Annotated in this window: 64 protein-coding genes and 1 tRNA gene (2 of these 65 only partly in view); 33 read left to right on the forward strand and 32 right to left on the reverse strand. The window is 61.1% G+C overall.

Annotation, left to right across the window (positions count from 1 at the left end; translation table 11 throughout):
* The 10 genes from ABIG06_RS11080 to ABIG06_RS11125 all read left to right on the forward strand — a co-directional run.
* Positions 1-1,786, forward strand: partial view of an acyl CoA:acetate/3-ketoacid CoA transferase gene (locus tag ABIG06_RS11080; protein ID WP_370136389.1) — the 3' portion only. It extends 239 nt beyond the left edge of the window; only the last 1,786 of its 2,025 coding nucleotides appear in the window; the start codon falls outside the window, past its left edge; it ends in the stop codon at positions 1,784-1,786.
* A 107-nt stretch (positions 1,787-1,893) separates the two neighbouring features.
* On the forward strand, positions 1,894-3,078 hold the full coding sequence (locus ABIG06_RS11085) for a substrate-binding domain-containing protein (protein WP_370136390.1): 1,185 nt from the start codon (positions 1,894-1,896) through the stop codon (positions 3,076-3,078).
* Positions 3,079-3,247: 169 nt separating this feature from the next.
* Complete coding sequence (locus ABIG06_RS11090; RefSeq protein WP_370136391.1) at positions 3,248-4,024, forward strand: ABC transporter ATP-binding protein; 777 nt, start codon at positions 3,248-3,250, stop codon at positions 4,022-4,024.
* Complete coding sequence (locus ABIG06_RS11095) at positions 4,021-4,743, forward strand: ABC transporter ATP-binding protein (RefSeq protein ID WP_370136393.1); 723 nt, start codon at positions 4,021-4,023, stop codon at positions 4,741-4,743. The genes ABIG06_RS11090 and ABIG06_RS11095 overlap by 4 nt, the downstream gene beginning before the upstream one ends.
* A complete protein-coding gene (locus ABIG06_RS11100; RefSeq protein WP_370136396.1) occupies positions 4,740-5,750 on the forward strand; it encodes a branched-chain amino acid ABC transporter permease in 1,011 nt (336 codons plus the stop codon). Before ABIG06_RS11095 ends, ABIG06_RS11100 begins: the two co-directional genes overlap by 4 nt.
* Positions 5,747-6,832, forward strand: a complete 1,086-nt coding sequence (locus tag ABIG06_RS11105; RefSeq protein WP_370136397.1) for a branched-chain amino acid ABC transporter permease — start codon at positions 5,747-5,749, stop codon at positions 6,830-6,832. Before ABIG06_RS11100 ends, ABIG06_RS11105 begins: the two co-directional genes overlap by 4 nt.
* A 174-nt stretch (positions 6,833-7,006) precedes the next feature.
* The gene (locus ABIG06_RS11110; protein WP_370136398.1) at positions 7,007-10,117 is read left to right on the forward strand and encodes a bifunctional diguanylate cyclase/phosphodiesterase; all 3,111 of its coding nucleotides are present in this window, start codon (positions 7,007-7,009) and stop codon (positions 10,115-10,117) included.
* Entirely contained in the window at positions 10,117-11,166 is a 1,050-nt protein-coding gene (locus ABIG06_RS11115) for a sensor domain-containing diguanylate cyclase (protein WP_370136400.1), read from the forward strand. Before ABIG06_RS11110 ends, ABIG06_RS11115 begins: the two co-directional genes overlap by 1 nt.
* Before the next feature lie 63 nt (positions 11,167-11,229).
* Positions 11,230-11,306 (forward strand) — tRNA-Arg (locus ABIG06_RS11120).
* 81 nt (positions 11,307-11,387) lie between these two features.
* Complete coding sequence (locus ABIG06_RS11125) at positions 11,388-11,666, forward strand: DUF5334 family protein (RefSeq protein ID WP_370136402.1); 279 nt, start codon at positions 11,388-11,390, stop codon at positions 11,664-11,666.
* On the opposite strand, the gene ABIG06_RS11130 is transcribed toward ABIG06_RS11125, so the two are convergent.
* From ABIG06_RS11130 to ABIG06_RS11145, 4 genes are all read right to left on the reverse strand, one after another.
* On the reverse strand, positions 11,663-12,112 hold the full coding sequence (locus ABIG06_RS11130) for an SAM-dependent methyltransferase (protein ID WP_370136404.1): 450 nt from the start codon (positions 12,110-12,112) through the stop codon (positions 11,663-11,665). The genes ABIG06_RS11125 and ABIG06_RS11130 overlap by 4 nt on opposite strands.
* Positions 12,113-12,291: 179 nt before the next feature.
* A complete protein-coding gene (locus ABIG06_RS11135) occupies positions 12,292-12,948 on the reverse strand; it encodes a hypothetical protein (protein WP_370136406.1) in 657 nt (218 codons plus the stop codon).
* An 83-nt stretch (positions 12,949-13,031) separates the two neighbouring features.
* Positions 13,032-13,757 (reverse strand): TIGR02391 family protein, encoded by a 726-nt coding sequence (locus ABIG06_RS11140; protein ID WP_370136408.1) that lies wholly within the window; start codon positions 13,755-13,757, stop codon positions 13,032-13,034.
* Positions 13,758-13,830: 73 nt separating this feature from the next.
* Entirely contained in the window at positions 13,831-14,322 is a 492-nt protein-coding gene (locus tag ABIG06_RS11145; RefSeq protein WP_370136410.1) for a hypothetical protein, read from the reverse strand.
* Between the two features lie 166 nt (positions 14,323-14,488).
* On the opposite strand from ABIG06_RS11145, the gene ABIG06_RS11150 reads away from it, so the two are divergent.
* Together ABIG06_RS11150 and ABIG06_RS11155 are read left to right on the forward strand one after the other, a co-directional pair.
* On the forward strand, positions 14,489-14,914 hold the full coding sequence (locus ABIG06_RS11150) for a hypothetical protein (RefSeq protein ID WP_370136411.1): 426 nt from the start codon (positions 14,489-14,491) through the stop codon (positions 14,912-14,914).
* A gap of 29 nt (positions 14,915-14,943) precedes the next feature.
* Positions 14,944-15,684, forward strand: a complete 741-nt coding sequence (locus tag ABIG06_RS11155; protein ID WP_370136413.1) for an SOS response-associated peptidase — start codon at positions 14,944-14,946, stop codon at positions 15,682-15,684.
* 13 nt (positions 15,685-15,697) lie between these two features.
* On the opposite strand, the gene ABIG06_RS11160 is transcribed toward ABIG06_RS11155, so the two are convergent.
* Positions 15,698-15,889 carry a DUF3606 domain-containing protein gene (locus ABIG06_RS11160; RefSeq protein ID WP_370136415.1) on the reverse strand — a complete coding sequence of 64 codons (192 nt, stop codon included), beginning with the start codon at positions 15,887-15,889 and terminating at the stop codon, positions 15,698-15,700.
* A gap of 140 nt (positions 15,890-16,029) precedes the next feature.
* Between ABIG06_RS11160 and ligD the strand changes: the two genes are divergently transcribed.
* The 3 genes from ligD (at position 16,030) to ABIG06_RS11175 (ending at position 17,739) form a co-directional block, all read left to right on the forward strand.
* Complete coding sequence (ligD, locus tag ABIG06_RS11165) at positions 16,030-16,950, forward strand: non-homologous end-joining DNA ligase (protein ID WP_370136417.1); 921 nt, start codon at positions 16,030-16,032, stop codon at positions 16,948-16,950.
* Positions 16,950-17,171 carry a hypothetical protein gene (locus ABIG06_RS11170; protein WP_370136419.1) on the forward strand — a complete coding sequence of 74 codons (222 nt, stop codon included), beginning with the start codon at positions 16,950-16,952 and terminating at the stop codon, positions 17,169-17,171. The genes ligD and ABIG06_RS11170 overlap by 1 nt, the downstream gene beginning before the upstream one ends.
* 154 nt (positions 17,172-17,325) lie before the next feature.
* Positions 17,326-17,739, forward strand: a complete 414-nt coding sequence (locus tag ABIG06_RS11175) for a hypothetical protein (protein ID WP_370136421.1) — start codon at positions 17,326-17,328, stop codon at positions 17,737-17,739.
* A 364-nt stretch (positions 17,740-18,103) separates the two neighbouring features.
* Here ABIG06_RS11175 and ABIG06_RS11180 read toward each other — a convergent pair whose 3' ends face one another.
* Together ABIG06_RS11180 and ABIG06_RS11185 are read right to left on the reverse strand one after the other, a co-directional pair.
* On the reverse strand, positions 18,104-18,715 hold the full coding sequence (locus ABIG06_RS11180) for a hypothetical protein (protein ID WP_370136423.1): 612 nt from the start codon (positions 18,713-18,715) through the stop codon (positions 18,104-18,106).
* An 11-nt stretch (positions 18,716-18,726) separates the two neighbouring features.
* Positions 18,727-19,080: a hypothetical protein gene (locus ABIG06_RS11185; RefSeq protein ID WP_370136425.1), complete on the reverse strand. Its 354-nt coding sequence runs from the start codon at positions 19,078-19,080 to the stop codon at positions 18,727-18,729.
* 79 nt (positions 19,081-19,159) lie between these two features.
* On the opposite strand from ABIG06_RS11185, the gene ABIG06_RS11190 reads away from it, so the two are divergent.
* The 7 genes from ABIG06_RS11190 to ABIG06_RS11220 all read left to right on the forward strand — a co-directional run bounded on the left by ABIG06_RS11190 (position 19,160) and on the right by ABIG06_RS11220 (position 23,704).
* The gene (locus ABIG06_RS11190) at positions 19,160-19,411 is read left to right on the forward strand and encodes a helix-turn-helix domain-containing protein (RefSeq protein ID WP_166812088.1); all 252 of its coding nucleotides are present in this window, start codon (positions 19,160-19,162) and stop codon (positions 19,409-19,411) included.
* A gap of 16 nt (positions 19,412-19,427) precedes the next feature.
* Positions 19,428-20,162: a hypothetical protein gene (locus ABIG06_RS11195; protein ID WP_370136426.1), complete on the forward strand. Its 735-nt coding sequence runs from the start codon at positions 19,428-19,430 to the stop codon at positions 20,160-20,162.
* Between the two features lie 26 nt (positions 20,163-20,188).
* Positions 20,189-20,413, forward strand: coding sequence for a hypothetical protein (locus ABIG06_RS11200; RefSeq protein WP_370140997.1), 225 nt, complete (start codon positions 20,189-20,191; stop codon positions 20,411-20,413).
* Between the two features lie 13 nt (positions 20,414-20,426).
* Complete coding sequence (locus ABIG06_RS11205) at positions 20,427-20,978, forward strand: thermonuclease family protein (RefSeq protein ID WP_370140823.1); 552 nt, start codon at positions 20,427-20,429, stop codon at positions 20,976-20,978.
* A 131-nt stretch (positions 20,979-21,109) separates the two neighbouring features.
* Positions 21,110-22,282, forward strand: coding sequence for a hypothetical protein (locus tag ABIG06_RS11210; RefSeq protein WP_424578278.1), 1,173 nt, complete (start codon positions 21,110-21,112; stop codon positions 22,280-22,282).
* A complete protein-coding gene (locus ABIG06_RS11215; RefSeq protein ID WP_370136428.1) occupies positions 22,279-22,989 on the forward strand; it encodes a hypothetical protein in 711 nt (236 codons plus the stop codon). The genes ABIG06_RS11210 and ABIG06_RS11215 overlap by 4 nt, the downstream gene beginning before the upstream one ends.
* Position 22,990: 1 nt before the next feature.
* Complete coding sequence (locus ABIG06_RS11220; RefSeq protein WP_370136429.1) at positions 22,991-23,704, forward strand: hypothetical protein; 714 nt, start codon at positions 22,991-22,993, stop codon at positions 23,702-23,704.
* A 24-nt stretch (positions 23,705-23,728) separates the two neighbouring features.
* Here ABIG06_RS11220 and ABIG06_RS11225 read toward each other — a convergent pair whose 3' ends face one another.
* Positions 23,729-24,499 carry a hypothetical protein gene (locus ABIG06_RS11225; protein WP_370136430.1) on the reverse strand — a complete coding sequence of 257 codons (771 nt, stop codon included), beginning with the start codon at positions 24,497-24,499 and terminating at the stop codon, positions 23,729-23,731.
* Between the two features lie 281 nt (positions 24,500-24,780).
* On the opposite strand from ABIG06_RS11225, the gene ABIG06_RS11230 reads away from it, so the two are divergent.
* Complete coding sequence (locus ABIG06_RS11230) at positions 24,781-25,551, forward strand: hypothetical protein (RefSeq protein ID WP_370136431.1); 771 nt, start codon at positions 24,781-24,783, stop codon at positions 25,549-25,551.
* A 55-nt stretch (positions 25,552-25,606) separates the two neighbouring features.
* On the opposite strand, the gene ABIG06_RS11235 is transcribed toward ABIG06_RS11230, so the two are convergent.
* From ABIG06_RS11235 to ABIG06_RS11245, 3 genes are all read right to left on the reverse strand, one after another.
* Positions 25,607-25,852 (reverse strand): HGGxSTG domain-containing protein, encoded by a 246-nt coding sequence (locus tag ABIG06_RS11235; protein ID WP_370136433.1) that lies wholly within the window; start codon positions 25,850-25,852, stop codon positions 25,607-25,609.
* A complete protein-coding gene (locus tag ABIG06_RS11240; RefSeq protein WP_370136435.1) occupies positions 25,767-26,429 on the reverse strand; it encodes a hypothetical protein in 663 nt (220 codons plus the stop codon). The genes ABIG06_RS11235 and ABIG06_RS11240 overlap by 86 nt, the downstream gene beginning before the upstream one ends.
* A gap of 237 nt (positions 26,430-26,666) precedes the next feature.
* On the reverse strand, positions 26,667-27,761 hold the full coding sequence (locus tag ABIG06_RS11245; protein WP_370136438.1) for a hypothetical protein: 1,095 nt from the start codon (positions 27,759-27,761) through the stop codon (positions 26,667-26,669).
* Between the two features lie 774 nt (positions 27,762-28,535).
* Between ABIG06_RS11245 and ABIG06_RS11250 the strand changes: the two genes are divergently transcribed.
* On the forward strand, positions 28,536-29,888 hold the full coding sequence (locus tag ABIG06_RS11250) for a transposase (RefSeq protein ID WP_370136440.1): 1,353 nt from the start codon (positions 28,536-28,538) through the stop codon (positions 29,886-29,888).
* A 137-nt stretch (positions 29,889-30,025) separates the two neighbouring features.
* Here the strand turns inward: ABIG06_RS11250 and ABIG06_RS11255 are convergent, their stop codons facing one another.
* On the reverse strand, positions 30,026-30,907 hold the full coding sequence (locus tag ABIG06_RS11255; protein WP_370136442.1) for a LysR substrate-binding domain-containing protein: 882 nt from the start codon (positions 30,905-30,907) through the stop codon (positions 30,026-30,028).
* Between the two features lie 68 nt (positions 30,908-30,975).
* Between ABIG06_RS11255 and ABIG06_RS11260 the strand changes: the two genes are divergently transcribed.
* Positions 30,976-32,160 (forward strand): acyl-CoA dehydrogenase family protein, encoded by a 1,185-nt coding sequence (locus tag ABIG06_RS11260; protein ID WP_370136444.1) that lies wholly within the window; start codon positions 30,976-30,978, stop codon positions 32,158-32,160.
* Positions 32,161-32,399: 239 nt separating this feature from the next.
* Here ABIG06_RS11260 and ABIG06_RS11265 read toward each other — a convergent pair whose 3' ends face one another.
* The 4 genes from ABIG06_RS11265 to ABIG06_RS11280 all read right to left on the reverse strand — a co-directional run bounded on the left by ABIG06_RS11265 (position 32,400) and on the right by ABIG06_RS11280 (position 35,896).
* On the reverse strand, positions 32,400-32,867 hold the full coding sequence (locus ABIG06_RS11265) for a nuclear transport factor 2 family protein (protein WP_370136446.1): 468 nt from the start codon (positions 32,865-32,867) through the stop codon (positions 32,400-32,402).
* A gap of 461 nt (positions 32,868-33,328) precedes the next feature.
* On the reverse strand, positions 33,329-33,724 hold the full coding sequence (locus tag ABIG06_RS11270; RefSeq protein ID WP_424578279.1) for a cupin domain-containing protein: 396 nt from the start codon (positions 33,722-33,724) through the stop codon (positions 33,329-33,331).
* 151 nt (positions 33,725-33,875) lie between these two features.
* Positions 33,876-34,883 (reverse strand): methyltransferase, encoded by a 1,008-nt coding sequence (locus ABIG06_RS11275; RefSeq protein WP_370136450.1) that lies wholly within the window; start codon positions 34,881-34,883, stop codon positions 33,876-33,878.
* A gap of 350 nt (positions 34,884-35,233) precedes the next feature.
* A complete protein-coding gene (locus ABIG06_RS11280; protein WP_370136453.1) occupies positions 35,234-35,896 on the reverse strand; it encodes a phytochelatin synthase family protein in 663 nt (220 codons plus the stop codon).
* Here ABIG06_RS11280 and ABIG06_RS11285 point away from each other — a divergent pair.
* The 4 genes from ABIG06_RS11285 (at position 35,862) to ABIG06_RS11300 (ending at position 37,179) form a co-directional block, all read left to right on the forward strand.
* Positions 35,862-35,996, forward strand: coding sequence for a hypothetical protein (locus ABIG06_RS11285; RefSeq protein ID WP_370140998.1), 135 nt, complete (start codon positions 35,862-35,864; stop codon positions 35,994-35,996). The two genes, ABIG06_RS11280 and ABIG06_RS11285, sit on opposite strands and share 35 nt — an antisense overlap.
* Positions 35,997-36,127: 131 nt before the next feature.
* Entirely contained in the window at positions 36,128-36,343 is a 216-nt protein-coding gene (locus ABIG06_RS11290) for a dodecin family protein (protein WP_008543887.1), read from the forward strand.
* Between the two features lie 163 nt (positions 36,344-36,506).
* Complete coding sequence (locus ABIG06_RS11295) at positions 36,507-36,821, forward strand: hypothetical protein (protein WP_370136455.1); 315 nt, start codon at positions 36,507-36,509, stop codon at positions 36,819-36,821.
* Between the two features lie 154 nt (positions 36,822-36,975).
* A complete protein-coding gene (locus tag ABIG06_RS11300; protein ID WP_370136457.1) occupies positions 36,976-37,179 on the forward strand; it encodes a hypothetical protein in 204 nt (67 codons plus the stop codon).
* A gap of 145 nt (positions 37,180-37,324) precedes the next feature.
* On the opposite strand, the gene ABIG06_RS11305 is transcribed toward ABIG06_RS11300, so the two are convergent.
* The 9 genes from ABIG06_RS11305 to ABIG06_RS11345 all read right to left on the reverse strand — a co-directional run bounded on the left by ABIG06_RS11305 (position 37,325) and on the right by ABIG06_RS11345 (position 45,636).
* The gene (locus ABIG06_RS11305) at positions 37,325-37,642 is read right to left on the reverse strand and encodes a hypothetical protein (protein ID WP_370136459.1); all 318 of its coding nucleotides are present in this window, start codon (positions 37,640-37,642) and stop codon (positions 37,325-37,327) included.
* Positions 37,629-38,279 (reverse strand): hypothetical protein, encoded by a 651-nt coding sequence (locus ABIG06_RS11310; protein ID WP_370136461.1) that lies wholly within the window; start codon positions 38,277-38,279, stop codon positions 37,629-37,631. The genes ABIG06_RS11305 and ABIG06_RS11310 overlap by 14 nt, the downstream gene beginning before the upstream one ends.
* Positions 38,269-41,061 carry a DUF927 domain-containing protein gene (locus ABIG06_RS11315; RefSeq protein WP_424578280.1) on the reverse strand — a complete coding sequence of 931 codons (2,793 nt, stop codon included), beginning with the start codon at positions 41,059-41,061 and terminating at the stop codon, positions 38,269-38,271. Before ABIG06_RS11315 ends, ABIG06_RS11310 begins: the two co-directional genes overlap by 11 nt.
* Positions 41,061-41,372 carry a hypothetical protein gene (locus ABIG06_RS11320; RefSeq protein WP_370136466.1) on the reverse strand — a complete coding sequence of 104 codons (312 nt, stop codon included), beginning with the start codon at positions 41,370-41,372 and terminating at the stop codon, positions 41,061-41,063. The genes ABIG06_RS11315 and ABIG06_RS11320 overlap by 1 nt, the downstream gene beginning before the upstream one ends.
* Positions 41,369-41,560: a hypothetical protein gene (locus ABIG06_RS11325; RefSeq protein ID WP_370136467.1), complete on the reverse strand. Its 192-nt coding sequence runs from the start codon at positions 41,558-41,560 to the stop codon at positions 41,369-41,371. Before ABIG06_RS11325 ends, ABIG06_RS11320 begins: the two co-directional genes overlap by 4 nt.
* 454 nt (positions 41,561-42,014) lie before the next feature.
* A complete protein-coding gene (locus ABIG06_RS11330; protein WP_370136469.1) occupies positions 42,015-43,289 on the reverse strand; it encodes a hypothetical protein in 1,275 nt (424 codons plus the stop codon).
* Between the two features lie 92 nt (positions 43,290-43,381).
* Complete coding sequence (locus tag ABIG06_RS11335) at positions 43,382-44,653, reverse strand: tyrosine-type recombinase/integrase (RefSeq protein ID WP_370136470.1); 1,272 nt, start codon at positions 44,651-44,653, stop codon at positions 43,382-43,384.
* A gap of 234 nt (positions 44,654-44,887) precedes the next feature.
* Positions 44,888-45,097, reverse strand: a complete 210-nt coding sequence (locus ABIG06_RS11340; protein WP_370136472.1) for a hypothetical protein — start codon at positions 45,095-45,097, stop codon at positions 44,888-44,890.
* A 95-nt stretch (positions 45,098-45,192) separates the two neighbouring features.
* Positions 45,193-45,636 (reverse strand): TspO/MBR family protein, encoded by a 444-nt coding sequence (locus ABIG06_RS11345; protein WP_124160184.1) that lies wholly within the window; start codon positions 45,634-45,636, stop codon positions 45,193-45,195.
* Between the two features lie 43 nt (positions 45,637-45,679).
* Between ABIG06_RS11345 and dinB the strand changes: the two genes are divergently transcribed.
* Both dinB and ABIG06_RS11355 read left to right on the forward strand, forming a co-directional pair.
* A complete protein-coding gene (gene dinB / locus ABIG06_RS11350; RefSeq protein ID WP_370136474.1) occupies positions 45,680-46,780 on the forward strand; it encodes a DNA polymerase IV in 1,101 nt (366 codons plus the stop codon).
* 105 nt (positions 46,781-46,885) lie between these two features.
* Complete coding sequence (locus ABIG06_RS11355; RefSeq protein WP_124160182.1) at positions 46,886-48,298, forward strand: sensor histidine kinase; 1,413 nt, start codon at positions 46,886-46,888, stop codon at positions 48,296-48,298.
* Between the two features lie 115 nt (positions 48,299-48,413).
* Here the strand turns inward: ABIG06_RS11355 and ABIG06_RS11360 are convergent, their stop codons facing one another.
* The 3 genes from ABIG06_RS11360 to ABIG06_RS11370 all read right to left on the reverse strand — a co-directional run bounded on the left by ABIG06_RS11360 (position 48,414) and on the right by ABIG06_RS11370 (position 49,922).
* Positions 48,414-48,713 (reverse strand): hypothetical protein, encoded by a 300-nt coding sequence (locus ABIG06_RS11360; protein ID WP_124160181.1) that lies wholly within the window; start codon positions 48,711-48,713, stop codon positions 48,414-48,416.
* 202 nt (positions 48,714-48,915) lie between these two features.
* Positions 48,916-49,209, reverse strand: a complete 294-nt coding sequence (locus ABIG06_RS11365) for a DUF1330 domain-containing protein (RefSeq protein ID WP_370136475.1) — start codon at positions 49,207-49,209, stop codon at positions 48,916-48,918.
* 26 nt (positions 49,210-49,235) lie between these two features.
* On the reverse strand, positions 49,236-49,922 hold the full coding sequence (locus tag ABIG06_RS11370) for a DNA-3-methyladenine glycosylase I (RefSeq protein WP_370136477.1): 687 nt from the start codon (positions 49,920-49,922) through the stop codon (positions 49,236-49,238).
* Between the two features lie 157 nt (positions 49,923-50,079).
* Between ABIG06_RS11370 and ABIG06_RS11375 the strand changes: the two genes are divergently transcribed.
* Positions 50,080-50,907, forward strand: coding sequence for a metallophosphoesterase family protein (locus tag ABIG06_RS11375; RefSeq protein ID WP_370136479.1), 828 nt, complete (start codon positions 50,080-50,082; stop codon positions 50,905-50,907).
* Here the strand turns inward: ABIG06_RS11375 and ABIG06_RS11380 are convergent.
* From ABIG06_RS11380 to ABIG06_RS11395, 4 genes are all read right to left on the reverse strand, one after another.
* Positions 50,846-51,331, reverse strand: coding sequence for a Crp/Fnr family transcriptional regulator (locus ABIG06_RS11380; protein WP_370136481.1), 486 nt, complete (start codon positions 51,329-51,331; stop codon positions 50,846-50,848). The genes ABIG06_RS11375 and ABIG06_RS11380 overlap by 62 nt on opposite strands.
* Positions 51,332-51,580: 249 nt before the next feature.
* A complete protein-coding gene (locus tag ABIG06_RS11385; RefSeq protein ID WP_370136483.1) occupies positions 51,581-52,321 on the reverse strand; it encodes a di-trans,poly-cis-decaprenylcistransferase in 741 nt (246 codons plus the stop codon).
* Between the two features lie 30 nt (positions 52,322-52,351).
* A complete protein-coding gene (locus ABIG06_RS11390; protein ID WP_124160175.1) occupies positions 52,352-52,726 on the reverse strand; it encodes a transcriptional regulator in 375 nt (124 codons plus the stop codon).
* Entirely contained in the window at positions 52,713-53,330 is a 618-nt protein-coding gene (locus ABIG06_RS11395; protein ID WP_124160333.1) for a hypothetical protein, read from the reverse strand. Before ABIG06_RS11395 ends, ABIG06_RS11390 begins: the two co-directional genes overlap by 14 nt.
* A 200-nt stretch (positions 53,331-53,530) precedes the next feature.
* On the opposite strand from ABIG06_RS11395, the gene ABIG06_RS11400 reads away from it, so the two are divergent.
* Positions 53,531-53,560, forward strand: the start of a protein-coding gene (locus ABIG06_RS11400; RefSeq protein WP_370136485.1) for a S1C family serine protease. 1,218 nt of this gene lie beyond the right edge of the window; the window shows 30 of its 1,248 coding nt (coding positions 1-30); the start codon lies at positions 53,531-53,533; the stop codon falls past the right edge of the window.

A 53,560-nucleotide genomic window follows, 5' to 3' on the forward strand; every position in this document is an offset into this window, starting at 1 on the left:
ACAAGGCGACGGCAAGCACCGCGGCCTCAATCATTTCGCGCATGAAGGCCTGGTCCGGCGCGTGATCGGCGGGCACTGGGGCCTTGCGCCCAAACTGCAGCAGCTCGCGATCACTAACCAGATCGAGGCCTACAACCTGCCGCAGGGCGTGATCACGCATCTGTTCCGCGACATCGCCGCACGCCGGCCCGGCCACATCACCCGCGTCGGCATGGGCACTTTCGTCGACCCCCGGCACGGCGGCGGCAGGCTGAACGCACGCACCACCGAGGACATGGTGGAGCTGATCACGCTGCGCGGCGAAGAGTGCCTGCTCTACAAGACGTTTCCGATTCAGGTCGGGATCATCCGCGCCACCACCGGCGATCCCGACGGCAATCTCACCATGGAGAAGGAGGCGCTGACGCTGGAAGCGCTCGCCATCGCCATGGCGGCGCATAATTCCGGCGGCATCGTCATCGCCCAGGTCGAGCGCGTGGCCGAAGCCGGCAGCCTCAATCCGCGCCAGGTGAAGATTCCCGGCATTCTCGTCGACTGCGTGGTCGTGGCGAGGCCCGAGAACCACTGGCAGACATTCGGCACGCAGTACAATCCCGCCTTCTCGAGCGAGATCCGCGTCCGCGCCGCCTCTCTGCCGGTGATGCCGATCAGCGAGCGCAAGATCATCGCGCGGCGTTCCGCCCTCGAGCTGAAGGCCAACAGCGTCGTCAATCTCGGCATCGGCATGCCCGAGGGAATCGCCTCGGTCGCCAACGAGGAGCGGATCATCGATCTGATCACGCTGACGGCGGAGCCGGGCGTGATCGGCGGCATCCCGGCGAGCGGCATCGATTTCGGCGCCGCGATCAACACGCAGGCGGTGATCGACCAGCCCTACCAGTTCGACTTCTACGACGGTGGCGGCCTCGATGCCGCTTTCCTGGGACTTGCCGAGGTCGACCGCGCCGGCAACCTCAATGTCAGCAAGTTCGGGCCGAAGCTTGCCGGGGCCGGCGGCTTCATCAACATCAGCCAGAACGCCAAGGAGGTCGTCTTCGTCGGCACGTTCGGTGCGGGTAAGCAACGCGTCACCGTGCGCGACGGGAAACTCGTCATCCTCGACGAGGCCAAGTCGCGCAAGTTCGTCGAGAATGTCGAGCACGTCACCTTCAGCGGCCCGTTTGCCGCCGCGCGCAAGCAACGCACGCTGTACGTCACCGAGCGCTGCGTGTTCGAGCTCAGGGGCGACGGGCTCGAGCTCACCGAAGTCGCGCCCGGCATCGACATCGAGCGTGACATCCTGCGCCTGATGGATTTCAAGCCGCTGATCCCGCGCGACCCTGTGCTGATGGACCCGCGCATCTTCGGCGAGGGTCTGATGGACCTGCGCGAGCGCCTGCTCACCATCCCGCTCGACCAGCGTTTCACGCTGGACGAGCAGCAGAACCTGTTCTTCGTCAATCTGGAACGCTATCCGCTGCGCAGCAAGGCCGAGATCGACGCCATCGCCTCCATCGTCGAGACCAGGCTGGCGCCGCTCGGGCGCAGAGTCTACGCCATCGTCAATTATGACAACTTTTCCATCCTGCCGGAGCTGATGGACGATTATTCGGCCATGGTGCGCAGCCTCGTCGATCGCTTCTATTCCGGCGTATCGCGCTATACCACGTCGGGCTTCCTGCGCATCAAGCTGGGTGAAGCCCTGGAGAAACGCGGCGTCGCGCCGCATATCTTCGAAAGTGCGGAGGAAGCGCAGTCGGACTGGCGCCAGGTCGAGGCCGGCGCAGCGATGCAGCCCCAAAAATGATGCATGCCCGCAAAGGCCAGCCCGCGCCACCGGAAGGTTCAATTGCAATGTTCGCAAGCTTGTGCAAATCGCTGTTACCGAGAAACTTCAGATCAGGAGGGACCATCGTGCGTCGATCACTCATCATAACAACAACTATTCTCGCGCTCGGCGCGGGCGCCTCCGCACAGGCCGACGATCTCAAGATCGCGCTGATCTACGGCAAGACCGGTCCGCTCGAGGCCTACGCCAAGCAGACCGAGACCGGCCTGAAGATGGGCTTTGAATACGCCACCAAGGGCACCATGACGCTCGACGGCCGCAAGATCGTTGTCATCACCAAGGACGACCAAGGCAAGCCGGATCTGGCCAAGGCCGCGCTCGCGGAGGCCTATCAGGACGACAAGGCCGACATCGCGATCGGCACGACCTCGTCGGCGGCGGCGCTCGCCATTCTCCCGGTCGCCGAGGAGAACAAGAAGATCCTGATCGTCGAGCCCGCGGTCGCGGACCAGATTACCGGCGAGAAGTGGAATCGCTACATCTTCCGCACCGGGCGCAACTCGTCGCAGGACGCGATCTCCAACGCGGTCGCGATCGGCAAGCAGGGCGTCACGGTGGCGACGCTGGCGCAGGACTATGCGTTCGGCCGTGACGGCGTCGCCGCCTTCAAGGAGGCGCTCGCCAAGACCGGCGCGACGCTCGCCGCCGAAGAATACGCCCCGACCTCGACCACCGACTTCACCGCGGTCGGCCAGCGCCTGTTCGACGCGCTGAAGGACAAGCCGGGCCGCAAGGTGATCTGGGTGATCTGGGCCGGCGCCGGCAATCCGCTGGCCAAGCTCCAGGACATGGACCCGAAGCGCTACGGCATCGAGCTCTCGACCGGTGGCAACATCCTGCCGGCGCTCGCCGCCTATAAGGGCCTGCCTGGCATGGAAGGCGCGACCTATTACTTCTACGACATCCCGAAGAACCCCGTGAATGACTGGCTGGTCGCCGAGCACCAGAAGCGCTTCAACGCACCGCCGGACTTCTTCACCGCGGGCGGCTTCGCCGCAGCGATGTCCGTCGTCGCCGCCGTCACCAAGGCCAAGTCGACCGATACCGAGAAGCTGATCACGGCGATGGAAGGCCTGGAGTTCGATACGCCGAAGGGCAAGATGGTGTTCCGGAAAGAAGACCATCAGGCGCTGCAGAGCATGTATCACTTCAAGGTCAAGGTCGATCCGAACGTCGCCTGGGCCGTGCTCGAGCCGGTGCGCGAGCTGAAGATCGAGGACATGGACGTTCCGATCAAGAACAAGCGGTAGGCTTTCTCGCTTCACCTCTCCCGCTTGCGGGAGAGGCCGGGAGAGGGCTTTCTCCTCTTGGGGGTTCTCGCTTGCGGACACACCCTCTCCCCTACCCTCCCCCGCAAGCGGGGGAGGGGGCGCACCGCGACCGCGGACATATCGCCGTTCCATCATTCGCCGGACTCCAATGTCTCTCACCCTCGAAACCCGCGACCTCACTATTCGCTTCGGCGGCCATGTCGCGGTCAACAACGTCTCCTGCACGTTTCGCCCGGGCGAGCTCACCGCCATCGTCGGGCCGAACGGTGCCGGCAAGACCACCTATTTCAACCTGATCTCGGGCCAGCTGCGCGCCACGAGCGGGAGCATCCTGTTCGACGGCACCGACATCACGGGGCAGTCCGCGCCGATGCGCACCCGCGCGGGCCTCGGCCGCGCCTTCCAGCTCACCAACCTGTTCCCGAACCTGTCGGTGGAAGAGAACGTGCGCCTCGCAGTGCAGGCCGCGAGCGGCACCCATTACGACATGCTGCGGCCCTGGATGGTGCGCCGCGACCTGATCGCGCGCGCCGACGCCATCCTCGACCGGGTCGCGCTCGGCAGCCGCCGCGGCGTCGCCGCGACCGCGCTGTCCCATGGCGATCAGCGCAAGCTCGAGGTCGCGCTGATGATCGCGCTCGAGCCAAAGGTGTTCATGTTCGACGAGCCGACCGCAGGCATGAGCATCGACGAGGTGCCAGTCGTCCTCGACCTCATCGCGCAGCTCAAGCAGGACAAGAGCAAGATCATCCTTCTCGTCGAGCACAAGATGGACGTGGTGCGCTCGCTCGCCGACCGCATCATCGTGCTGCATAACGGCCAGCTCGTCGCCGATGGCCCACCCGCAGAAGTGATCGCCTCGCCGATCGTGCAGGAAGCCTATCTCGGCGTCGCGCCCAAGAATGCCACCGAGGGTGCAGCATGAGTGACCTGTTGAAACTCTCCGGCGTGCACACCCATATCGGTCGCTACCACATCCTTCAGGGCATCGATCTTGCGGTGCCGCAAGGACAGGTCACGATGCTGCTCGGCCGCAACGGCGCCGGCAAGACCACGACACTGCGCACCATCATGGGCCTCTGGCAGGCCTCAAGCGGCGAAATCAGCCTCGCCGGGATGCGCATCGAGAGCCTTGCCACGCCCGACATCGCTCGGCTCGGCATCGGTTACGTGCCGGAGAGCATGGCGGTGTTCTCGGACCTCACGGTCAAGGAGAACCTGGTGCTGGCGGCGCGCGACGGGCCGCTCGACGATGCCCAGCTCGACTGGATCTTCGGCTTCTTCCCGGCGCTGCGCCGGTTCTGGCTGTCGCGCGCGGGAAGCCTCTCGGGCGGGCAGAAGCAGATGCTCTCGATCGCCCGCGCGATCGTCGAGCCGCGCAAGCTCCTCTTGATCGACGAGCCGACCAAGGGGTTGGCACCGGCCATCGTCATGGCGCTGATCGAGTGCCTGAAGGAGATCAAGCGCAAGGGTGCGACGATCCTGATGGTCGAGCAGAATTTCTTTGCCGCCCGCGAGCTCGGCGACAACGTGCTGGTCATGGACAACGGCACCATCGTCCATCGCGGTAAGATGGCGGCGCTCGCCGCCGACGTGCCGCTGCAAGAGCGGCTGCTCGGCCTGAGCCTGGAGGCGCATCAGTGACTGACCTTGCCGCAAACGATCCGCTGCCGAAGCCGAAGCGCGACATCGCCCCGATCCTGCTGCCGATGGCGCTCGCCGTTCTGATGATCCCGCTGATCGGCTCGACCTCTTCCTGGCTGACGCTGACCGCCGCGAGCCTTGCCATGGGCATGATGATCTTCATCATGGCCTCCGGACTCACACTCGTGTTCGGGCTGATGGACGTGCTCAATTTCGGTCACGGCGCCTTCATCGCCGTCGGCGCCTATGTGGCCACGCTGGTTCTGGCCCCGTTCGCGGCGTCCATTCAGGCGGATTCGCTCTGGATGAACCTCGCGGTGCTGGCCCCGGCCGCGCTGCTCTCGATGGCGGTCTCCGGCGCGCTAGGCCTGGTCGTCGAACGCGTGCTGATCCTGCCGGTCTACGGCCAGCATCTGAAGCAGATCCTGATGACGACCGGCGGCCTGATCGTCGCCGAGCAGACGCTCTATGCGCTGTGGGGACCGCAGATCATCCCGATGCCGCTGCCGGCGTCGCTGCGCGGTTCCTTTATTCTCGGCGACGTCGCGATCGCCAAGTACCGCGTGCTGGCGATGCTGATCGGCCTCGCCATCTTCATCGCGATCCAGCTCGTGCTCAACCGCAGCAAGGTCGGCCTCCTGATCCGCGCCGGCGTCGAGAACCGCGAGATGGTGGAGGCGCTCGGCTATCGCATCCGCCGCCTGTTCCTCGGCGTGTTCATGACGGGATCGGCGCTGGCCGGCCTCGGCGGCGTGATGTGGGCGCTCTATCGCGAACAGGTGCACGCCTCCATGAGCGACGACCTCACGGTGCTCATTTTCATCGTGGTCATCATCGGCGGCCTGGGGTCGATCGGCGGCTGCTTCATCGGTGCCATCCTGGTCGCCATGGTTGCCAATTACGGTGGCTTCCTGGTGCCAAAACTCGCCCTCGTGTCCAACATTCTGCTGATGGTCGCCATTCTGATGTGGCGGCCGCGCGGCCTCTATGCGGTGACCAGCCGATGATGATCCTCTCAGGCGATCCGCCGCGGAGCCGCGTGCTCACGCTTGTTCTCGTCGTCATCATCCTGGCGCTGGCGGCGACGCCATTCCTGTTTCCGGGGGCCAAGGCGCTGAACGTCGCGGCGAAGATCTGCGTCTTCGCCGCGCTGGTCGCCTCCTACGACCTCCTGCTCGGCTATACCGGCTCGGTGTCGTTCGCCCACACCATGTTCTACGGCATCGGCAGCTATGCCATTGCGATCGCGCTGTACGGAATGGGCCCGAACTGGGCCGCGGTCGCAACCGGAATCGTCGTCGGCCTGCCGCTCGCGGCTCTGCTGGCGCTCGCCATCGGGCTCTTTTCGCTGCGCGTCGCGGCGATCTTCTTCGCCATGATCACGCTGGCCGTGGCTTCCGCCTTCCAGGTGCTGGCCTCCCAGCTGTCCTGGCTGACGGGCGGAGAGGACGGACGCAGCTTCCAGTTGCCGGAGCTGCTGCGCCCCGGCACCGTGCTGATCTCCAAGAACCTGTTCGGCTTCGAGATCAACGGCCGGATCCTGACCTTCTATCTGGTGTTCGCCGTTTCGGCGCTGATGATCCTCGCTTTGCTGCGCGTCGTGAACTCGCCGTTCGGGCGCGTGCTCCAGGCAATTCGCGAAAACCGGTTTCGCGCCGAGGCGCTCGGTTTTCGTACCGTATTCCACCTGACCTATGCCAACTGCCTCGCGGCGCTCGTGGCCGCCAGCGCCGGCATCCTGAACGCGCTGTGGCTGCGCTATGCCGGTCCCGATACCTCGCTGAGCTTCTCGATCATGCTGGACATTCTGCTGATGGTCGTGATCGGCGGCATGGGCACGATCTACGGCGCGATCATCGGCGCCACCATCTTCATCCTCGCCCAGAACTATCTGCAGTCACTGATGGGCGTTGCCTCGAACGCGGCGGGCGAAGCCGGCCTCCCACTGCTGCCGGGACTGTTGCATCCCGACCGCTGGCTGCTCTGGCTGGGGTTGCTGTTCATCGCCAGCGTCTACTTCTTCCCGACCGGCGTTGTCGGGCGGCTGCGCAAGACCGGCGGCGACAAGAGCGCCGGCAGCTCGCATTAAGCCGTTGGTAATGATGCAGCGCGGCGCTTGCTGCGCGCGCCGCACAACCGTGACGGGCTTCCCGCTGCGCGAGGTGCGGACACCGTTGCTCAACCGGATTAATACTTGGGTAACTTGCTTTCCTAAGGTTTGCGCCATTTGTGCGGTGTATTCCTGTTCCTCGTGTGAGGTGGAATGCGCCAGGTCCTTTCTACGGTGGCTGCCGGAATGTCTCTTGCCGCAAGGAGCGGCTGGGAGGTCTTGGCGCGACGTAGTCCCGTCCTGTGGTTGACCCTGTGCGGCGTGTTTCTGGTCGCCGGAATCTTCGCCGTCACGGCCATGACCGTCGGCGAATTTCGCGAGCGGACCCTCGCCAACCGCGAACGCGAGCTGGAAAACACGGTGCAGCTGATCGCGCGGCATTTCGATCAGCAATTCGAAGACTCCGACGTCGTCGCCGCCGATCTGATCGGACAGATGAACCTGGCCGACATCACCTCCCCGGCAATGTTCCGCGAGCGCATGTCCGGAACCGACACGAACCAGATGCTGCGCAGCAAGATCAGCTCCGTTTCCCATCTGGGCGACATCGCGATCTATGATGCCGACGGCGAGCTGATCAACTGGTCGCGGGCCCACCCGCTACCCAAGATCAATGTTTCGTCCCGGGCCTACTTTCAGGCGTTCAAGACGAACCCGCAGTCCGAACCGGTGCTGCTGGAATCCGTCCGCAGCTTCATCATCAACAAATGGACCACGATCGTCGCAGGGCGGTTGGCCGGCGCCAACGGCACCTTCCTCGGCGCGATGGTGCGCCGGATCGACCCGGACAGCTACCGGCAGTATTTCGCATCTGTCGCGCTCGCCGAGGGTACGGCCATCTCGCTGTTCGACCGCCACGGCAAGATGCTGGCGCGCTATCCGCATCAGGAAGAGCTGATCGGGCAGAGCTTCAGGGATGCGCCACTGATGCGGAAGGTGCTCGCCAAAGGCGGCCAGCAGACTCTCCGCGTCAGGGGCCTCATCGACGGCGAGGAGCGGCTCGGCTCGGCGGCGGCGCTGACGCATTTCCCGCTGGTCATCGTCGGCACCAACACCACGGCAGCGGCCCTTGCGGACTGGCGGCAGCAGACCGGCTTCATGGTCACGACCGCCGCGCTTTCAGCCGTCGTCATCGCGATGATCCTCTATCTGATCATCCGCCAGATCAACCGGCAGAACCGCGAGGCACAGGAGCGGCTGGAGGCGGAACGGCTCCGGCTCGACACCGCCCTCAACAACATGTCGCAAGGGCTGATCCTGTACGACGCCGCCGGTTACATCGTCACCTGCAACCGACGCTACGCCGACATGTTCGGCCTCTCCCACGACGTCATCAAGCCGGGCTGCCACATCCGCGAGGCGATGTATCATCGCAAGGAGCGCGACGCGTTCGACGGCGACGTGGAAGCATTTTGCGCCGAGGTGATGAGGGTCGTCGCCGAAGGCACGGTCTCCACGAGAATACATCAATTGGCCAACGGCCGCGCCTTCCAGATCATCAACACGCCGCTCGCACAGGGCGGATGGGTCGCCACGATCGAAGACATCACCGAGCGCCGCAACCTGGAGCAGGAGCGCGACCGCAACCATACATTTCTGCGCGAGATCATCGATCACATCCCCTCGCAGATCACGGTGAAGGACGCCCGAACGCGGCAATATCTGCTGATCAACCGGACCGCCGAGCAGCAATTCGGCCAATCGCGCGAAGTCATCGTCGGCAAGACCCCCTTCGATCTTTACCCGGACGAAGCCGCAAGACTCGTCACCGAGGACGACAGCAGAGCGCTGCAGGCCGCCAACGGATTGTTCAAGGACGAACATCCCTGGCGAAGCCAGACCAAGGGGCTGCGCTATGTCACCTCGACCCGGATCGGCATTCGCGACAGGTCCGGCGAGCCGCGCTACCTCATCAGTGTCGTCGAGGACGTCACCGAGCGGCGCGACGCCGACGAGAAGATCGCGCATCTGGCGCATTACGATGCGCTCACCGACCTGCCGAACCGGACCCTGTTCCGCGAGCAGATCGAACGCGAGCTGACGAAGGTCGCAGGCGGCCAACAGTTCGCACTGCTCTACATCGACGTCGACGAATTCAAGGGCATCAACGACTCGCTCGGCCACCACGTCGGCGACGAGCTGTTGAAGGCGATCGCGGACCGTCTCCGCGGCTGCCTCAAGCAGGGCGACCTGATCGCGCGGCTCGGCGGCGACGAATTCGCGGTGATTCAGACCGGGATCGCATCCTCCGCCGACGTGCTGTCCTTCGTCGCGCGGATCTTCCAGGCGATCCGGCAGCCCTATCATTGTCTCGGCCATCAGCTCTCCACCGATGCCAGCATCGGAATTGCGCTGGCGCCGCAGGACGGCGCCGATCTCGATCAGCTGATCAAGAACGCCGACCTCGCGATGTACGGCGCCAAGGCCAATGGACGCCGCACCCACCGCTTCTTCGAGCCGGAGATGGATGCGAGCGCCAAGGCACGCCTGAACATGGAGCAGGATTTGCGGCTGGCCCTCGTGAATGGCGGCTTCGAGATTCACTACCAGCCGCTGGTCGACCTGCGCAGCAACGAAGTGTCTGGCTGCGAGGCGCTGCTGCGCTGGCGGCATCCCGAGCGCGGCATGGTTTCGCCGGCGGAGTTCATTCCCGTCGCCGAGGACACCGGCCTGATCAACGAGCTCGGCGACTGGGTGTTGCGGATGGCGTGCAACGAGGCAGCGACCTGGCCGGCGCATGTGCGCGTCGCGGTCAACGTCTCGCCGGTGCAACTCAAATGCGACACGCTGGCGCTGCGGATTGCGGGCGCGCTCGCCGCCTCCGGCCTGAACCCGCGTCGGCTCGAGATCGAGATCACCGAGGCCGTGCTGATCCGCGACGACGAGGCGGCGCTCTCGATCCTGCATCAGCTCCGCTCGATCGGCGTGCGCATCGCGCTCGACGATTTCGGCACCGGCTACTCCTCGCTGAGCTATCTGAAACGCTTCCCGTTCGACAAGATCAAGATCGACCGCTGCTTCGTCGCCGACATCGCAGAGGCGAGCGGCTCGCCCGTGATCGTGCAGGCGGTGGTGAACATTGCGGCCGCCAGCAGCATGACCACGGTCGCCGAGGGCGTCGAGACCGAGGCACAGCGCGACATGCTGCGCGCGCTCGGCTGCACGCAGATGCAGGGCTATCTGTTCAGCGCGCCGAAGCCGGCCAGCGAGGTGCGAAAGCTGTTCGGCCCCGGCGCCCCCGCGCTCGTGGCTGCGGTGGCCTGATGGCGAGATCGAGGACAGCTCCGGCCAAAGCCGTCGACGTTGCGGATTCCTACGCGGTGCGGCTGATGCAGCACCTGGTGGTGCCCACCTTCGTGATCGACCCGAAGCGCCGTGTGGTGATCTGGAACAGGGCCTGCGAGCGATTGACCGGCGTCGCCGCCTCCGAGGTGATCGGCACCGGCAAGCACTGGCAGGCCTTCTACGAGACAAGGCGCCCCTGCCTTGCAGACCTCGTCGCGCTCGACCGTCCGGAGCAGCTGCCGGAATACTATTCGGAATATGCCGCGCGCGGCCATAACGGGCTCGGCTTTTCCGCGGAGAACTGGTGCGTGATGCCGAAGCTCGGCAGCCAGCTCTATCTCGCCATCGACGCCGGCCCGATCCACGACGAGGCCGGCCAGCTGATCGCGGTGGTGGAGACGCTGCGCGACCTCACCGACCAGAAGCGCGCCGAGATGTCGCTGAAGGAGCTCGCCACCAAGGACGGGCTGACCGGCCTGGCGAACCGCCGCGCCTTCGACCAGATGCTGCTGGGCGAATGGGCCCGCGCCCAGCGCACGCAGAAGCCGCTGGCGCTGCTGTTCGTCGATGTCGACCATTTCAAGCTGTTCAACGACCGCCACGGCCACCAGAGCGGCGACGAGTGCCTGCGCGCGGTTGCCGCCGTCGTCAGCCGGCACGCGGTGCGCCCGCTCGATCTCGCCAGCCGCTATGGCGGCGAGGAGTTTGCGCTGATCCTCCCCGACATGGATTGCGACAGCGCCTGCATGGTGGCCGAGGCGATCCGCTGCGCCGTGATGGCCTTAGCGATCACCCATGGCGCCATCGGCGCCGGCCACCACGTCACCCTCAGCGTCGGCGTCGCCAGCCAAATTCCTGGTGGTGCCGACGGCAGCCCGGACCGGCTGCTCGGTGCCGCCGACGAGGCGCTCTATGTGGCCAAACGCCTCGGCCGCAACCGCGTCATCTGCGCCGAACGGGTGCTTGCCGAAATCGCCGCCCGCAACGGAGAGCCGGTTCCGGCCCCGGTCAGCCGCAAATCGGCCTGAAGCGTGCTTCCATCGAGAAGCGGTTGCCCGCCCCGCGCCAATCGGCTAAATGAACCTGCAACTGCACCCGTAGCTCAGCTGGATAGAGCGTTGCCCTCCGAAGGCAAAGGTCACACGTTCGAATCGTGTCGGGTGCGCCAGTAAAATCAAGCACTTAGTTGATTTTAGCTTTTTCTCCGTCCCGGTTGGGTAAGCACCGGGTAAGCAGCAGGATTGTCATCGTGATACGCAGTAGCCTTTTGCTCGCGGCTGTGACCGCGTCCATCACTCTCACTCAAGCACTCGCATGGGACGGCACCAACACGACGACCGGCACAAGCATTGAGATTGAGCGAGGCCAACTTGTTCGATCCGGTCGGACCATTGAAGTGTACGACAGCGAGCGCGGCTACAAAGAGTATGATGTGGACAGCATCCAGCGATACGGCCGATCCGTCGAGATCGAGGCTACCGATACCGAGACTGGAGAAAGCACCACCCTCGAAATGGATGGAGACTAGGTTTTGTAGTCTTCCGGGCGCTCCAATGCTTTTCTACAGGGGGGCACCCAAACCAACCGCGGAGCGTGCTTGGCCTTTTTCTCCCAAACAAGCCACGCATACCCCGTCGCGGTGGAAGCCTTTCGGTCGAGCCTACCTTTCACCATTGGCACGCGCTCAGTGAACTGAGCGAACTTGGTTGGGGGGGTGCGCTCGAAAATTTCGCGATAGCGCCCTACGCTCTCGATAAATACAGTTCGCGCCAGGATGGCCACACCATGTCGGGCCCCGATCAGCGCTCTCTTGATGAAATCCTCTGCGAGCCTGAACGGAGGATTGGTGATCACCCAATCGACGGAGCCCGCCTCCAATGGAGTGGTCAGGAAGTCGGCAACAGAGCCATAGCCGTAGGCGTGGATGTCCGCCGCCTTCACCTTCCCGAAGTACTCCTTGAGCGGCTTCGCCATGTGCCCAGCCCCGCACGCTGGCTCAAGGCAACTCAGCTTGCGAAATGGGCCTGCGTCGGCAATCACATGCTCGAGGAGGGCTCTTGTGGCCCATGGTGGGGTTGGGAAATTATCGAGACTGTCTGCTGCTTCAACCCGCTGCGCCATTACGGCATGCGATGTATTCTGCATTTCACCCCTCAGATCCGCTCCAGCAGCTCGTGCAGTTTCTGGCGGAAGTAAACATTCGCGGTCTCGACCAGATCGTACACACCGAAGCCAAAGTGATCGTTAAGCTCGGCGCCAATCAACGAATACGGTCGCGGCAGCGACCGAATCCCATAGTAGAAGATAACACGCGCCTCGGCCTTAACGGGGTTCAATTTGAACGTTTCCCCATAGCTCTTGAGGAGCATCTGCGTGACTGTGAGGTCGCGTCGGATCGAGCGGATTTTGCCGGCGTCGAACGCGCCGTTCCCCCGCTTGATCTCGTAGGCCCGAAGGGTCTTGTCGGCATCGTCGAACGCGATCATGTCGATCTGCAAGGTCCGCACAGCATCGCCGTACGGTAGCGTGGTTGATGAGTAAGCCTCTTCGGATTGTTGCCCTACGATCTGGTCGGCGGCTCGCGAGACCTTGAAGGCATCCTCCCTCCAAACCTGATGCCGATTGCTTTCGCGAAGACTCTCTCTGATGGCGACTTCGAGAATCGCGCCATGACGCTTGTAGGCCGAGCTGATAATGCTGGTTTGACGGGAAAATTTCTCGCCCGAAATTGGATCGACCAAGAAGCGCTGCGATGCCAGTCTGGAAATCGTTAGATCAACGACGGGCGTGACTCTGTCGAGGTAAGCCATAACCGAGAATGTTGCCTGCTAGAAATGAGGCAACACTACAACGCAAAAGTGCTTTCGCAGTCGCTTTCCTAAGAAGTGGTTAATTAGGCGCCACATCGAGTTCGCCGGCTATCGACGATCCGCAGAAGGTGGCTGGCGATGATCAGCATCTCAGCAGCCTCTCTAGGATCTGATAAATCAACGTTCCTATGACTCCGCGGGTTCTTGAAGACGCTCACAGCACCCGCCATGAATTGCTGCATGCCCTGACGTTCGCCGGCCGGATCTGAAGCGAGCGTCAGCGGTCCATTTTCCGTATTGAACGCCTTGGCAACCATTGGCATGCCATGCGCTTCCGCTGGTAACCCCGCGGCTTCTCGAATTTCCGTCTCAACGAGCTTGAAAGCCTCGAACACGGCGGCGTCGTAGCGGCCAATCTTGAATATCTCCGCTGACGCCTCTCGCACGTCAGGGTGCAACAGAAACTCAGGTAGAAGCCGTTCGAGCTGAAGTCTTTCGAGATCGGCGTCCGGTTCAAACTCACTTCCCGCCCTACTGAGAACGTACCACGCCCCCGAAGGCTGGCCCAAATCAGGCACCGCGAGCAACATCTGTTGTGCCCACATCATGCCCTCCGAGATTCGTTGCATGAGCCAAGGCGGAGAACCTTGATTTCCGAACCAGTGGTTGACCTCGGTTTGGAAGTTATGCGGCGAGAAGCGGCCATGCTGCACCTGCATGTGAAGCACGATCGCGATTCCGACCTGCTCAGGTGTGGCTCTGTTCAACTGATCGGTCGATTTGAATGAATGACTGAAAAGCTTTGGCACTATAAGCTCCACCCACTGCAGCTGAGCTCCAAATCCAGATCCCAGTTGACCTTCAACGAGCGCGTTTTGGCCCTTAGGCTTCGTTCCACTTATTGATCTCAGATCTCGTCTTGATTGCTCTGATCACCAGAGCCGTTGTAAGAATAATAGGGCCATAAATGTCGGAAACCTCAAGTTTGTCCGACACCGTCTCTAGCCTATTGAGCGAGGTCAGTGCACCAACGCCGCCAAAACAAAGATAGACGTAGTCTAGCTCCTTGACCCAGTTTGGTCCTCTCCATCGAGTTAGTTTTGCACCAAGGCCGTGCCTTATCGCATCACTTAGGAGCACAAACAGACCTAAGCCGTACAAAACACTGACTTCGGCCAGATACCAAAACTTGATGTCTTTCCTGCCAGACCATGTGTAGACCAATGCAAGCGCGATACCCATCATTATAGCTGCCCGCAGAATTGAAACTGGAACGTCCGAAAACTTTCCTGCGTCATCTTTCGCAAAATGATGAAACACGATCAGGCCGATAAAGGCCCACCCCGCTAACGACACGGCGCCTTGCCACCCCATTAGTCATTACCCCCTCATCGCTGCAAAAAATTGGCTTCTTACCAAGGAGAGCTAAGAGCACAGGCTTAGCCGCTCGTCTATGTTGACGAACGACTAGTGGTTTCGGGACGTAGGACCGCAAGACGTAGCGGCTTGTGATTTCGCTCGGCCCGCGGAATCCTCCACCATGAGCACCAAGTCGCGAGAGGTCATCTGGGGCGGCCGCATCATGGGCGCCAAGATCCATGCTGAGGGCGCCCGTGAACGTGCGGAACAGGCCGTGCGTGAGGCCGATCGAGCGGAGGCAGAGGCCTGGTCGGTCCGCATGGAAGGCTACGGAGGCCCCGCACAGCCCTCCCCGACGATCGGCCAATGCCTCAACGGCGGGCTTGGCTGGCTGGAGGTCGAGTGCGCTCGATGTAAGACGCGCGCAAGCCTTCCGCTCGACGCCATCCGCCGGCCCAAAAATACGCCGCTATGGAAGCTGGAAGCCTCCCTCAAGTGCCGCTCCTGCCGTACTCCTCGCTATGCGCCGCCTGCCCGCATGATCAAGCTAACAGAAACTAGGCAGATCACGCCCTATAAGTGGGTGCATCCGACCGAAGAGCGTTAGTCTGCGCGAGAATCAGCTAGTCGAAGATCATGTGCAATCTCTACTCGATCACCACCAACCAGGCCGCAGTGCTCGCGCAGTTCCGGGTCGTGAACCAGTACGTTGGCAATCTGGCGCCGATGCCGGGCGTATTTCCGGACTACAAGGCACCCATTGTTCGGACTGGAGCCGGCGGTCGAGAGCTTTCGCTTGCGCGCTGGGGCATGCCTTCTTCGTCACAAGCTCTGATGGAGGCGACCAAGAAGCGCGCTGGGAAGCTCGAGGCGAAGGGCAAGACCGTAGACTTCAAGGAATTGTTTCGGATGGAGCCAGATTCCGGAACTACCAACATCCGGAACGTAAAATCGAAGCATTGGGCCCGCTGGCTCGGTGTCGAGAACCGCTGCGTGGTTCCGTTCAACTCTTTCAGCGAGTTCAACAAGGCCGAGGGCGGCGACATCTGGTTCGCGCTTGACGAGAGTCGTCCACTTCTGTGCTTTGCCGGCCTATGGACCAACTGGACGTCGGTCCGAAAGGTCAAGGAAGGCGAGACCACCAACGATCTGTTCGCGTTCCTGACGACGGAAGCCAACGCCGAAGTCGGCGCCATCCATCCGAAGGCAATGCCTGTCATCCTGACCACCCCCGAAGAGGTCGAGACGTGGATGAATGCTCCCGCTGAGGAAGCGCTGAAACTGCAGCGGCCGCTTCCCGACGGGACGCTGCAGATCATCGCTCGCGGAGTGAAGGAAGACCCCGCCACCGAAATGGATCACCCGCTGACGGGGTGAGCTCCAAGGCTATTTATTTCGACCTCAAACGCCGTTCTACCTTCTTGCGGCTGCTGCCGACCTTCTTCACGGCCTTCTTCACGGCTGACGCTGATTTGCGGGTTTTCTTCGCTTCATATTGCACCTCATAATCCTGCCCGCCAGCCACGCGGGCCCTGTCCTGCTTGCGTCCACGAGCCGACTGCTTCTTTGCTTTCTTCGCCATGTTTGCTGAAACCTCCGTTGTCTCGCGAAAACGCAATAGGATTCAGTAGGTTCCAAAGATGCAAAGATGCTTCGTCGAACAGCGGAACGAATCAGTTCGAAATGATTCGAATCAACGTATTCGTTGCGTGGAGTTCATCAGTGGCGTTGCGGCATCGAAAGCGCGAGGCGATCGGGATCAAGGCGCCTTTCCCGGGCTTCATCGAACCCGTGCTCGCCGAGCAGGTCAACCGCGTCCCGCGTGGCGAGCGCTGGATTCACGAGATCAAGTTCGACGGATACCGCGCGCAGCTCCACATCGCTAACCAGGACATCACGATCTACACCCGCACAGGCCTCGACTGGACCGACCGCTTCCGCAAGGTGGCGCACGATGCAGACCTGATCAACGCCAAGTCGGCCATTATTGACGGCGAGATTGTGGTGCCCGGCGAAGGCGGCAAGACCGACTTTGCGATTCTGCAAAACAGCCTCACCGGAAAGGCCGACAACCTGATCATGGTGGCGTTCGATTTGCTCTATCTTGATGGCCGCGACCTTCGAAGGCTGCCACTGCTCGAACGCAAGGCCGCGCTCAAGGCTCTGGTGGGCAAATCCCCGATCGAATACAGCGATCATTTCGACATGGACGGGGCCGAGCTTTTTCGGCGCGTCTGCGCCGGCGAGCTCGAGGGCGTGGTCTCTAAAATCGCCAGCTCGCCCTATGGCGGACTGCGCGGCAATTACTGGGTTAAGACCACCTGCGCACACCGCGAGACTCTGACCATCGCCGGCTTCAAGATCAAGGACAACCGCTTTGACGGCATCTATGTCGGCCGGGACCACGGAGGCAAGCTGCTGTACGCCGGCAAGGTAGAACATGGCTTCGAACCTACTGCTGTGAAGGACCTGCAGCAGCGGTTGAAGAAGCTAGTACGCAAGACCCAGCCCTTCGCCAAGCGTATCCCCAACCGCGGCATCTGGGTAGAGCCCCGCCTCAATGCCGAGGTCGAGTACCGCGCCAAGTCTGCGAATGGCCATCTGCGGCACCCGACTTTCAAGGGGCTGAGGGAGGATCTGTGATGGCGCGGCTTTCTCCTGCCGAGCAGATCGAGCAGAGCTACGACCTCGCAATGGTGGCGCTCGCCGACTATTTGACGCGGGATCAGGACGCCGCGGCGACAATCGATCGGCTACTAAGTATCCTTGATCGCGATAGCCTCCGGGACGCTATAACCGAGGCTCTAGTCGACGCGCGGGTACACCCCAGGCCTTCAGCAGATATTTCGGAGCGCGAGCTATGACAGTGTGGATCTACGATCAGGGCGAAGAGCTGAAAGTGTTCGCCACGGACGAAGCCGCTCAGGCCTGGATCGACGAGAACGATCCCGAGGGTTCGCGTTCGAATACGAAGTGATCGGCCCGCCGGTTCACGCCGGCGGGCCCACCGAGCTACGCTTGGCAGCGCAGCGCGAAGGCGCGAATTTCTCGCTCGAGCTGCTCGATCGGTTCGCCCCTACAAAGCAGTTCGCCATTGGTTGTGAGTACCCGGCTCCTCACCAACAGACCCGCGAGTGTTGCGGCTTTTATGCGGAGTATTTTTCGACCAACTACTCTGGTGCGCTTGCAGGCCGCGCACCACGCCCCATGGGCCGCTCTATGGCCCGTCTCAGTGCTGGCGGTTTCCCACGCGCCATGCCATTCGCGAAACTCCTCTGTCGAAAGAGTCCGCCGGCGCTCTTCTGTGCATGCGAAATCCCGCCCGAATATCTCGTCTCTCCGCGCCTCGGTTGCGGCATGAAGGCGCCGGCTCTTGCGCCGAAAGGTAGCTTCTTCCCGGAGGAGACGCTCGTACTGCTTTCCGAGGCTTAGCAACTCGGCGTCGGGATTGGCGATGACCGGTGGCACTTCTCTTACGTTTGGCGCCGGCTTCGCCGCGAGGAGGCTGGGCGGAATAGCTGCGCCTGCAACTGCGGCGGCGCCAACGAAAACGTTCATCAGTGATCTCCTGCTTACTGCCCCGGGCACAGGAATGCCTGAGCAAGCGGATCGTTCTGACCGCGCTGATCCGGGCTGACATGCGTCCGCCCCGCTTTCCTGCTTGTGGGAAGATGATGAAAATAGTCCGGCGCCCGTGGCGCCATTAGCTACCGCGTTGCTCATGTCATTTCTCTGTATTGCGGATTGATGAAGTGACCGGGCACCGCCCGTGTCCGGCCCGTGAACAGGGGCAAGCCTAGGGTTGCTTCACCTCCTTTCGAGCTTGCCAGCCGAATAGCTGGGGCCACAGGGGATCGAAGTGCTCGCAAAGGTCCTGAAACGTGACCTGAGCTGCGCTCTCGATCAGCTCGACGTGCAGGCGCGGCCAAACAGCCGTCGCCGGAACCTGGGGCGTCCAGTGGGCTGAGTTGAACCCCTTGCGCGCGCCTTCAAGGCTATCGTGGAAGTAGCCCTCACACTGACCGACCGTACCGAACCTGAGCGCGAGCACGCCGATTGCTCGCCGCTGTTCTGGAGAGAGCAGGTCCCATGCCTTGCCAGCATCGAAGCTGGCCAGCTCATTAAATGTAGGCAGCCGGTCAGAGAGGGGGATTTCGTCGGTATCGTCGGCCACCTCGGGTGCGGTGGCATTGGAAGTGCTGCGGCGTACGACGATGATTGTGCCGGCGTTCCATATCGCCACACGACCGTGTTCGCCCTTGCTCAGAGACACTTCGACCTTGCCGCGTGGCGTCGCAACGCCAGCGCCGGCACTGAGGACGGTCTCGCCGGAGCCGGTGACATCGCCCTTCAGCAGCAGGCGAGCCGGAACGCGAACGCGGTCGATGTTGGTGTTGGGGGAAAGCATGCCCTGCTCCTCTATGCCCAATGCTGCGGGGGAAGTTCGAAAGCTGGCGCCATACCAGTCCGCGCAACACGGGCCTCAGCGAAGCCGCTGCGCATCTGGAGCGCGAGGTAATAGCTATAGGGTCGGTTGACGTGGTGAGCGCGACCACGGCAGGCGAGTTCGTCGGCATAGTCCGCCTTGGCGCGGGCGTGGGCCTCGATCATGAGCTTGGAGCGGAGCGCGTTGGCCGACGAGCGCGGCTCGGCGTTTACAGAAGCCGGACGGCGAACGAAGGCCGGGGCGCGGTTAAGCTGCTCGCTCTGCTGCTTGCCGAGGAAAGGTGCGGGCATAGCTCCGCCGTTCACCGGGAAGGCGCTCTTGCTCATCTGGGTTGCCTTTGGGCTTCTGTCTTGATACAAAAAGGATCATATTCAATGATCCAAAAAGTGTCAAGCAGGAATCGAGATGATTTCGATCGAACAGATAAGAGCGGCGCGGGGACTACTGGGTTGGTCTCAGACCGACCTCGCGGAAGCTGCAGGAAGGTCGTTGCCAACCATCAAGCGCCTTGAGCGCGAGAGCGATGACGGCTCGGCCGTGTCCGAAGATGTCCGGGATGCAGTCCGCGCTGCGCTCGAGAAAGCCGGCGTCGAGTTCATCCCGGAGAATGGCGGCGGTGCCGGGGTGAGACTGGCGAGGCGGGGAAAGCGAAAGTAGAAGATGCAATAAGTCCATGGAATGCGATCTTCCACAGAACTTTCAGAGGCTCCATGAAGCCGAGGAGTTACTGCGAGCCAAATCACTGGAGATCATCCGCGACAACGACTTGCAAGCGCATCTCGCAATCGTTGAGCTGGCAATGGACTTGGCCGACATATTGAGACAGTTCCCGACCGACGATGAAGATCTCAAGGTGATCCAAATCCTTGGAATGCGGACGTTCAACGCCTTCGCTTCATCTCTCAAGCTGGCATTGTCCGGGTATATGCAGAACAGCACACTTGTGATGCGCGACGTACTTGAAACTGTTTTTCTCCTTGATCTCTTCAGAGGCGAGCCATCCTTGATTAGGGAGTGGAGATTTGCAGACAAGCAACAGATCAGAAAAAAATTCTCTCCTGTGAAGGTGAGGGAGGCCCTCGACAAAAGATATGGCCACACTGCGAAGAAGCGAGCGGAGCTGTATCAACTATTTTCGGAGCTGGCCGCTCATCCAACAATGAAATCTGCTCTTATGCTCCGCCCTGAGATTGGCGGAGATGCCGTCATCGGACCGTTCGTTGAGAAAGGGGCGTTGATGGTGCAGCTCTCGGAAATCGGGAGGCTGGCCGTTCAGGTTGGGGAGATATTAGGTTCGTTCATTCCAAGCTGGTGGGGGCCGGCCTCAGCGTGCCGCACTTCCTTCATCCAAGCCAAAGCAAACTGGCTCCGCCGGCTCTACTCCGGCAGTCACACGAGCAAAAAATAGTGCTCCTCCAGCCCTGGAGAAGGTCAGTGTCCAGTTCATCCGGAGAACGGCTGTGGGACCAGCGTGAGGATGAGGAAGCGGAAGCGTTGATTTTTTTATTCAGAGGTACCCCACCCCTTTTGGGGCCCCAGCCCTCCGACTTGCGAGCAACAAAAGGGCATTTCCTGGGGCTGGATAAATCGGCCGAACTTACCCACTCCATAAAAGAGGGAATTGTTTTGCCCGAAAATTCACGATTTCCCTGTTTTTGAAGGGTGGAAAATCATCTTGAAAATCAAAATAAATCGAATTTTCGGGCTCGCGCTGGCAATTTCCGTTCTGCCCGTTCTCTCAGCCCGTGCCGACGACATAACCGGGCAAGCCAGCGTGATCGACGGCGATACCATCGAGATCCATGGCAAGCGCATCAGGCTCTGGGGTATCGACGCCCCGGAGAGTGATCAGCTCTGTCGGAACGATGACAGCAAGCTGTACCAGTGCGGACGCGCTGCCGCGACGGCACTCGCAGGACTGCTCTGGGCTATCAAGCGGCCAGTAACCTGTTCTGCGGCTGATCGAGACCGGTACGGGCGCACGGTCGCGACGTGCTCGCTCGGAACGCCGGGTCCCGACATCGGGCACTGGCTTGTCGCCAACGGTCACGCGCTCGATTGGCCGAGGTACTCCAAAGGCAAATACGAGGATGCGCAGCGCAGCGCAGAGAAGGCCAGCAGAGGAATCTGGGCTGGAAGCTTTGTCGAGCCGTGGCGCTACCGCGCTTGCCTCAGGGCTGGAGGCAGGCCAAGCAAGTGCTCGGACGAGGCGAACGCAAAGTAATAGCTTGGGAAGGTCGACCGACCCACTACATTTAGTGAATTTGACCTGGCCTCGGATACGTTCCTTTGTCGATCTAGCGGAAGTTGTGGCAATTGGCCTAAGCTAATCGCTTGGCGGGTGAGGCAGAGATCATGAACGTGTTGGCCAGTCGTGTTCGTGGTAGCGAAGACGTGCTTGATGTGGTGTCACGAGAGGCGCCCACACGCCGCGAGTTGCGTGCTGCCCGCGATCGTCAGCGGGGCTACTCGATCAATGTGAAGCAGATCGTCTTAGCGTTTGCCGTCGAGTTTGTAATTATCGGCCTCATTCTTACAAACACGCTTTTGATGGTTGCCCAACTTCCCGATGCAACTACAGCAAAGATTATCCAAGCGATGCTGTTTCCCATCGCAATGGCGATGGTTGAACTCGCTCGCGTGCCGTTGGCAATCGCCGTACGCACGCAGACATCATGGAACATTAAGCTTGCGTCGCTTCTCGGTGTTCTTTGTGCCGTTGCTGTGACTTCGAACTCGCTCTATTCCATCGGAGCTTCGTCCTTTACTCCACGACTCGAAGACACCCATAAGAAAGATAGCCAAATCAAGGAGCTTGAGGACAGACAGCAGCAGTTCAAGAGCCAGATCGAGGCCGCAAGAGAGGAAATGGATCGCCGGGAGCGGGAGCGAAATGCCGCAGTATCCGCTGTGCAGTCTCTCCAAGCGCAATTGGCACAGCAGAAGCCGCAGGATTGTGCCGTGGTGACAGTGGCTCCGAACCCTGCCGCTCCGCCCGGAACGCCCTCTTCAACTAGACAGGTTTGCCGAGAAAACCCCCTGATCAAAAGGCTCGATTCCGAGATATCGATAGCCCGCACCAGATCGAACGACGCCGAGGCTGCACTAAGGCAAGCGCAAGACCAATACAGCAAGGTGGCAAACGACAAGGGCCTGCGCGAGATACAAGAGCAAATTACGAAAGCGACGACCGAAAATCGAGAATCGATCTTTCAAAGTCAGCTGCATTCGCTGGCGGCAATGATCTTCGGCGTGGACCCGAACAATGTGACTCCTGACCAGATAAAACGAGTTGAGTTCTATCTGATTTTTGTGTCGTCGATCGCAGCAGCTTTATCCTCAACTTTGATCGCCATGACGGCAGTGAGAAGAATCAGGGTTGCAGAAACAGATCCAAGCATTGAGCTGCCCGATGAAGCTATGACGTATCTGTTCGGCCCACTCTTGGTCGCATTGCGCCAGGAGGCACGCGAGGCCGTTAATACTGCAATGAAGGATGGTGCTGGTCTGAAAGGGGCCGCACAATGAAGATGCTGGCGTCGCGCTTGAACGCAAATCTGGCCAACTCGCTCGATGAGCGCGTCAGTGCTGAGTTGAAGTTTATCGACGGACAATCGTTCTTCCGAAAGTCGATCGGTGTCGGACTAGCGGGATTGGGCGCGGGTTCGGCTGTCGCGGCCGCGTTCGTCGGCTATTCATATATCACGGATGCTCGCACGACCGCCGACAAGATTGCAGCGGCAATTTCTAAGTCGATGTCCCAAGTTGAGTTGCGCGGACAAGCCGTAGGCAATGTCGATATACACCCTTCGGAGATCCGCCTCGCCCCTGACCAAAAGATTTCGCTGTCTCAGGATTCGCGGCTGAAGCTCGACCCGTCTGCCAAGGTCAAGGCAGAAGGCAGTATGCGGATTCAATTGCCTACAATTTCTGCGATTCAGGCACAATCTACGCCGAAGACCGCCCCTAAAGCGCAGCCGGTTACGAACTACACCATATTCAAATCGGTACCCTTCCAAACCGGAACCGTATTTACAGGTTGGCGATTCCTCACAAGCACGCAGAAAGAGCCGACCAACCAGTATTGCTATTTTACTGAACGCGGTGACAGCTCTGACGTGTCTTTCAAGGTCGACGTCGGTGACGATGGCGTAATTACAAAGGATAAAGTGCCTCCCAAGTTTGACTTGACCGGCGCATTTGCTAGGTGTGTCTGGTTCCGCAAGGACGCTTAATATGAGCGACGCTTCTGGGCCATTTGACTTCGCTGGCTTTTCCGCTGCGCTCAATGCCCGGATGGGCGCTGAGGCACGCGTAACTCGTGCCAAAGCGTTCGGCTTCAATGCCGCCGGGCTCGGCTTGTGTGCTGCGCTTTGGGGGATTGGTCTCGGCATTGCTTTCTTTGGATATAGCAAGACTACATCTTCCGAGGCCGCGGCGAACACGATTGCGGCTGCCGTGACGGAGGGCCTATCGAGAGCGCAAATTAAAACCATCGTTGGTGGAACGATGGCGCTCGCGCCAACAGCCGAGCTTCGTCTCGCGGATGAGCAGATTGTTAGGTTGGATCCCTCCACGACGGTGAGCCTCGACCCTGAGACGACTGTCAAAGTTGTGGGAGATTTCAAAGTTGATGTTCCTCAACCGAGCAAAGAACAACTGCAAGTCGACGCAACCAGTAGCAGTAAGGAATTGCCGTCGACGCGCTATACGGTCTTTCGCTCTGTCAGGTTTGGCTCTGGCAGCGTGGTCACGGCTTGGAGTTTCGAGCTAACAGACACGGCTACACCGAATTATCAGCGCTGCTATTATGAAGAAACACTTTCGGGCGGTGTCTCAGCGATCCAAAGCATTGCGTTCAATGGCCTGCCGAAGCCCCCAAATGCCCTTAGTAAGCTAAGCTTTGACTTCGACGGCGCGATAGCAAATTGCATCTGGTTTGCAAGTTAAAGGCAACTCAAATGCGCCGCGGCACTATTTTAGGCCTTTCGATGGAGGCCTGCCGATCTTTGCCGTTAGTTCGGCTATGCGCTTGTTGTCCTTCGCCTTGATCGCCTTTCGAAGTTCCTTCAGATCGTCTTCGTCGAACTCTGCCCGTCGGCGCGTCGACCTTTGGACGGAGGCCTTGGGCGCTGACCCCAGCCGTTCCCCAAACCTGCGCTTGGGTTTCGCTGCGCTTGCATCCAGATGAAGATCATCCCAGCTGCCTGCCAGGTTCTTTGTCTGCCTCGATCGTGGTCGGGCTGGGGGCGGAGGGCGCCTTAGCTCCTCGAGCGTCTTTATGCCCCGCTCGATTACTCTCTCGGAATGCATCCCACCGAAGGCCGGATCCTCGCCAAGGAGCTTATGTGCCGCCAGGCGGAGCGCGCCCTTCACAATGTCGTCGAAGCCGTCCTCGCGGCGCCAGCGACGATAGCGCCAATCATCGTCCGCCGAATAGTCCATCTCCGCTTGCGGCAAGCGCAGCGCTTCTTGCAACTCCGCGGCGGACATCCCCCGATCTGCCTGTTTCTCGAATTTGTTGATCGCCTCTACGACGAGAGCCAGTCGACGGATTAGATACGCCGCTTCTGTGTCGTTGCCCGCCATCGCGCGAAGCAGGGCGGCGGCGAATTGGGACAGTGCGCTCTGTGCTTCACTTTTGGCCCACTCAATCTGTCGATCGGCGCGAGCATTCGGGTTGCCGCTGACGAGCCTCAACTTAGGAGACCTATCCTCCTCGTTGTCATCGTCGCCGCTTGCCACGAAGCGTCTCCTTCCGGGTCCCAGGCGCAGCTTATGACCTAGGCCATCTACTTGCCAGACCTTGGCACTGAGCCAAAAATATGCCTTTGAATTTGCTTGCGAAAGCGAATTTAACCCCCTTGGGGCGAACAGCCCGCCATTGCGAGGATGTGGCTGTTGCCTTCGCTCGCCCGTTCCGGTTGAATCGTTGCTGCTTAACTTGGGCGGGAAGGACGCGCGGTGCTCGGATGATGCGAACGCGCATCTGCAAAAGGCCGGGGGCTATAATGAGGGGCTCAAATATGAACGCGAAATTGGCTTTCGTGGCGTCCGTGGCGGCTTTGCTGCCCGTGCTGGCACACGCACAGAGTCAGCCGACAACGGGTTTCATTTACAATACGTCCGAATGGTCGAGCCTTCAGTACGAATGTCATCTTCGACCTGGTGGAAACCTGGACTGCCAGATGACGCAAGCCTCCGTTCGGCGCCAGGGTGGGGGCAAGAAGCTCCAAGAGGAAATCTCGAAAGCTCTTGCGCTGCTGAAGACGGAGAAGCCAATAAAGCAAGAAGAGTGCTCACAATGGGAGCAGGCTGCGGAAAAGATCAAAAATCCAAAGCCTACCGATGAAGGCTACGCACAGCTCAGTTCCATGGAGCCTCCGGCTAAGCAGGACTTGCTCAAAACGATGAGCGCCCTTGTTGAGGTCTGCAGAAATCCGAACGAGCACACGATGACCAAGCTGACGACGCTGAACTACGAAAGGGAAACACGCACCTGCATTGTAGGCACAAACAGCTTCTCGCTGCAGTTCAAGAGGGTGCCTGGCTCTCAGACTTGGGCTTCTAACACTGGACCTGACGGGCTTTGCGGGGTTGTAACAGTCGCGCGCTTAGAGCCTGACCCAAAGTACCCTACTTTCTACAACTACATACAAAAGAAGGTCGTAACGATCCCATCCGCTAGTTTTGGCGATGTGAAATGCTCCGACCTGATTGAACAGGGCGAGTACAAGTTTGTTTGGCAATCGCGAGACATCTATGCTCGGTGCGATTACGTCAAATTCGGATTCTGACGGCTTTCGCTCCTGCTAACGAAGAATGATGGGGCCGATTCTCGGGCCAGCCGCCTCACACTTGGGCTGACAAGGCCGCTCGCATCTGGCGCAAAAGTGCGGCGATCTCTCGCTTCTCCGCAATGTACCTCGCGGAATACCGCCCGTGCTTGAAGGCATTCTGGTTGCCCTTCGGAGCACCCGGCGAAAGACCTCCATGCATTCGGCAGCGGCCGTTAGGCATTGCCGGCGATTGGCAGGGCTTCCCGTTTCTCTTCGATCTCGCACCGCACCGGGGAGCATTCTGCATATCCAATAGCATGGGGTTGAGCCTCCAAATTTTTCATAGACCCCCCTGGGGTGACCTGTCCGACGATCGCTTGGCCGCCTTGGTAGACGTGCACATGTTCGACCACGACCTTCTGCTGACCCTTGCCGCGGTATTTTGACAGAGCCGCCGCCTGCTCTGCGTTCGCTTTCGTCAGCTTGGCCGCCAGCGTCACGTTCATCTGCTTGCCCTCGACGCTTTGGTCAGGAAGCATCGCTCGGCGGTAACACTCCATGGCGGCAGCGTGGGAGGCGAACAGCTGGGCGGCCATCATGCCCTCTATCGTGTCCTTCGGGTTCACTCCCGCCATGAAGGCGAGAATGGCCGTCCTCTTGTCGTCCAGATCCTTGCCGGGCTGTGGGTTTCGACCGTACCAGGCGGTACTGATTACCTGATTGCAGAGCATGAGATTCCACTGATCGGACTTCGACCCGCCTAGGTGTCTCAACTCAGGCACGCTGTTGTCGAGTTCGTCCGGAGGGGGGCAATAGGCAACATTCGCCTTGGCCTCTGGCGATGTCGTGAGGGCCCGCTCGGCGGGGCTAGCGTTCTTTTTGGCCTTGCGTCCCACATCAACCTCGTAAGCTGTCCAATCATTGAGCCAACAGTTCATGCCGTTGCGCCAAGAGCGCGCGGCGCCAGCGCCTTGACCGAGGCCAGCGCGGCGGCTCGCCAACGATCAAAATCGGCGAACATCCGTTGCATTGGATCGGTCCAATCGCCTGTGCCGGTACATCCGCGGTCGCAAAAGGTGAGCCGTTGTGATTGCTTGCGCCATGCGCCTTGATTTTCTGGGTCCAGCTCGCCATTACCGCATCCGTCGCGCTCGGATGGACCAAGTAGCCGTGGTTGCTGTGCCCGTGTAGTCGGCTCGCGCGTTGATGTAGAGCGTGGTTGTGGAATTGAGCAGCGCCTGCGTCGGCCCAATGGTGAAGCCATTGCCATGGTCGGCCATAGCTGGCACGCGCTCATGCAATGTGATCGACGTTCCATAGGGAGCCGCGATGCTGGCGCCGGTCGCAGAAATCGACACGTAATAATCGGTCGTGCTGGTGCCGCCGCCTGTGTTGAATTGAACCATGGCGCTAACGTCCCAATCGCCGGCAGTGAGCGAGATGGAGCCGAGAGCTGTGCCCGTGCCCGTCGTCAGCGTGCCAGACGTGCCGCTGGCGGGAATGACCTCGCCAACCTTGCCAGACGCAGCCGCGCTGTTCGACGCGATGCCAGGAAGATTGCCGGTGTCGATACGAATGTCATTCGTGGAATTGGTGATGCCATTGGAGAGCGTAAAAGCTCCCGTGTTGCCCGCGATGCTCGAGACACCTGCGGCTGCAGCCGCGGCCCACGTCCCATCACCGCGCCAGAACGTCGAGCTCGTCGCTCCAGTGCCGCCATTCAGATTCGATACAGGCAGATTGCCAGTAACGCCGGTCGAGAGAGGCAGGCTCGTGCAATTCGTCAGAGCACCAGAGGCCGGCGTTCCAAGCGCGCCACCAACGAAGTAAGCCGCGCCAGTACCAACCTCATCCGTCAATGCGGCGCGAAGGTTGGCGCTCGACGGCGCCTGAAGGAACGTCGCAACGCCCGTTCCAAGGCCCGTGATGCTGCCAATGGCAGGCGTGACGGTGACGCTAGATGCAGCAGTCGCCAGCCCCTTGCCGTTGAGCGTGACCTGGGCCACCTGCGTTGCGCTGCCGAAGGTGCCGACGTCGGAGTTTACTGTTGCAAGAGTCGTCGCAACGGCACCAGCCGATGAGGTCACGTCGCCGGTCAGCGCGGGCATTTGCGCCGCATCGACGGTACCGGCCACGGTATGCGCATCGTTCCAGGCGGCCAGATCCACCTCAACGGCATCGTTGACGGTCCCACTGGTGACCTTGGCGTGAGTGATCGTAAGCGTCATTCAACCACCCATGTCTCAGCCTGCACTGGCTTTGGATCCCAAAGGCCGCTGGGGCTACCCGTGTCAAATCGGGGAGTTCTGTCGAATCCATTGGGATCGAACCCGCGAATGCGTCGCTCCTGCTTGGTCCAGGTCTTTGGTTGGGGAGTAATGGGCGTCCAGGTCACTTGCCGCCTCCAGCGAACACGGCACGATCAAAGGTGGGCCTAGGGCCACCTTGTAGACCATCGCGCTTCTCGCCAACGGGAGAGCCCTCGTGTGCCTGAAGCCGGTCAACCAACGCTTGTCTTATGTAGTCCGATTTGGACTGGCAACGCCGGCTCGCGGCCCTGTCGATCGCCTTTGAAAGGTTCGAAGGGGCGCGAAATTGGATCAGTTGCTCGAAGGTGGCAGGGTCGTCCATCGTTCGTCCTCATGCAAATTGCATGAAGTAATCAGTACGAAGAGTGCCCGATCTCGACCATATCAACGACGCTGATGTTGCGGACTTTGTCGCTTCTGCGCCGCCCTCTCGCGCGCGTAGTGGTCGCAAAACTCCGGACGATTGGGAAGTCTGCTTCCCCGCTGGAAGTGGCAGTAGGCTGAGGAGGACAGTGGGTCCGTAAAGGGCCACGATCGTGGCGACCGCGGTCCCGCGTCCGTTCTACCGACGATAGCCGACATTATAACAGGATAAGCGTGGTTCGGCTAAGGGCCGATTCTGTTGAAAAAGACGGCTGTTGCGACGCAGTGATATCAGTGATTCAGTCTGTCTAGTTGGCAGGACTGAAGATCATGATGGGGCATCGGCAAGTCGAACAGGCTGCTTTGTTCTATGAGTTCTCGCTCGAAAGACATATCCCGACTGATCACTTGCTGCGGTTGATTGACCGGTTTGTCGATCTCGAACAGGTCCGGCGGGACCTGGCGCCATTCTACAGCAGCATCGGTCGGCCTTCGATCGATCCCGAGTTGATGATCCGGATGCTCCTGATCGGTTACTGCTTCGGCATCCGATCGGAACGGCGCCTGTGCGATGAGGTTCACCTCAATTTGGCCTACCGGTGGTTTTGCCGGCTCGGTCTGGATGGGGCGGTGCCGGATCACTCGACATTCTCCAAGAACAGGCATGGCCGCTTCCGGCAGAGCGACCTTTTCCGTCGCGTGTTCGAGAGCGTGCTGCGCCGCTGCATCGAGGAACGACTGGTCGGCGGTGAAGGATTTGCAGTCGATGCGAGCCTGATCAAGGCCGATGCCAATCGGCAGAAGGGGATCGAAGGTGATAAGGGACTTCCGCCGGAGGCTGCCGGCCGAGCAATCGATGAGTATCTGGCTGTCCTCGATGATGCTGCTTTCGGAGCTGCGACCGAGGTTACCCCGAAGTTCGTTTCGCCCTCCGATCCGGCGGCGCGCTGGACGGGGGCGCACGGTGGTCAAGCGTTTTTCGCCTATTCGACGAACTACCTGATCGACATCGAGAACGCGATCATCGTCGACGTTGAGGCAACGACGGCAATCCGGCAGGCGGAGGTATTGGCCGCTAAGCGCATGATCGAGCGCTCGCTGGAGCGGTTTGATCTCTATCCGGGCCGGCTCCTCGGTGACAGCGGCTATGGCTCGGCCGAGATGCTCGCCTGGCTGGTCTATGAGCACGGCATCGAGCCGCACGTTACAGTCTTCGATAAGTCGGCCCGCACAGACGGGATCTTCTCGCGCGACGACTTCACCTATGACCATGCTGGGGACATCTATCGTTGCCCTGGTGGCAAAGTTCTCACCACGACCGGAACGTTGGTGAATGATGGTGCCACCATGCTTTACCTCGCCAGCAAGCGCGATTGTGATCGATGCGCATTGAAGGCTCGGTGTTGCCCCAAGCAGGCTTCACGGAGAGTGCCGCGCTCGATCTACGAGGGCGCTCGCGACATGGCGCGCCAGATCGCGAGATCGTGGGAGGGAGGCACCTCGCGCCGGCTCCGCAAGAAAATCGAGATGTTGTTCGCGCACCTCAAGCGCATTCTCAAGCTCGACCGTTTGCGTTTACGAGGTCCAAACGGCGCGCGCGACGAGTTCATCCTCGCAGCCACAGCCCAGAACCTTCGAAAGATGGCCAAGCTGATCCCGATGCCCAGGCCGGGGCTCGCATAGGACGGGAGAGCAGTTGGGCCACGTCTCGACCGAGCTATTACAACGAAATACTGGCGGCCTTTTTCAACGGAATCGGCCAGAAACAGACATGGCTACCTTCTCGCAGCTAGACCAGGATGGAGCTTGGCGCCAGGAAATCACACCGCCGCGAGGGCCCACGCGATAAATTTCTCTACGGCTAGACGGTTTCTGCCCCCCGCGCGATGAACAACATAGAACCCGTAGCCACTCAATTTGACCGATGACACCGTAACAAGCGTTCCCTTCGCCAATTCAGGACCCACGAGAATATCACTGCAGATGGCAACGCCTTGACCGGCTATGGCGGCCTCGATCGCATGTAGCTCTTCTTGAAATCTTAAACTCACCGGCGACGCAAAGCCGATTTTCGCGCGCGGGTTAGCAGCGCGATGCCAGCGTTGCCAGGTGGGGGCCTGCACGTCGTTCGGAGGCCATGCGGCCTCGATCAGCGGGAATTGTACGAGTTTAGCCGGCGGCAGGTTCGTCGTCCGAGTGCCGACGAGCTTGGGGCTCGCAACAACGTGGAAGGTGTCGCGCATCAATTCGACGGCGTGTCCGTCGCGCGGCGGTGAGGGCGCATAGCGGACCGCGACATCGACTTCACTCGCCTCAAGACTCAGTACTGTATCGGTGCCAACGATTTCGAGCTTGATGCTGGGATGAGTAGCTCGCCAGGAGGGCAATCGTGGCACAAGCCAACGAGCGGCAAATGCATTTGTCGCCGTGATCCGCAGGGGACGACCCCCACGTTCGATCTGAAGGCCCGACCACGCCTCAGCAATCCTATCGAAGCTGTCTCGTAGGGTCGGAAAGAGCTGATGGCCTGCCGGCGTGAGCGCTAGGGGTCGCGGCCTTCGACGAAAAAGGGGCCGGCCGCAATGCTTTTCCAATAGCTTTATCTGATGACTGACAGCGGTTGGCGTAACGCCGAGCTCAGCGGCTGCTTGCTTAAAACTCAGATGACGCGCGGCGGCCTCAAAAGCGCGTAACTGTGTCATTGGCGGCAGCTTTCCCATAAGGGCAATGTAGATGAATTAATCTCATCTGAACATGAAATGTTAACGACTTGCGTCTGGAAGCGAAGCTGAAACTATGGGGTATGGAAGAGAACGAAAGTGCAGTCCCGTTTTTGGACGCTCTCCGGTTCATCGAACCGGTCATTACCAAGCATCGCTCGGCGTTCGATCGTGAGCGGCGACTGCACGATGACGTTTTCGAAGCGTTGGCCGCTGCCGGACTTTTCAAGCTTTGGCTACCCGCGTCCCTCGGCGGCCCTGAGCTATCTCCGCTTGCCTTCATGAAGGTCGTAGAAGCCGCAGCTGCCCTCGACGGAGCCGTGGGCTGGCTGGTCGGAAATGGTGGAGGAATGAGTCGCGTCGGCGGCTATTTGCCGGGCTCCGTTGTACGCCAGTGGTTCGAAGAACGCCGTACATTCGTGGTGAGTGCGACCGGAGCGGTCGGGACTGCCGTACCGGTCCATAGCGGTTATCGCGTTTCCGGACGTTGGCCATTTGGAAGTGGTGCACCGCATGGCACGCATTTCATGGGGTTGGTGACGATAGGCGAAAACCAGGTACCAGATCAGCCACGGTTCTGCTGCTATTTTGGGCGGCAGCAGGTCGCGATACACGACACTTGGCATGTCTCGGGATTGCGCGGCACCGGAAGCGCGGACTGGGAAGTTCGGGATGCATACGTGCCCGCCGACTGGATTCATCCTTTCATTGACCACGAACCACATGTGAGCGGGCTGCTTTACCGCATGCCAGCCCTTTCCACTTTCGCGTGGACGGTCGCGGTGGTGCCCCTGGGGATCGCGCGGGGAGCTATTGACGGCTTTACCACGCTGGCCCAGGCGAAGGGCCGACTTGGAACGGCCGGGCTCATGCGCGATCGGGAAGTTGTGCAGGCAATGATTGGCAGAGCAGAGGCGCTCCATCGATCCGCGCGCGCATTTCTCGTGCAAGCGATGACAGAGCTGATGGCCGCCGCCGACATCGGAGGTCCCAGGCTGGTCGAGGCGCGGCTCGGATTACGGATGGCGGCGGCTCATGCGGGGGAAACGGCCTTGCGGATTGTAGATTTGCTGGCCGCCGAGGCCGGAGCTGCATCCATCTTCGAAAGCAACGCGCTAGAGCGCGCTGTTCGCGACGTTCAGGCTGCCACCAAGCATATTGCGATGAACCCGTCGATATACGTGACGGCCGGCCGATCTAGACTCGGTTTCGACGTGGGATCAGCCCGTTTTTAGCTCCAGTCCACCGCAACGTCCGCTCCGAGGCAGTCGCGTCGGTTGGTGGTGCCTGCCAATCGCTTCCGGTCTACTCCAAAATCTGAACGCGCCGCTGCATCGCATAAACCGAAGCGATGGGCCAAGAGACATAAGCCGGTGCGCTTCGACCGAGCGCATTCGCGCTCCATAGGTGGTCGACTCCGCTCGATGACCTTCGAACCTATGCCCCACCGGTGTGATGAACTCTATGGTTCGGTTTACGGCTGAGGTGCAGGAATTGGAAGAATGCTGGTTATCTTCCAACCGTCACCCGTCTTAACAAGCACTTGATTCATTAGAAACCGCGCAGGTTGCGCAGTCTGCCCAGCCGGTGAAATCATAAAGGTTATTGGCACGTACAGTTGGGCTACTCCCGGCTGAAGCTCGATGACCTTCAGTTCGTTCATCTTCGGGTCGAGTGACCAAGTGCCCTGGTACAGGGCCTCGAAACGTTTGATTGCTGAGTCACGACCCCAGATAGGCGTGCCACGCGTGATCCACAAAAATTGAGCTGAGTCTTGCAATAGCACGCCAACCTCTTTCAGGTCGTGAGCGTTTTGCGCGGCAACAAATCTGACGAAAACAGCCTTCACTTCCTCTTCACTACCGGCGCGCACGGCACCCGCCGTAGCCAGCAGCAAGAAAAAGACGAGGTTGACCAAATAGCTTCGTGCGCGGAAGATCATGGACGTCCTCCCCTGGTGCACTCGTGATTGGCTGTTGCAAACAATTAGTCCCATGATGATCCAAAGACCATATGGAGTTCAGGCGAAACGATTGAAGAAATAGAAGTTCAACAATTGATAGAGCTTTGTTGCGACGCCTAGTCGGAGCCAGTTAAGGCGCGTCAGTAGAGCTGATCCATTTTCCAGGAGTGCTTAGGCGAAAAACGTGCGAGCGGGCTGCCTGACGTCCGCCTTGGGTCAACGCTGCCCTTGGCAGGCTGCTTCACCTTGGTTGGCTCGTGTCCTGCAAGCCGACGTTTCGGCTCTTCGAGCGCAGGTCGGCAACGGGCCAAAAGAGGAAGTAGCCACTGCTCGGTCGTTGCAGCCCAGCGACCGCTGGCTGCGACGATCTTTCGGGCGCTTAAATTACCGCAATCTCCGTATCGGTGAACCTCAATACGCGACTCGGCAAGCGCGGATGATCATGCCGGTATCAGGTCGATAATACGCATGATTGCGACAGTTGAACCGACATTTTCGAGATCTTCGCCGATGCCTTTCTTGCAAGTCCAAACATCACCCTTCTTCGCAACAAATTCCATGCCATCGGTTTGCTTCACCCGGAGTTCACCCTCGGGTACGTGGCAAACCATGTCATTGGGCATGGACGGGTTGGAAGTCCTTGCGCCTGGCTGATAAACGACATCGCGCATTGAGACTGTTTTGTAGCCCGGGATCATGGACTCGCGTTTACCCCAAGGTTGGATGCTTACGCCTAGTGGTAGCTGAGCTTGTGCGGAGGCTGATGTTCCCGCCGCGAGCACGGCAGCGGTTGCAAAACCCAGTGATAGCGCTGATCTTCTGTTGATCTTAGTCATCGCTGCTCCTTTAGGCGTTTCGGCCCTTAGGCCTATCCTTAGGGCCTTGGTGTGCAAACCACACTGGATGTTCAGCTGAAGCGCAAGGTTGCGGGAAGCGCATCTGATGGAGACCCTGCGGCCGTGAAGAAGGACCCCGCACTGCTTCAGTTTAAGTGGGAACTGCCTCGATGATCTGGAAGTGCAAGCCCGCGCGAGCCGTGCCGCGCGTCTCCAATCCGGCCGCTCGACACAGCGAGGAATATTCGTCGTAGGTCCGTTCCAGCGCCCCGAGCATGACGAGCATATTAAGGTCACTGAACTTCGAGATCGGCCCCTCGTTCGGCGGCTCTACCACACGTTCAATGAGGAGCAATCTGGCATCAGCCGTCATAGCGCGGCGGCAGGTCTTCAGGATAGAAATCGCTTCCTTGTCGTCCCAATCGTGGATAATTGCCCGCATCACATAGGCGTCAGCTCCCTCCGGGATGGTTTCAAAGAAACTGCCTCCGACGATTTCGCATCTGTCAGCGACACCATGTTGGTTCAGAACTTCGGCCGCCTTGCCAACCACATGCGGCTGATCGAACAGCGTTCCGCGCAGGCCCTCGTTTGCGGCGAGAATCCCAGCCAGCAGTTGACCTTCGCCACCCCCGATATCCGCGACGTGACGAAAGCTGCTGAAATCGTACGCCCCGATAATAGCTTCGATTGCGCCGCGAGAATTGGCCGTCATGGCTCGGTTGAAGATCGCGTTCTCATCTGGACGGGTGCTGCGATACTCCCATACGCTCTGACCATTGAGATGCCTAAAGGCACTCTCGCCGGTGCGGACGCTGTGTTCAAGATGACCCCAAGCCTGCCAGGCATAAGGTCGGCCGACATAAGCGGCCCACCCGTCGAGGGGTGTCGGCGAGTCAGAACGAAGAGACTCGCCCATCGGGGTGAGCGAGAATGTTTTGTCCTCGGCCTCATTGAAAACACCGACTGAAGCCAGCGCCCGCAAGAGCCGATAAAGTGTCCTCGGATGCGATCCACTGAGCTGAGCAAGTTCGTTGCTGCTTAGGGGCCCGTGACTAAGGTGGTCGGCTATGCCAAGCCGAGCCGCGACGTGAATGGCCTGCGAAATCTGATAACCGTTAATCAGCCGCGTAAGGTCCGACAAAACGTTGGTGGCCATGGTCTCACCTCCTGCCGCACCTCGCCGAACGCTTAAGGGTATCACTTTTGCGATATTGTGAGGACCCGTTTTTCGAGCTCTGCTGGACCGTGGGAATGACCGATATGGGTCACATGCTGAAGTGATGAGAGGTCACGGCCCTAATCCGCTCTCCACCTGAAAGCAGACGGTCGTAAGATGGTCAGGCGAGGCCGCAATCCAAAATGCCGACCTATTCAATGATTTCGTCATTGCCAATAGGCCGAATGCATTGGCAACTTGAAACGAGCCGGCTGCTCGACCGGCAGATCGCTCGGCTTAGCACCCTTCTAGACGCCGCGACGGGCCAACAAGCGGCAATGCGGGATAATTTACTCTATGAACAGCAGTCCCCGCTTTTTATCACCGTCTAACGTATTTACAGCGTCGAACAGCCGCCTCCGCTCGACGAGCCATGGCTGGAAATCAACATTGACATCAAGCACAAAAACGAGGTCCTCGGCCTCGAAATACCCACCGATTGGGGAATGGTGGCCGCTACCAGCGCCAAAAATTTGAGCGCGATCGAAATTCACGATGTAGCGTCGCCCCGGATCATTGGATCGGCGGAGATGCTCCAGAAACTGCTTCTCGCTGAGATCGCGCAAGACCGTAACGTTCCGGTTGGTGTGCGACTGGGCGACGATGGCCAGCTCGTCAAGCGTAAGACCCATTATGCATACCCCTGTCCAGCAGCTCCACGTGCCGGCCAACACATCGCCCTCCGTCCTTGCCGCCTCGCCAAGGGACCGGTACGCATTCGCAACGGCGGCAGGTCCGCAGCGAGAGCCATTTGACTGCCAATCAACGTGTCTTTGAAATGTGGCTGCCACGGGCAGGCGCCACGCACGCTCCATGAGCTCAGGAGTACGTGTTACCGATGAAGCTATGGCTTCCGATGGAACGTGTGATCGACTGACCACCAGGGCCCCGGCACACACCAGACCCACGGCGATAACAATGCTGCTGATGCTTACGAGGTGCCATCGCTTCATGGATCAGAACCTTAGCGGCAATGACGACATCGGCCTGCAGAACTATATTGAGAAACCAACCGACGGAAAGGACATTCCAAATGTGCGTTCGTTCGGCTGAAAACGAGTTTCTTCCTTCAGTCGAACAAAGAAATGACAGCCAAGCGAACCTTTTCCGCGGCATCCGCGGACACGTATCCGCGTCGAGATTCAGATGTTAGATTTCCCGGCTCTACCGGATAGGAGGACGACATGCCCGAGAGCGTCTACAAGGTCATCGAACTCATCGGCACCAGTAAAGATTCGTGGGAGAAAGCGGCGGCCAACGCGGTCGAGCAAGCCGCTAAATCTCTCCGAGATCTTCGCATCGCAGAGGTCGTCAAGCTCGATATGCAACTAGACGAGAAGGGAAAAGTCGAGGCTTATCGCGCCAAGCTCAACGTGTCGTTCAAGTTCGAGGGCACCTGAGCCTCAGCACCTCGTCCCCTGCGGGCGAGGGATGGCCTATTCGAGAAGGCGCGCTGCACGGTTCGCTCAATCGGACGCTGTGGCCTTTCCCGGAAGTTGGCACTAGTCCGGCCGGGAACGGTACGCTCTGATGCGAGGGGCGCGTATGACACGTGGTGGCCCCATGTACATGGTCATTCGCAAGTACACGAATGTTCGTTCGGTCGTGGACGCCGCTCGTCGCGCCAAGAGCGGCGTCGGTGAGATCCTGAGGCAATCGCAGGGATTTAGATCTTACCATGTGCTGGATGCGGGCGGCGGTGTCGGTATCGCCGTGATGATATTTGATGACCGCGAGAGCGCCAACGCAGCGAACGCCAAGGTACTGGCGTTTGTTGAGGCGAGCCTGCATGACCTCGATCTCGGGGCTCCTGAAGTGACTAGCGGCGAACTTTTGGTGGACATGGAGTCTTCTAATGCGTCTTCGGGCATAAGGTAGCCCCTAAGCGCCGCGAGCTGCGTGGCGGGTGCGGTCCTTGCTCGTGTCATCGAGCTGGTGTCACCTTCGCGTTTGCAACGAACGCACCCTGGACCTGCGCGTGCCACCCGTCAGGAAGATTCGACTGCGGGTTTTTTCGAGGAGCCGCAACGCCATGAAGCAACACACCTTCGAAGGATTTTTCATCACAGCGATCTGCTGGACACCGCTCGTGGTTATGGGCACCGCGTTGCCGCCAAGAGATCCTGATGAAGAGGACGAGGAGGACGAGGAGGACGAGGAGGACGAGGAAGACGATGACGAAGGGGAAGATGGCGATGGCGAACCAGCGGTCGTGCGCGAGCCAGACGAAGACTAGATCGGCGCTTGATCGGCAGTCGGCTATAATATGCCCCATCGGCCTGCCCTGGTCGGCAGGACCGAGCGCGGTCGACTGTGGTGCACCTTCCCGAGTTCGTCTGCCTCGGGTCACAAGCGGCCTTCGCAGTCCGGCACGTGGCCGGTCACCCCCTGAAAGTGGAAGGTTTTGGTTTAGGCAGACCGAAGCGCTCGAAGTACCCAGCAACTTCCGAGGTCGAGTGGTCGCCCGCATGGTAAGCAGCAAGAGCCGTCATATCGCCATCCAGGAACATCGCGAGAGCAACTTGGCTGACGACCCAGACGCCGCCGCCGACACGACGCCCAAGACCATGCTGAGGGCACCAATTCCGGATCGTGGTTTCTGACTTGCCGGCCCTCTTGGCTGCCGTTGCCAGGCTGATGCCCTCCCGGGGGTCGTACGGCGTGAGCACCCTCCATGCGGTCTCCTCAGCGGATTGCATGCTGACCTCCACACAGAAGTACCGCGCCTGACATCGGCTTGCGTCGATACGTCAGCGTCGATCCTGACAGCCGCCGGAAAGCCGCCGTCTGCTCGGACAAGGCGAACACGGTCCCACCTCCAAGCAACGTCGCCAGTCCCATGAGATCGTACCGGCACCCCGGTGCGACGGCATGAACACCGAACAGATCCAGGGCGGTCCAGCCGAGATCGCAAGCGGCGCGATCCCAGTTCGATAGGAAGGAATCGGCGTCTTCGACCACCTGGGACCATCGATCAGGGCCGGCCCACTCGGGTGCTTGCATTCGTTTCAGCTCCTGCAGAATTGCATGCCATCCGGCGGTGTCGTCCTCGAAGATTTGTGCCTTTCGCCCCTCTTCAAAATGAGTGGTGGCAGTGGGGACACTGGGGACACCCCGTTTAACCACTTCAATTCTCGACGTTTTTCTGTCCCCACTTGCCGTTGAGGCCTGTCCCCACTCGTTTTTGAGTGGGGACACGCTCGTCTCTTGAGTGGGGACAAAATAATCCTTGTGCCGCAGGGACTTCTCGGAAGTGTCCCCACTGCCACCACTGTCCCCACTCATTTTCATGAGGGCCACGATGTCCCGGGAGAAGGCTTGCAAGTCATGCTTCATTTGCATCCTCCAGGAAGGTCGAACGGATGTGGTAGAGGCGCATCTTTCCGTGCTCGGGCACCCGGACTGACTTCGCCGTGTGGGAGCCCTCGCCCTCGATGTAGCCCTTCTGCCTCAGCGTCGCTGCTACGCGCCGCGGGTCGAGACCGGCGCAGATTTCCTTCCAGGCCGTGGTGGTGACGTAGAAGTCCCAGCCATCGCCCATCTGCTCCCTGAAGCCGGCGACATCACGCGCCTGCATCCCCTTGGGCGGGTTATCCTCCCATGCGGGAATGAAGCGCGACATCCCGTCCTTGAGGAGGAAGGTTCTCACCTGCTCCATGCCAGCGGCGGTCTCCGCTGCTTCATGCCCCCCGCGGGCTGCGAGCCACTGCTCGAAGCACAGTGCAGCTGCGTTCACGGCATCTCCCCGCGACCAGGGCAAGATCTCGTACAGCGTCGCGATCTCGCCGCCGGCAGCGATGAGCCCGAATCGCTGAGCGACGCGACTAACCTGCCCGTCCGCTCCTGCCGGCACATAGGTGTCGCAGAAGCTCTTCACGACGTCCTTCACGGTCTTCCGGATGTCCTCGATGTGCGGAACGATGGCCGCGAGATACTGCCTCGCGGCGACGCCGTAGTGCTGCTGCGTCGCGGTCTTCAGGTGAACCGCGAGGGCGTCCGGTGAGGTGAACCCGTGCAGCTGCTCGAACATCCCCATCCCAGCGCCGGCATCGGCCGACACATCCACGATCCGGATCTGCTGACCGGCTGCCAGGCGCTTGCCACGGCCGTCCTCAGCCACCTTGTCGGAGAGGCCGATCTCACCCGACGACAGGAAGAGGACGCGCCACTTCGCCGCCCTACGGGCCGAGCCGTCCCGCGTGCTGCGGGACTTACCCGAGCCATTCGCGAGCATGTAGGCGGCTTCACCGGCATCCTTCGCCGCCAGCTGGGACAGCTCGTCCAGGCACAGCAACGTGTCGCAATGCGCGAGTGAGACGCCCTCCAGACCGTTGGCCGTCGATCGCCATGAGCGGATGTAGCCATTGGTATCACCGCCGCCCCAGACGCTGCCGGCGACATGCAAGGCCGTGCTCTTGCCCGTGGATGAGGCGCCCTTGAAGTGGACGCCACCCCCCTCAGCCGCGCATGGGCCGACCAGCGGTCCCGCAAAGGCCGCGGACAATGCCAGCACGAGCCGGCTGTTGCCGACGGCATACCTAGCTACGTTCTGTTGCCAGCTCTCCAGGCTGCCGGCCTGACGAAAGGGGTGTTCGTGGGCAGACGCGCTCTGCAGTAGCAAAAGGTCGCGCTGATCGGCGCCGAAACAGTCGTCCGGCATGACGAACGAGTTTCCATGCCATCCCACGCGCTGGGTGGCCCGGGCCCGGTTCGGCGACCTCACCTGAAGCAGGAACGAGTTGAATAGGTTGCGAGCGGTGTTGCTGGGCGAGATGAAGAACCCGCCATCCATCAGGATCCGGCGCGCCTCCGAGCCGTCGCCAGCCAACGTGGCACGCGGCAGCGCAAACTGGTGCTCGCGACCGTCATGGTCCTTCCAGTGGAGCAATACGCCCCAGCTTGCCCCGTCTGGGTCACGGGTCTCAGCCACGACATCGAAGTGGCCGGCGACCAAGATTGCCGGCTTGTCGAGATCGTCTGGATTGCTCCACATCAGACCCCGATCAGAGAAGCTGTAGCCGACCGGCAGGGCCGACTTCTTCTCGGCCCGGGCATGGATGTGCTCCTCCTCCTGGCTCATCTCTTCCGTTGACGGCTTCCATTCAACGGTCGTGCGCGCCCTCTCCTCGAGATCTTGGAATGAGTGCCCGGCTTCGAACCAGTCGGAGACGTCCTGCTTCTTCTGCAGTTCTGGGAACCGCACCACGCGGACGCTCTCAGCGATGCCAAACGCGAGCGCCGCCTTTGCATCGGCGTGATCCGATCCCTCGTCATCGTTGTCGGCCAGGATAACGAGATGCTTGCCCGCGAAGTACTGCTCGCAGCCCGCCGGCAACCCATCGCCGACGCCGCCGAACGTGATGGCGCAGCCGCCGCGTTTGCCCACAGAGTCCACGTCCTTCTCGCCCTCGGGCCAGAAGACCGCGGTCGAGCTGTCGAGATCACCCGCCAGATAGGGGACGGACTTGTAACCATCGGGCTTGCGATACTGCCAACCCGTGGTGCCACCGACATCTGCAACGCGATAGGCGTTGAAGGCCCGCTGCTCACCCCCGGTCATGATCTTGATGCGAACAGGCACGCCGCCGCACTTGTAGATGTGGCGTCGCTTCTCGTTGTCACGCGGGCGCGGCCCCTCGTCACCCGCCACCATGAAGCGGGGCTTGCCGTCGTCATCCGGCTTCGTTCGCGCGGGGAAGACAGGCGCATCTTTGGCCTCGGTCGGCGTCGCGGCGACGTTCGCGCTCACCTTCTGGGGATCGCGCACGTTCCCGGTCAGGTTGGTCGTACCCGTAGACTGCACGTTCAACATCGACGCGAGGTCGCGCGCTGCGTCCAGCTTAGATTTGCCGTCGAGGTATGCCTTGAGATCGATGACGTCGCCGCCCTTGTCGCCGGTAGCGAAGTCGCACCAGACGCCACTTCTCAGGTTGACCTTGAAGCTGCCCGGCTTCGCGTCGTTGCGGGTGGGATTGCGCGCCACCCACTCGCCGGACTCGCGGCGGCCGCCCGGCAACAGCTGGGGAATGACGAAATCCAATGCACTGAGGGCCGCCGAGCTGACGGCCTTGAAATCGACGCGCTGGGCGCTGTTGAAGCTATTCATCATCGTTCCCATTAGCGGCGCTCTCCCGCTGATAATTTTGCGGCGCGCCAGCACTGGGCCGACATGCCAGACACGTTCTTGCATCGCGTTCCGTCCGGCTCGATCTCGCCTTGCAGGTGGAGCTCGGAAACACGCGGCCTGACGCTCAGGATGCTGATCTCGAGGCGCGCAGCGATCTGGTCCGGCGAGAAACTCGCCGGATGCTGCGATCGAAGAAACTGAAGGACGCGCTCGCGAATCGTGGTGGCACGCTCCGTCAGCTTCCGCGCGGCCTCGCTGCTCGGACCGACGGCTTTGAAGCCGGGGCTATCCGGGTAGCTCATTGGCGCACCTCGCTTCCGAGACCCGCCAGGTTAGCGATCAGATCAGCGAAGGCCGGGTGCACGCGGTAGCGTCGGGCGACGAACAGGCCGGCTCGGCTGCTCGGCTGCAGGAGGGTGACGCGCCATGAGAAGAGCGGCAGGTCAGAAACGGATTGAGATTGCCGGATGCGTTTGCTATGTCTTTTCATACTACGATTTCCAGGGAAACCCGGTGCGCACGATCTGATCCGCCAAGATGTGGATCGTGCAGCCGGGTTTTCTTTTGAGGGAGGGTGTCAGGCGACGCGGCGAACCTCAGAGGTCGATCTGACCAACGGTCCGATCTTCCTCTGTGCCCAGGCGTCGAGGCCTGAGACGGGGTAAAGCGGGAAGCGCCCGGCGAGCCGAAAGGGCGGCCCTTCCGAGCTAACGCAAGCAAGCTTTGCTAATGTCTTGGGTGAACACGGGACGTTATACGTCTCGACGATGTATTTGGCTGCTTGGGCGCGCCGCAGTAGGCGATCAGGGTTTTCTCTCATTGGGGCCTCTCATCAACCGAGGGGAATCCTCGTCATCGATGCGAAACCACTCGCATGGCAGGCGAGCTAAAGTCCGCTCAGAACCCTGCCAAAACCCATCATAACCTCTCAGCCCAGGTTATGATCAAAGCTCATCCAACCACTTCTTGACGTAACGACTAACGGTCGGCTTCTTCAGTTCGATCCCCTTAAAAGCCCAGGCGTCCAAGATCGCGACGGTCAATTGCTCCTTTGAGGGCAGGCGTTTATTGGCGCGGGCCGGTAGACCACGCTCCTTGATGATGGACATGGCGTAGGACTTGATCGCGTCCCAGTCGTACTCGGGCGGCCTCCCACCCTTGTCAGGCTCCTTGGCCTCGACATCGGCCATAGGCCCCGTCCCCGAATAGTACCAATCAGAGAAGGAATCCTTATCGATAAGGATGGATGCCCAACCAGGAGCCGCGGTAGCCGGCGCATCATCAACCCAAATGAAGCCATCATCAAACCACGCGATAGCGTCGTCCTGGTCCCAAGCCTTGGAAGGGTGCTCCACTCGTTCGCCGGTCTCGAACTGGAGAAGCGATTTCAGATCACCCGCCAGCAGCGCCTCTTTGACCACGCCCCGGCACTTTTCGTAACTGGCGAGCCGCTGCGCTATCGTATCGTCCGGCAGATTGCCCTTTCGGTCGCGTAGATTGGCGACGATATCGTCAAGTATCTGGCCCAGATTCTTGTAATGGTTCACTTGGCCCAAGTTCTCATAGGCCACGATCTCGTTCGTCGTCATCTTTCCGCTTTGCCAGATGTCGCTGTCCAATTCCTTAGCAATCAGGAGCACAGCCTTCTCTAGGGCGTAGTATCCTTCCGGAACTGGTGTAACTCTGGCGTTCGGACGCTGAGACGATCGCGATGGAGGCGGCGGAAAAGCACTCAGCACTTCATCTCGCAGAACACGGACGTCGTGCCACTCGACTGGAAAGGCTGGATGGCGATGGACGCTCATCTCGCCGTACACATTGTCTGAAATGACGAGATCGGCCCATTCAAGAGTCGTGATTTGCTCACGCACAGTGGAGCCGCGTCGCTGCCCGGAAGCTTTGAGCGTACCCAATTGCAAGGATCTTAGGACGACCCTACGGACCTCATCGAGCGATCGAAATGGCGAAGGTAATGGCGCATGGCCATTCTCCTTGGCAGCACTCGCGGCAATCTCAGAAGCGAAATGAGGAAGCCCTGAAGGGAACGAATGCTCTCGGCGAGACAATTCTCGCGACGAATCAGAAAGTGCGTCAACCGCAAACGGGCTTCTTGTTTCGACCCACGCCAGAACCTGGCCAAGATTCCAGAAGACATCGTCAAAGCCGACAAGATCGTGCGCATTCACGATCTCGCGAAGATACGATCCATAGTCCGCCATGCGCTCCTCCGCTTGGAGCATCCGCAATGTGGACGACGCGGCAGGCTGGTGCGGACCAGCTTTTCGGGAGCTACCCTAGCCGCGCCGATCGATTAGGCCTTCCGAAACTGGACGACCTTGCTCTGTTTCTTTCCGTTGATGGCATCATCGATGTGCCTGGCGATCCGGTCGGCAGCTGCGAGAAGCGCCGAATCGATCTTGTGAATGTAGCCCATCGTAACGTTACCCTTTTTGGAATGGCCGATCAGGGCCTTAATGGTAGGCAGCGTGTACCCGAGATCCTCGGCAGTAGAGCTGAAGGAATGCCTCAGTCCGTGGCTAGTGATCCCCGGGACGTCCTTGGCAGAAACCTTCTGAAGCCACCGCGTCAAACCCGTATGGTGTTTCGCCTCGCTCGTGATGGCGGGGAATACGTACTTCGATTTGGACTTCGCCATTGCGGTCTTCAGCACCGCAATGACGGCGGGCCCAACAGGACGGATGCTCTTGCCCGTCTTGCTATTGCCGAGGCGAAGGGCCATCCCGACAGTATCGACCTCCGTCTTCAGCAAGCCTTCCACCTCGTCCAATCTGCAGCCTGTCATGGCGGACGTCCGGCTGGCGAGGACGCGCTGCCAGTGCTCGCCGTTTGCTTCGGCCACGGCTAGGCACTTCCCCAGGCGGCGATACCCAGCGTCATCGAGGCGCCACTCTCTAGTCTGGTCTTTAGGTCGCCGGATGCCATTGACAGGGTTGTCCTGCCGGTAGCCCTCGTCGACGGCGTAACTGAAGATGCCACCCAGCAGCCCCATCGTCCTGGCTGCTGTTCCCCTCCCGCCGGTCACAATGGCCCGGCCTCGGGTCTTGGTCTTCACGTCGGCCGCTGATTTGCCCGCGATAATGTCGCGCTGGAGGCCCTTTGCGTCTGTGGAGGTGAAGCCCTTCACGGTCTTCTTGCCGACCAGCTTGATGATGTGCCGCTCGATACGGCCCTTGTCGCTGTAAAGGGTCGTCTTGCTTTTGACCTCGCCCCGCCGCGTGAGGATGAGGCCCCGCTCGGCCTTGCCCAGGTACTCCCGGCAGAGTTCCTCGACCGTCATCGCGCCGCGGGCGAGCTTCTTGCTTTCGACCGGATCTGCCCCCCTCACCACGTCCGCCAAGGCCAGCTTGGCATCTCGGCGGGCCTCCTCGGGAGTCAGCACGCCGTAGCGCCCCAGCGTGAGCCGCCTGCTGCGGCCGTTGGCGTTCCGGTACTGCACCAGGAAGGACTTGGCTCCGCTTTTCTTCACGCGCAGGCCAAAGCCCCGGAGCTCATCATCCCATACGAAGACGTCGTCTCCCGTAGTTTCCGCGGCGTCGACAACGCGCTTTGTCAGTTTCGGCACGTATCCCTCGAGGTAAGCACCGGGTAAGCAGGCGCCGGAAAACGGGGGAAATCTGAGGAAACGACCGTAGCCCCCAAATCAGGCCGGTTTCAGCCTATATCTGAGGGCGATCAATTCCAAGGGATTTCAGGTAAGCAGGGGAAATTACCCCACCCTTGCCCTCCGAAGGCAAAGGTCACACGTTCGAATCGTGTCGGGTGCGCCAGATTTTGCCAGCGGTTTTCATGCCGGCACTCACGTCAGCATCGCGACAATCGCCTGGACCTGATCGGAGGCGGACGTCACCAGTCCGTCATACGACGTTTGGCCGTGTGCGGCGGCTTTCAGGATGAATTCGGCCACGGCCGCTTTGAGACCGAACACCGATTGATGGGCCGGCACGTTCGCCATCACGGCTTCCAGGGCCTGACGCATCGTCTGAATGAGCTCGGAGCTGTATTGCATTGGCTGTCCTCCGCGCCCTCATATTAGATCGCGTGCCCATGCTTGCCACTCACAAGCCCGGGATTGCTGTTTGAGATTGATTGAGAATGAACGTCTCAATTCAAACGCCAGATCGCCGCATTGAGCACGCCGGCAAATGCGACCCATGCCGCGTAAGGCACGAACAAGGCGGCTGCCAGCCTGTCTCGCGATATCTGGAGGCCGATGTAGGTCACGATCGCGACGAACAGGCCGATGAGGATGACGAGCGCGGCTCCGATCTGGTGCATCGTGAACATGACCGGAGACCAGATGAAATTGAGCGCCAGCTGGGCCGTCCAGACCAGCATCGCCTTTCCCGACGGAGCGCGACGATAGGTCCGCCAGCCTGCGACGGCGATCATGATGTAAAGGATGGTCCAGGCTACCGGAAACGCCCAGTTCGGCGGCACGAAATCCGGCTTGGCCAGGCTCGCATACCACTCTCCGGGGAGATTGGTCGCGCCGATCAGCCAGCCGATGCCGACCACGGCGACGACGAAGACCAGCAACTGAAGCATCCATCACCTCGCGCTTCTTCCTGCCCGATTGTATCATCTTTCCATGAGCGAATCCGATACGGTGACCGGCGACGCCTCGCCGGTGCGCAAGATCATCCATATCGACATGGATGCGTTCTATGCGTCGGTGGAGCAGCGCGACAATCCGGAGCTGCGCGGCAAGCCGGTCGCCGTCGGAGGCTCCGCGGAACGCGGCGTCGTCGCAGCCGCGAGCTACGAGGCGCGCAAGTTCGGCGTTCGCTCCGCCATGCCATCGGTGACCGCCAGGAGGCAGTGCCCCGATCTGATCTTCGTCAAGCCGCGCTTCGAGGTCTACAAGGCGATCTCGAGGCAGATCCGCGACATCTTCGCCGAGCACACGGCCATCGTCGAGCCGTTGTCGCTGGATGAAGCCTATCTCGACGTGACGGAGAACCTGCAAGGCATCCCGCTGGCGCGGGACATCGCGCTGAAGATCCGCGAGAAGATCAAGGCCGAGACGGGCCTCAACGCTTCGGCGGGCATCTCCTACAACAAGTTCCTGGCCAAGCTCGCATCGGATCATCGCAAGCCCAACGGCCAGTTCGTGATCGCGCCGGAGATGGGGCCGGCCTTCGTCGAGACGCTGCCGGTCGGCAAGTTCCACGGGATCGGCCCGGCGACAGCTGCGAAGATGAATGCGCTCGGCCTGTTCACCGGCCGCGATATCCGCAACCAGACGCTGGAATTCATGAACGCGAACTTCGGCAAGTCCGGCGCCTATTACTATTGGATCTCGCGCGGCGTCGACGAGCGGCCGGTGCGGGCCAACCGGATCCGCAAGTCGATCGGTGCGGAGAACACGTTCTCGATCGACCTCGACGCATTCGACGCGCTGGTCGCCGAACTCAGGCCCCTCGTCGACAAGGTCTGGCGCCATTGCGAGGCGACCGGCAATCGCGGCCGCACCGTTACCCTGAAGGTCAAGTTCGCCGACTTCGAGATCATCACGCGCAGCAGGTCCGTCGCCGCGGCCGTCGCGGGCCGGGACGAACTGGAGCGGCTGGCCTGCGGCCTGCTCGAAGCCGAGATGCCGCTGCCCAAGCGCGTCAGGCTGTTGGGGGTCTCGCTGTCTTCGCTCCAGGTCGGCGGCGATTCGGAGCCGCAGTTGACGCTGGGCATCTGAATCCCGCCGGGGGACCGCTTCGGCGAACGCGACATCTTTAGCAGCGACGCGGCCCAAAACCTGTCGTAGAGACGTCAAACAGGTCTTTTCGCGATTGATGTTGGAATGCTTGCCTTATTGATACGCCTCGGACTGCGCTTCGAAGACCGCATCGAGGAGCGGCGGTTTGTCGACCAATATGTCCGGGGCAGCCTCGGATGGACGCAGATCGCAATGCTGCTCGGCGCCGCCACCTATGCCGGCTACGCGCTCTGGGATTGGGTGCTGTACCCCGAAGTGGTTCCGATCACGCTCGCAATCCGCGGCGGCACGGCCGTATTTATCCTGCTGCCGCTGACGGCGCTGCTGTCGCGACGATGGATGAAGCCGTGGGCAGAGACGATCTTCCTCGTCTATTGCGTCATTCCCGGCTGCATCCTGCCCAGCATTTATCTGGTGCTGCCGTCGGGCTTCACTTTTGCCGCGCCCGGCATGATGATGATCATCCTGTTCGTCTCGACCATGCTGCCGTTGCGGATCGGCTCGCTGGCGATCTTCTGCGTGCTGTCGTGGCTGGCACTGATCGTCGCCGAGACGCTCGCGCCGGCACTGCCGGCGGGCCTGAGATTCATCAATCATTCTCTCGTCGGCAACGCCTACGCCTTGTCGCTCTATGCCGTGGCTGCGCGCGAGTACCGGGCGCGAAGACAATTCCGGACGTCGGAGGCGCTGCAGCGGGAAAAGGAACGCTCGGAGAAATCGCTGCGCGACCTGCGCGCGACCCAGGAGCAGCTCGTGCAGGCCGAAAAGCTCGCCTCGCTCGGCCAATTGGTTGCTGGTGTCGCGCACGAGGTCAGCACCCCGCTCGGCGTCGCCCTGACGACCTCGACCACCATGCAGACCGACCTGCAAACGATGGCTGACGCATTGGGCGGAGCATCGGTCCGGCGTTCCGATCTAACCAAGGGCATCGACAGGCTCAAGCAGGGGCTCAATCTGACTTTCGACAATCTGCACCGCGCATCCGAGATGGTGCACAGCTTCAGGCAGGTCGCCGTCCATCAAGCCGACGAGGACCGGCGGAAATTCGAGCTCAAGGACTGGCTGTCGGAGTTGACGTCCAGGCTCGGGCCATTGCTGTCGCATCATGGCCTGACGGTCGAGGTCCGATGCCCGGCGGGAATCAAGCTCAACAGCTACCCCGGAGCGCTTGCTCAGGTGATCAGCAATCTCGCCCTCAATACCGCAGGGCATGCGTATCCCGACAAGAGAGGTGGCCGGTTTGTCATCACGGTCAGCCAGCCGGACCCGACATCCGTCCGCCTCGTCTGTGCTGATGAAGGCGTCGGAATTCCCGACGAATTACAGGCGCACGTCTTCGATCCGTTCGTCACGACAAGTCGGGAGAGCGGCCACGCCGGCCTGGGGCTGCACATCGCCTTTAATCTGGTGGCCTCGTCGCTGAACGGGCGCCTGCGTCTCGAGAGCACGACGGATCCGGGGACTCAGATCGCCATCGAGATCCCGCTCCAGGCATGATTCCGGCGGCCATGCTGGATCCGCCTCAGGAAGCGAAAACTGAGCGCTCGCCAAGCGCGACCACGGTGACGGATTTTCAGGCCCGCCACCGATGAAAGTCGATCCGCTCAGGCCCTCAATGCCTCACGTGCTCGAACACCACGATCACACCGGTCGGTTCGGGCTCATGCGCCATCAGGCGCGTCAGATCGGAGTCGCCCCAATCGGCGAGGCTGACGACCTCGCCGCTCTGGCGGTCGGTGTCGGCGCCAAGCGATCCCGCAGGCTCGAGGACCTTGAGGCCCATCTCGTCGACGAAGAAGGTGTGCTCGCCGAACATGCTGTTGAGCTGCGGCATGGCCGGATGTTCGTCGGGCAGCACCTGAGCGCCGAGTTGGTTGACGGTCTGCTTCACCTGTTCGGATGTGAGCTTCATGAGCTGCTCCGTTTCTGTGTCCGGTTTCATTGGCCCGGGCGGGAGCGCGCGTTCCCTGCACCCTTGTCCGCCTGGCTCCAGTCCGAACAGGTGCTCGGGGCAAATGTTCCTGCAAAATGTATTTCGTGATCGCGCGTTCCCTCCGCCGCGCTCGCGGCACGAGAGCGCCACAGGATGCGCACGATCTGGCTGTTCCCGCGCGCTACTCGACAGCCTCGACGATCCGGATATCGCGATCCGCGCCATCACCGAGCAGGTCGTGCGCGGCCTTGTAGGCCGGGCTCTCATACGCCGCCTTGGCGCTTGCGACGCTGTCGAACTCGATGAGAACGACACGCTCCATCTGGCCCAGCTCGAATACGGCTGCGGGCATCCCGCGCGCGATCACGCGGCCACCCGCCGCTTCGATCGCCTGGCGCGATACGTTGGCATAGGCGGCCATCGCATCGGGGTTCTTGATCGCACGATAGGTCGCAACCCAATAGGCTTTCGCCATCGTTCTTCTCCAGGTTGTTGTGAGGACTACTCGCTGCGGTTCTCGCCCACCGACAGCGCGCAGATTCGTGACAGATAGGAGTAGGGCAGGCCGGTCTCCTCGGCCCAGGCATTGAACTGCGCCTGCACCTTGGCGAGATCGCCCTTCGACTGGACCTCTTCGGCAATGTCGAGACCTGCATCGCGCAGGCAGACCACCACGTCCTTGGACGTCACGAAACCGTCCCAGCCGACGAAGCGCAGCAACATCTGGCCGGTGTTGCCCCCTAACCGGCTGCCGCGCTTGTTGAGGAGATCGAGCAGGCCGATCTCCTGGGACGACGGCCACTTCGCCAGAAACCTTCCGAAGCTGCCGTGCTCCTTCGCAATCTCCTGGACGAAGGCGGCGTTGTCGCGCACCGACATGATCTTGGCGCCGTTGCGCACGATGCGCGCGTCGCGCAGCAGGCCCTCCCAATAGTCTTCGGGCTGAAAGGTGAGCTTGGCGGGCTGGAAATGCAGGAAGGCGTCTTCGAAACCGTCCCATTTCGAATCGATCACGCTCCAGGCGAAGCCGGCGCAGAACACCCGCCTGGTCATCTCGGCGAGGATGCGGTCGTCGCCGAGCCTGGCCAGCCGCTCGAGGTCCGGCCTGGCCGGCATCAGTTTCTCCAGCGCCTTGGGCCCGCCTTTGCGCTTCTCGGCCCGCGCGCGAATGGTCTTGAAGGCGGTCATACGGGCATCCGCGTTAGGGCGCCCACGACATCAGAATTCGATGAACCGGTCCAGCCCCGCAACGATGACGCCCAGGGAGCGGCCATGCTGGTCCGCTTCTTGCTTCGTGGCGCCTGGAATTCCCAGACATTTTCAAGTTCTCGCCGACGGATTTTTGATGCGTTGCCTGGTCGTGGCCGACCTGCACTATTCGCTGCCCCAGCTCGACTGGCTGGTCAGCGCGGCGCCGCAGTTCGACCTCGTGATCTTCGCGGGCGACGCGCTCGACATCGGCTCGATCGTGGACTTCCGCGCCCAGATCGTGGTGGTGAAGAAATACCTCGCGCTGCTTGCCGCGCAGACCCGCGTGATCCTCTGCTCCGGCAACCACGACCTCGACGAGCGCAACACCGAAGGCGAGAAGATCGCGCGCTGGATTTCGGAGGTGCGCGAGCTGGGCATCGCCTGCGACGGCGACAGCCTCGGCATCGGCGACACAATGTTCACGGTGTGCCCGTGGTGGGACGGGCCTCTGGTGCAGCAGCGCATCGTCGAGCAGCTGCGCGATGCCGCCGCTGGCCGGTTGCGGCGCTGGATCTGGGCGCACCATGCGCCGCCGGCGGATTCACCGACGAGCTGGGGCGGCAAGCGCTTTTTCGGCGACGTCGAGCTGGTGCAATGGATCACGCAATACCAGCCGTCGATGGTGATCTCGGGCCATGTGCACCAGTCGCCGTTCATCACCGGCGGCTCGTGGTTCGACCGTCTGGGCCAGACCTGGGTCTTCAACACCGGCCTGCAACCGGGCCGGCCGCCGGCCTACATCGTCCTCGACCTCGACGAGGACAAGGCGTTCTGGCTGGCGGCCGGTGAGGCCCAGTGGATCGACATGAATGCGCCGCTGAAGCGCCCCGCCGCCCCCATCGAGGCGCCGCCCGACTGGCTCACATTCTTGGATCGGATTTCCGATCCGAGCCTGGCGAGACCTCAAGCGGCGGCAGGTTGATCATGCTCTGGAGCACCTCGCCGACCATGGCCAGATGCGTGCCGTGGCCGGCATATTGCCGCTTGAGATCGGCAAGATAGGTGTTGGCGACATTGAGCCGCTGCGCCAGCATTTTCGCGATCAGCAGGGCCACACCCGGCTCCTTCTCGAGGAACGAGGCGGCGTCCTCGAACTCATAGACGGTCGCGTCCGAGCAGGCCCGCACGGTGGCGGTGTGCGGCTGACCCAGCAGCACGGACATCTCGCCGAGCACGGCGCCGGGTTCGGTGACGGTGGCCACCACCATCTCGCCCTTGAGTACCTCGAGCTTGCCTTGCATCAGCACGTAGAGGTGGCCGCTGGTGCCACCCTCGTTGACGATCAGCGTGCCGGCGGCGACCTGCCGCTCCGTTCCGCCGGTGCAATAATCCAGGACTGCGCGCATCGCAGAAGCTCCCGTCGCTGCGGACCCTATCGCCCCAGACCAGAGCATGATCCGTGCCACACGACAAATCAACGCGTCTATGACGGGCGCGGCAGCATTTGGCGAGGTGGACCGCGCCAGTCTCCAGGGCCTCCCAAAAATCGCCTCCTTCGCCAGGCCGCGCTTGTCCCGAGGCCGCGCACCGGCCGCGTGGTCGGTGCTGCCAACCTGGCGGCTGAAAACGAACAGCGCGTTTTCGCGTGCCGTGCGTCACACCCGCGAGAGCGAAGGCACCTCCTCCGGCACGATCGCCCGAAGGCCGCCGAAGCGGCGCTCGCGGCCGTGGAACGCGGCAAGCGCCTCGGCAAGATCGCCCGCGTTGAACTCGGGCCACATCCGCTCGGTGAAGTGCAGCTCGGCATAGGCGCCCTCCCAGAGCAGGAAGTCCGACAGCCGCTTCTCGCCCGAGGTGCGGATGATGAGATCGACGTCGCGAAGGCCAGCCTCGCCGGTGACGAGCTGCGAGAACGCTTCGCGGGTGAGGCTGGTGAGCGCGGCCGCTTTGGCCGCCGCATTGAGGATCGCATCGCGAGCCGAGTAATCCACGGCGATGCGCAGATGCAGCGTGCTTCCGCGGGCGGTCGCCTCTTCGGCGCGCGTGATCGCGGTGGCGATGCCGTCGGGCAGCCGGTCGCGGCGGCCGATCACGGTGAGACGCACGCCATTCCTGACGAGGCTCTGCACCTCGTTGCCGAGATAGAAGCGCAGCAAGCTCATCAGCGCCGCGACCTCGGCCCTCGGCCTCCGCCAATTGTCGGCCGAGAAGGCGTAAAGCGTCAGCGTGCCGATGCCCTGCTTGGGCGCGGCCTCGACGATCCGGCGGATGGTCTCGACGCCGGCCTCGTGGCCGCGCACGCGCGACAGGCCGCGCCGCGTCGCCCATCTGCCGTTGCCGTCCATGATGATGCCGACATGAAGCTTCTCGTTGCGCGACGTGGCTTCGCTCTGCATTGCAAAGTCTCCGGTCAATGAGGGGGAGAATCAGGTCGAGGCGATACCGAGGCGGCCGAGCGGCGGCGCCTCGCGGCCGGCGGCTTTCGCCGCGTCGCGCACCAGCCGCTCGAGCACGGCGAGGTAGTCGAGGAAACGGCGGCGGCCGGCCCTGGTCAGGCGGCAGGTCGTGTGCGGGCGGTTGCCCTCGTAGCCCTTGGTCACCTCGACGAGGCCGGCCTCCTGGAGCACGGCAAGATGCCGGCTGAGATTGCCGTCGGTGAGGCCGCAGAGCTGCTTGAGATCGCCGAATGCCAGCCCCTTGGGATGCGCCATAAGCGAGGTCAGAAGCCCGAGCCTCGCCTTCTCGTGGATCACGCGGTCGAGTCCTTCGTAAGAGAAGGGCGCGCTGTCAATCTTCGACATCGTTGTCTCCGGACGCGAAATGCAGAATGGCCGCCATCACCGATTGCCCGATCACGAAGGGCAGTCCCATGGTCCATGGCGACAGCGTGTGGGTTCGGCTCGCCAGCACCACCACTGCGAAGCCGGACACGAAATACCAGGCGCCGGCGAGCGCAACGGTGCGCGGCAGTGAGCGGACCGAGGCAAAGATGCCGAGCGACACCAGGATCTGCCATAGGCCCGGGAGCAGCCACAGTGTCTCGCTCGCGAACTTCCACATCACCACCGCGAGCAGCACGCCGGCAACGCCTGCCGGCAGGAACTGCTCGACTGCCTGGTGGATCATGGCATCCGCCAGGCCCGAATGGTGACGGCGCGAACGCGCCCGCATCTCGATGCCGATCATCAACCCCGAGAGCACGGCGGCACTGAACCAGCCGATGAAGAATCCGAGCGGCTCGCCGGTGGGGTCGTCCAGCAACCAGAACTGCAGGACCGCAGTGATGAGCGCGACGGCGCCGGTCGCCACCATCGTCGCCGGGCCGTAGCCGCGGAAGGCGGTGCCCGCCGCGATCTGGCTGCGGATCGCCACGATGTCGGCCAGTGCCTTGTCGAGATCGCGCATCGGCACGCCAAAACCTCGTTCCACCCGAACATGACGAGGCAACAGCCCCGCTACTTTGTACCGCAAAGCATACGGCACTGCAAAGTATATGCAAGCTCCAATCGTCGCGGCCAGCCGGACGAGAGCGAACAACTTACGGTTGCGCCTCACCTACCCTCGCGGATAAGATGGATGCGAGTGCGTTTACCGGGGGCTGGGGTATGTGGTTGAGGTCGTTGGTCGTTGCGTTC

The organism is Bradyrhizobium sp. USDA 326 (assembly GCF_049739485.1).
In the GTDB taxonomy this organism is placed as follows: domain Bacteria; phylum Pseudomonadota; class Alphaproteobacteria; order Rhizobiales; family Xanthobacteraceae; genus Bradyrhizobium.

Bases quoted from the DNA above. Each gene is read 5' to 3' on its own strand.
- ABIG06_RS11090 (WP_370136391.1), top strand. From the start codon at position 3,248: ATGTCTCTCACCCTCGAAACCCGCGACCTCACTATTCGCTTCGGCGGC.
- ABIG06_RS11095 (WP_370136393.1), top strand. From the start codon at position 4,021: ATGAGTGACCTGTTGAAACTCTCCGGCGTGCACACCCATATCGGTCGC.
- ABIG06_RS11105 (WP_370136397.1), top strand. From the start codon at position 5,747: ATGATGATCCTCTCAGGCGATCCGCCGCGGAGCCGCGTGCTCACGCTT.
- ABIG06_RS11110 (WP_370136398.1), top strand. From the start codon at position 7,007: ATGCGCCAGGTCCTTTCTACGGTGGCTGCCGGAATGTCTCTTGCCGCA.
- ABIG06_RS11115 (WP_370136400.1), top strand. From the start codon at position 10,117: ATGGCGAGATCGAGGACAGCTCCGGCCAAAGCCGTCGACGTTGCGGAT.
- ABIG06_RS11130 (WP_370136404.1), bottom strand. From the start codon at position 12,112: ATGGCGAAGCCGCTCAAGGAGTACTTCGGGAAGGTGAAGGCGGCGGAC.
- ABIG06_RS11135 (WP_370136406.1), bottom strand. From the start codon at position 12,948: ATGGCTTACCTCGACAGAGTCACGCCCGTCGTTGATCTAACGATTTCC.
- ABIG06_RS11145 (WP_370136410.1), bottom strand. From the start codon at position 14,322: ATGGGGTGGCAAGGCGCCGTGTCGTTAGCGGGGTGGGCCTTTATCGGC.
- ABIG06_RS11150 (WP_370136411.1), top strand. From the start codon at position 14,489: ATGAGCACCAAGTCGCGAGAGGTCATCTGGGGCGGCCGCATCATGGGC.
- ABIG06_RS11155 (WP_370136413.1), top strand. From the start codon at position 14,944: ATGTGCAATCTCTACTCGATCACCACCAACCAGGCCGCAGTGCTCGCG.
- ABIG06_RS11160 (WP_370136415.1), bottom strand. From the start codon at position 15,889: ATGGCGAAGAAAGCAAAGAAGCAGTCGGCTCGTGGACGCAAGCAGGAC.
- ABIG06_RS11170 (WP_370136419.1), top strand. From the start codon at position 16,950: ATGGCGCGGCTTTCTCCTGCCGAGCAGATCGAGCAGAGCTACGACCTC.
- ABIG06_RS11180 (WP_370136423.1), bottom strand. From the start codon at position 18,715: ATGCTTTCCCCCAACACCAACATCGACCGCGTTCGCGTTCCGGCTCGC.
- ABIG06_RS11185 (WP_370136425.1), bottom strand. From the start codon at position 19,080: ATGAGCAAGAGCGCCTTCCCGGTGAACGGCGGAGCTATGCCCGCACCT.
- ABIG06_RS11190 (WP_166812088.1), top strand. From the start codon at position 19,160: ATGATTTCGATCGAACAGATAAGAGCGGCGCGGGGACTACTGGGTTGG.
- ABIG06_RS11195 (WP_370136426.1), top strand. From the start codon at position 19,428: ATGGAATGCGATCTTCCACAGAACTTTCAGAGGCTCCATGAAGCCGAG.
- ABIG06_RS11210 (WP_424578278.1), top strand. From the start codon at position 21,110: ATGAACGTGTTGGCCAGTCGTGTTCGTGGTAGCGAAGACGTGCTTGAT.
- ABIG06_RS11215 (WP_370136428.1), top strand. From the start codon at position 22,279: ATGAAGATGCTGGCGTCGCGCTTGAACGCAAATCTGGCCAACTCGCTC.
- ABIG06_RS11220 (WP_370136429.1), top strand. From the start codon at position 22,991: ATGAGCGACGCTTCTGGGCCATTTGACTTCGCTGGCTTTTCCGCTGCG.
- ABIG06_RS11230 (WP_370136431.1), top strand. From the start codon at position 24,781: ATGAACGCGAAATTGGCTTTCGTGGCGTCCGTGGCGGCTTTGCTGCCC.
- ABIG06_RS11235 (WP_370136433.1), bottom strand. From the start codon at position 25,852: ATGCTATTGGATATGCAGAATGCTCCCCGGTGCGGTGCGAGATCGAAG.
- ABIG06_RS11245 (WP_370136438.1), bottom strand. From the start codon at position 27,761: ATGACGCTTACGATCACTCACGCCAAGGTCACCAGTGGGACCGTCAAC.
- ABIG06_RS11250 (WP_370136440.1), top strand. From the start codon at position 28,536: ATGATGGGGCATCGGCAAGTCGAACAGGCTGCTTTGTTCTATGAGTTC.
- ABIG06_RS11255 (WP_370136442.1), bottom strand. From the start codon at position 30,907: ATGACACAGTTACGCGCTTTTGAGGCCGCCGCGCGTCATCTGAGTTTT.
- ABIG06_RS11265 (WP_370136446.1), bottom strand. From the start codon at position 32,867: ATGATCTTCCGCGCACGAAGCTATTTGGTCAACCTCGTCTTTTTCTTG.
- ABIG06_RS11270 (WP_424578279.1), bottom strand. From the start codon at position 33,724: ATGACTAAGATCAACAGAAGATCAGCGCTATCACTGGGTTTTGCAACC.
- ABIG06_RS11275 (WP_370136450.1), bottom strand. From the start codon at position 34,883: ATGGCCACCAACGTTTTGTCGGACCTTACGCGGCTGATTAACGGTTAT.
- ABIG06_RS11285 (WP_370140998.1), top strand. From the start codon at position 35,862: ATGCTGCTGATGCTTACGAGGTGCCATCGCTTCATGGATCAGAACCTT.
- ABIG06_RS11280 (WP_370136453.1), bottom strand. From the start codon at position 35,896: ATGAAGCGATGGCACCTCGTAAGCATCAGCAGCATTGTTATCGCCGTG.
- ABIG06_RS11290 (WP_008543887.1), top strand. From the start codon at position 36,128: ATGCCCGAGAGCGTCTACAAGGTCATCGAACTCATCGGCACCAGTAAA.
- ABIG06_RS11295 (WP_370136455.1), top strand. From the start codon at position 36,507: ATGTACATGGTCATTCGCAAGTACACGAATGTTCGTTCGGTCGTGGAC.
- ABIG06_RS11300 (WP_370136457.1), top strand. From the start codon at position 36,976: ATGAAGCAACACACCTTCGAAGGATTTTTCATCACAGCGATCTGCTGG.
- ABIG06_RS11305 (WP_370136459.1), bottom strand. From the start codon at position 37,642: ATGCAATCCGCTGAGGAGACCGCATGGAGGGTGCTCACGCCGTACGAC.
- ABIG06_RS11310 (WP_370136461.1), bottom strand. From the start codon at position 38,279: ATGAAGCATGACTTGCAAGCCTTCTCCCGGGACATCGTGGCCCTCATG.
- ABIG06_RS11315 (WP_424578280.1), bottom strand. From the start codon at position 41,061: ATGGGAACGATGATGAATAGCTTCAACAGCGCCCAGCGCGTCGATTTC.
- ABIG06_RS11320 (WP_370136466.1), bottom strand. From the start codon at position 41,372: ATGAGCTACCCGGATAGCCCCGGCTTCAAAGCCGTCGGTCCGAGCAGC.
- ABIG06_RS11325 (WP_370136467.1), bottom strand. From the start codon at position 41,560: ATGAAAAGACATAGCAAACGCATCCGGCAATCTCAATCCGTTTCTGAC.
- ABIG06_RS11330 (WP_370136469.1), bottom strand. From the start codon at position 43,289: ATGGCGGACTATGGATCGTATCTTCGCGAGATCGTGAATGCGCACGAT.
- ABIG06_RS11340 (WP_370136472.1), bottom strand. From the start codon at position 45,097: ATGCAATACAGCTCCGAGCTCATTCAGACGATGCGTCAGGCCCTGGAA.
- ABIG06_RS11345 (WP_124160184.1), bottom strand. From the start codon at position 45,636: ATGCTTCAGTTGCTGGTCTTCGTCGTCGCCGTGGTCGGCATCGGCTGG.
- dinB (WP_370136474.1), top strand. From the start codon at position 45,680: ATGAGCGAATCCGATACGGTGACCGGCGACGCCTCGCCGGTGCGCAAG.
- ABIG06_RS11355 (WP_124160182.1), top strand. From the start codon at position 46,886: ATGCTTGCCTTATTGATACGCCTCGGACTGCGCTTCGAAGACCGCATC.
- ABIG06_RS11360 (WP_124160181.1), bottom strand. From the start codon at position 48,713: ATGAAGCTCACATCCGAACAGGTGAAGCAGACCGTCAACCAACTCGGC.
- ABIG06_RS11365 (WP_370136475.1), bottom strand. From the start codon at position 49,209: ATGGCGAAAGCCTATTGGGTTGCGACCTATCGTGCGATCAAGAACCCC.
- ABIG06_RS11370 (WP_370136477.1), bottom strand. From the start codon at position 49,922: ATGACCGCCTTCAAGACCATTCGCGCGCGGGCCGAGAAGCGCAAAGGC.
- ABIG06_RS11375 (WP_370136479.1), top strand. From the start codon at position 50,080: ATGCGTTGCCTGGTCGTGGCCGACCTGCACTATTCGCTGCCCCAGCTC.
- ABIG06_RS11380 (WP_370136481.1), bottom strand. From the start codon at position 51,331: ATGCGCGCAGTCCTGGATTATTGCACCGGCGGAACGGAGCGGCAGGTC.
- ABIG06_RS11385 (WP_370136483.1), bottom strand. From the start codon at position 52,321: ATGCAGAGCGAAGCCACGTCGCGCAACGAGAAGCTTCATGTCGGCATC.
- ABIG06_RS11390 (WP_124160175.1), bottom strand. From the start codon at position 52,726: ATGTCGAAGATTGACAGCGCGCCCTTCTCTTACGAAGGACTCGACCGC.
- ABIG06_RS11395 (WP_124160333.1), bottom strand. From the start codon at position 53,330: ATGCGCGATCTCGACAAGGCACTGGCCGACATCGTGGCGATCCGCAGC.